A 55,054-nucleotide genomic window follows, 5' to 3' on the forward strand; every position below is an offset into this window, starting at 1 on the left:
AAATGCTCGAAGAACCGCCATTCCTCGTTGGTCATCAGATTCCGCGCCAAGATCACCTCCGTCGCAACGGCGATCTTGAATCACGGAGGCGACTGGCTGTGAATCCCTTTTGTCAACACGGCCTAGCCCGGAGCATGGCAGCGGGCGCACCCATCCCGGCTGCGCGGCTCGACGCGCTGCTCGGCTTCCTCGCGGGGGCCGGGGCGCTGAAGGACACGCTGCGCAGCGGCTTCACGCAAGGCGGGCGGCCGGAAAGCAGTGCCGAGCACAGCTGGCGGCTGTGCCTGCTGGTTCTGCTGCTGGAGGACGACCTGCCCGGCATCGACCTGCTGCAGCTGCTCCGGCTCTGCCTGGTCCACGACCTGGGCGATGCGATCTCCGGCGACACTCCCGCCCCGCTGCAGACCATCGGGGACGACCGCCATGCGCGCGAACAGCAGGACATGGAGACGCTCTGCGCGCCGCTGCCGCCGGAGATGCAGGACCGCATGTTGGCGCTCTGGGACGAATACGCCGCCGGAGAGACGCCGGAAGCAGGGCTGGCGGAGTGGCTCGACAAGATGGAGACCATCCTGACCCATGCCGAGGGCAGGAACCCGCCCGGGTTCGATTGCGGCTTCAACCTGGGCTACGGACGGGCGGCCACCGGGCGGCATCCGCTGCTGCGCCAGATCCGGGAGGCGGCGGACAGGGCCACCCGTGCAAGGACCGGGCCATCCGGCACGCGCTGACCCCTTGCCCGCAAGGCGCGGGGAGCGTATCGGAACGGCCATGTTCACCGTTGCCGCGCTCTATCATTTCACCTCCTTTCCCGACCCCGCCGCGATCCAGGGACCGCTGGCGAAGCTCTGCTGCGAAAACGGCGTGAAGGGCACGCTGCTGCTCGCGCAGGAAGGCATCAATGGCACCATCGCCGGGTCGCGCGAGGGGATCGACAGGGTGCTGGCGCATATCCGCGCCCTGCCCGGCTGCGCCGATCTGGTCTGGAAGGAAAGCACCGCCTCCGAGGCGCCCTTCCCGCGGATGAAGGTCCGGCTGAAGCGCGAGATCGTCACCATGGGCCAGCCGCAGGTCGATCCGCGCGCCGCCGTCGGCCACTATGTCGAGCCCGCCGACTGGAACGCGCTGATCTCGGCGCCCGACGTTGCGGTGATCGACACGCGCAACGACTACGAGGTCGCCATAGGCACTTTCGAGGGCGCGGTCGACCCCGAGACGGAAAGCTTCCGCGACTTCCCTGCCTGGTGGGAGGCCAACAGGGACCGTTTCCACAACAAGCGGATCGCGATGTTCTGCACCGGCGGCATCCGCTGCGAGAAATCCACCAACTACCTGATGGGTCTGGGCGAGCAGGAGGTCTACCACCTCAAGGGCGGCATCCTGAAATACCTGGAGGACGTCCCGGAGGAGCAGAGCCTCTGGCGCGGCGACTGCTTCGTCTTCGACGGCCGCGTCTCCGTCGGCCACGGGCTGAAGGAAGGCCCGCACGTGCTCTGCCATGCCTGCCGCCGCCCGATCCTGCCCGAGGACAGGGAGCGCCCGGAATACGAGCAGGGCGTGAGCTGCCACCATTGCCATGCCGAGACCACCGACGAGGACAAGGCACGGTTCCGCGAGCGTCAGAAGCAGATCGGTCTGGCCAAGGCGCGCGGCGAGGACCATCTCGGCCCGCGCTGACTGGACCTAGCGGCAGGCGCCGCTGGCCTCATCCGCCGCACTGGACCGGGGCCCGCGACCTGCTAGAGCGGTTGGCATGACAACCTCCCGCTTCGATTTCCTGGCCGCCTTCATGGGCGTCGCCTTCTCCTTCATGTGGTCCTCGGCCTTCACCTCGGCGCGCATCATCGTCGCCGAGGCGCCGCCGATGCTGTCTCTGGCGCTGCGCTTCGCCATTTCGGGGGCGATTGCCGTGTCCATCGCGCTTGCCCTGGGACAGACGATCCGGCTGACGCGCCAGCAATGGGCGATGACCGCGGTCTTCGGCATCTGCCAGAACGCGCTGTATCTGGGGCTCTATTTCATCGCGATGCAGACCGTGCCCGCGTCGGTCGCGACGATCACCGCCTCGACCATGCCGCTGCTGGTCGCGCTGCTGGGCTGGGCCTTCCTCGGCCAGCGCCCGCCGCTGTTGGGCTGGGTCGGGCTGGCGGGCGGGCTCGCCGGCGTGGCGCTGATCCTCGGGCACCGGATCTCGGGCGGCGCCGATCTGGCCGGGCTGGTGCTCTGCGGGCTGGGCGTGCTGGCGCTGGCCGTCGCCACGCTGGTGATGCGCGGCGCCTCCTCGGGCGGGAACCTGCTGATGATCGTCGGACTGCAGATGTGGGTGGGCTCCGCCGCACTGGCCGTCGCGGGCGGGCTGACCGAGACCTGGGAGGTGACCTGGACGCCGCGGCTCGTCGGCGCGCTGGCCTATACCACGCTGGTGCCGGGGATCATCGCCACCTTCGTCTGGTTCTGGCTGGTGCAGCGTATCGGCGCGGTGCGGGCCGCCACCTACCATTTCCTCAACCCGGTCTTCGGCGTGGCGGTGGCCGCCGCGCTGCTCGGCGAGGAGCTGTCGCTGTGGGACCTCGCCGGAGTTCTGGTCGTGGCGGCGGGGATCCTCTGCGTCCAGCTCGCCCGCCCGCGCCGCGCCTCAGTCGCGGCGTGAGGCGCGCTCGGCCAGCAGGAGCACGCCGCCCGCCAGCATGCCCCAGAAGGCCGCGCCGATGCCGAAGAGGCCGAGGCCCGAGGCGGTGGTGACGAAGGTCACGACCGCCGCCGTGCGGTGCTCTTCCTCGCCCAATGCCGTGACCAGCGCGCCGCCGAGGCTGGTCAGCAGCGCGAGCCCCGCCACCGCCTCGATCAGCACCGGCGGCGATGCGGCGACGAAGGAGGCGGCAAACCCCGCGCCGAGCGCGATGGCCAGATAGGCCGCGCCGCAGGTCACGCTGGCGATGAAGCGGCGCGACCGGTCCGGGCCGGCCTCGGGCCCGGCGCAGAGCGCCGCGGTGATCGCGGCAAGGTTCAGGACGTGCCCCCCCAAAAACGCAGCGCCCATGCTGGCAAGGCCGGTGGAGACGAACATCTCGCCGGTCGCGGGCGTGTAGCCGTTCGAGCGCAGCACCGCGAGTCCGGGCACGTTCTGCGACGCCATGGTGACGATGAAGAGCGGCACGGCGATGCCGAGCGCGGGCACCAGGTCGAGCACCGGGCGGACGAATTCCGGCGCGGGCAGCGACAGGGTTGCAGTGCCGGGCGGCAGATCGGTTGTGGCCGCAACCACCGCGATGGTCACCGCCACGGCAATAAGCACGGCGTAGCGCCGGGCGAAGCACCAGCCTGCAAGCCAGGCTAGCACGATCGGCAGGGCCAGAGTCGGCATCTGCTCGACCGCGCGCACCGGCGCGAGGCACAGGTCCAGCAGCACCCCGGCCAGCATGGCGCCGGCCAGCGGCAGCGGGATCGCCGAGACCGCCCGCGCCAGCGGCTTCCACAGCCCGGCAAGGACGATCAGCGCCCCGGTCAGCAGGAATGCCGCGACAGCAACGCCGTATCCGCCCTCCGGCACACCGGCCCCGATCAGCAGCGCCGCGCCCGGGGTCGACCAGGCCAGGCTGATCGGCTGGCGGTGCCGCAGCCCCAGCCAGACCGCTAGCGCGCCCTGCAGCAGGCAGAGCGCGAACAGCCCCGAGGCCGCCTGCTCCGGCGAGGCGCCGACCCCGCGCAAGCCCTGCAGGACGATGGCGAAGGAACTGGCGAAGCCGACCACTGCGGCAAGGATGCCCGCGGTCAGCGGCTGGACGAGGGAAGGCGGCTCGGCGGCGTCTGACATGGCGACTCGCAAGGGACTGATTGACGGATGGCATCTTGGTCGCATAATTGGATCCAATCTACAATTGGATATCGGATGCAGAAGATTCCCGACCTTGCCGCACTGGTTGCCGAGACCGGCGGACGGCACCGCACCGCGACCCAGCATGTCGAAGCGACCCTGCGCAACGCCATCCTCTCGGGCCGGCTCGCGGGCGGCACGCCGCTCAGGCAGGAGGACCTGGCCCGCGCCTTCGGGGTCAGCCGGATGCCCGTGCGCGAGGCGCTGCGCCAGCTGGAGGCGCAGGCGCTGCTGGATTTCGTGCCGCACAAGGGTGCGGTGGTCACCGAGATTTCGGCCGCCGATGCCGCCGACACCTATGCGATCCGGATGGCGCTGGAACCCGCATGCCTGGAACGCTCGGTCCCGCATCTGGCGGAGGCCGAGTTCGCAGCCGCTGCCGAACTGATCGAGGAGATGGACAGCGAACCCGATCCGGGCCGGATGGGCGAACTCAACCGGCGGTTCCACATGGTGCTCTACAGCGCGGCCGGGCAGCCGAAGCTGCTGGCGCTGACGGAGTCGACCCTGGCCGGCTTCGACCGCTACCTGCGCTTCCACTTGGCCGCGCATGGCCGGGCGCACATGTCCCAGGAAGATCACCGCGCCATGCTGGCGGCCGCGCAGTCGCGCGACATTCCGCTGGCGCTGCACGTGCTGCGCGGCCATCTCGAAACCGCCGCCGCCACGATTGCCACCTTCTTCGCCGGGCGCGGCGGCGCGGATTCAGGAGGATTTTCTTAAGATCCCTCCCGTTAATCTCTGCCGAAGCAGGGAGATCCCGATGTCCAGGATGTCACGGCATGTTTCGCAGCGCATCCGCTCCGGCCGGTTCCGGGGCGCGGCCGCGCTGCGCGCCGTCCTGGCGGCGCTCCTGCTGCTGCCGCTGCCGGCCGCGGCAAATCTCTATCCCTCCGCCGTGCTGGAGGTGGAAAGCCAGCGGCTCGGCCCGCAGATCCGCACGGCCTACGGCGAAATCCGCGCAGCGATCCCGGAATTCGACCAGCTGCGCGCCCGCGACCTGCGGCTGTCCGTGCCGCTCGACGGGCCCTCGCCGCTCTATTTCGGCAACCGCCCGGACAGCCAGACCGTCGTCATCCCGGTCGAGTCTGTCCGCTTCGCAGAGGAATTCGCCCAGCTCGACGGCCTGTTCGAGGCCCGCGGCTGCGACCGCGGCTGGCTGCAATCCTATGCCCGGGCGCTGCTCGGCGATGGCCGGGATCTGCCGCCTCCGCTGGAAGCCTTCGGCCTCGGCCAGCAGGACGTGGCCGACACGCCCGAGGCCGTCCAGGCGGGGCGCGACATTCTCGGCCCGGTGCTGCGCTTCCTCGTGGCGCACGAGATCGGCCACCTGCTGCGGGGCGACGACCGGGGACCGACCGAAGCCCATTCCCTGGACGAGGAACTCAATGCCGACCGCTTCGCCCTCGACCGCTTCGCCGACCGCCGGACCCGGCCGGAAGCGCTGGATTTCTACTTCCTGCTGGAACGCTGGGCCGATCCCGGGGGCGAGGTTGCCGCGGCCGGGGTCCATCCGGTCTCGCCCGAGCGGCTGCAGGCCCTGTCCGACCGGCTGGTCCGGGACGGCGACCTGTTCCGCGGCTTCCGGTCCGGAGATATCGGCCGCTGGCAGATCGACGTGCTGGCCTATGACTTGTCGGGCATGGCCCGGCTGATGCGCGGCGGCCAGCTGGCTCCGGAACAGGACGACCCGCGCTTCGACTACCCGCTGCACCGGATGGCGGATGCCTGCCCCGGCTAGCCGATCCGGCCGCGCGTGCCGCCGGTCTGGCCGCGGTCGAGCAGCAGGTGGTCGAGGATCACGCAGGCCATCATCGCTTCGCCCACCGGCACCGCGCGGATGCCCACGCAGGGATCGTGGCGCCCCTTGGTGATGATCTCGGCATCTTCGCCGGACTTGGTGATGGTCCTGCGCGTGGTGAGGATCGAGGAGGTCGGCTTCACTGCGAAGCGCACCACCAGCTCCTGCCCGGTCGAGATGCCGCCGAGGATCCCGCCTGCGTGGTTCGAGGAAAAGACCGGACCATCCGGCCCCATGGAGATCTCGTCGGCATTCTCGGCCCCGGTCAGCGCGGCGGCCGCCATGCCCTCGCCGATCTCGACGGCCTTCACTGCGTTGATCGACATCATTGCCGCCGCGAGGTCGGTGTCGAGCTTGCCGTAGATCGGCGCGCCCAGGCCGGCCGGCACGCCCGTGGCCGTGACCTCGATGACCGCGCCGACGGAATCTCCGGACTTGCGCAGGCCGTCGAGATAGGCCGCCCACTCATCCGCCGCGGTGGCATCGGGGCACCAGAACGGGTTCCTGCCGATCTCGGCCGCATCGAAGCGCGCGCGGTCGATCGACTTCGGCCCCATCTGCACCATGTAGCCCGAGATCTCTATGCCCGGCACCAGCTTGGCCAGCGCGGCGCGCGCGACGCCGCCCGCCGCAACCCGCGCTGCGGTTTCCCGTGCCGAGGACCGGCCGCCGCCGCGGTAGTCGCGGATGCCGTATTTCTGCCAGTAGGTGATGTCGGCATGGCCCGGACGGAATTTCTCGGCGATGTCGCCATAGTCCTTCGAGCGCTGGTCAGTGTTGCGGATCATCAGCTGGATCGGCGTTCCGGTCGAGACGCCCTCGAACACGCCGGAGAGGATCTCCACCTCGTCGGGCTCGCGCCGCTGGGTGGTGAACTTGTTCTGCCCCGGCTTCCGCTGGTCGAGCCAGACCTGCAGGTCCTCCGCCGTCACCGGAACGCCGGGAGGGCAGCCGTCGACCGTCGCGCCGAGGCCCGGACCGTGGCTTTCGCCCCAGGTAGTGACGCGGAAGAGGTGACCGAAGGTGTTCAGGCTCATGGGCGGGCTCCTTTCCGCCGGGGTCTAGCCGGGACGCGCCCGCCGCTCAAGCCGGAACCCGCCGCAAGCCGCGGACGCCTAGAGCGGATTGCCGAAGCTCAGCACGTCGCCGGCCTCGCTGACCTGGCACTGCTCGGTGCGGCCCGCGATGTCCACGGAATAGAGATTCTCCGAAACCGGCGTGACCTTCACCTCGCCATAGACGGCCTGCATGTGCTCCACCGCGTAGGTGCGGCAGCTCTCTTCCGCGCGGTCGGCCACGGCGCCGTCCCCGCCGCCGGTGCTGCAGGCGGACAGGGCAAGTGCGGCGAGCCCGGCAAATGCATGTATCTTCATGATGGTTCCCTTCTGGATGTTCCCCCGGCCGCGGCCGGGTCAGGTGCGGATCGGCGAGATCACGTCATCGTCCCCATGCACCGCGGAGCGGAGGGTCTCGGGGCCGGCGAAGGCGCCGCAATTCCGGATGCCGGACATGTCGCGGCCGACCGGCCGGGCGGAGGCCCCGGCGACCTCCGCGCCCCGGCAGATCCGCTGCAGGGCGCAAGCGGCGCGGCAGCCGGCAGCATCGGGGCGGCAAGGCGGGTCATGGCAACGGGTCCTTCATGGAAATCGGGCTTTCACATTCACGACACCACATCCGGCGCCCTGCCTGACGCCCGCAGATCGTCGCAGGCCCGCCCAAAAACGAAGGCGCGCCCCGCAGGGGGGCGCGCCGTGTTTCCGTCAGCTCGGGGCCGGGTCACTCCGCCGGAGGGACCATGGCCTTCTTGGCGGCCTTCTTGTGCGGCGCCCAGATCCGCTTGTTGGTGAGGTAGAGCAGCGCCGACAGCACGATCAGGAAGGTCACGGCGGTGAAACCGGCCTGCTTGCGCGCCATCATCTTGGGCTCTGCCGTCCACATCAGGAAGGCGGCGACGTCCTCGGCCATGTGGTGGACATCGTTGGGATGCCCGTCCGCGTATTCGACCAGTTCGTCCGACAGGGGCGGCGGCATGGCGATCCAGCCGCCCGGGAAGGCGGTGTTCTCGTAGAACAGCGCCCCCGCCTGCTCCTTTTCCTCGCCCGTGTAAGAGGTGAGGATGTTGACGATGTATTCCGGTCCGCCGATGCCGTTGAACAGCTGGCTCAGGCCGGTGCCCAGCGGCCCGTGGAAGCCCGCCCGCGCCTTCGCCATCAGGCTCAGGTCAGGGGCGTTCGACAGCGAGGAATGCGGGAAGTGGTCGGTCGGGGTGGCCGGACGGGTGTCGTCCAGTTCGGGATCGAAGACGTCGAAATTCCCCGCATAGGCGCGGACCTGGTCCTCGGGCAGAGCCGGCCCGCCCTCGTCGGCGAGGGTGCGGATCGGCACGAATTTCAGCCCGTGGCAGGCCGAGCAGACCTCGGTATAGACCTGAAGGCCGCGCTGCAGCTGCATCTGGTCATAGGTGCCGAACGGACCCTCGAAGGAGAAATCCACGTCGTGGATGTGGCCTCCCTCGGCGGCCAGGCCTGCCCCGGCTGCAACGGACAGCATTGCAGCGGCGGCGGTGAGCGTCAGTTTCCGGATCATGAGACCTGTATCCTTTCTCATTCGGCCGGGGTCGGGACAGGTTTCGGACCCTTCTTGGGTTCCTTCGCCTTGCCGTAATGATCGATGAAGTCCTGCTCCACGGTGGCGACCTGGGGCAGCGGCTTCTCGAAGATGCCCAGGAGCGGCAGGATCACCAGGAAATAGGCGAACCAGTAGGTGGAGCCGATCAGCGCGATGATCGGATAGGGTCCCTCGGCAGGCATCGCGCCGGCCCAGGTCAGCACCACGAAATCCACGCAGAAGACGTAGAAGAAGCCCTTGAACATCGGCCGGTACCGGCCCGAGCGCACCGAGGAGGTGTCGAGCCAGGGCACCAGCGCCATGACGACGATCGCGCCGAACATGGCGATCACGCCGAAGAACTTGGCGTCGATGATCCCGAAGGACAGCTTGTTGGCGATGATCACCACCCAGACGTCGGCGGTGAAGCAGCGCAGGATCGCGTAGAACGGCAGGAAGTACCATTCCGGCACGATATGCGCGGGGGTCGCCAGCGGGTTGGCCTCGATGTAGTTGTCGGGGTGCCCAAGGTAGTTCGGCATGAAGCCGACGATCGCGAAGAAGACCACCAGCACCACGGCGAGCGCGAAGAGATCCTTGATCACGAAATACGGCCAGAAGGTCAGCGTGTCCTTCTTCACCGTTTCTTTATCGGTCGTGCGCACCGGGACGCCCGACGGGTTGTTGTTTCCGGTGCTGTGGAAGGCCCAGATATGGACCACGACCAGCGCGGCGATCACGAAGGGCAGAAGGTAGTGCAGCGAGAAGAACCGGTTCAGCGTCGGGTTGCCCACCGCCGGGCCGCCCAGCAGCCAGGTCTGGATCGGCTCGCCGATCCACGGGATCGCGCCGAACAGGCCGGTGATCACGGTGGCGCCCCAGAAGGACATCTGGCCCCAGGGCAGCACGTAGCCCATGAAGGCGGTGCCCATCATGCACAGGTAGATCAGCATGCCGATGATCCAGGTGATCTCGCGCGGCGACTTGTAGGAGCCGTAGAACAGCCCGCGGAAGATGTGCAGGTAGACCGCCACGAAAAACAGCGATGCGCCATTGGCGTGAAGGTAGCGCAGCATGTGGCCGCCGTTGACGTCGCGCATGATGTGCTCGACCGAGGCGAAGGCCAGGTCGACATGCGGCGTGTAGTGCATCACCAGGACGATGCCGGTAATGATCTGCAGCGCCAGGCAGAAGGCGAGCACGATGCCCCAGATCCACATCCAGTTCAGGTTCTTGGGCGTGGGGATCATGATCGTGTCGTAGATGAGCCCGATGATCGGCAGGCGGGAATGGACCCACTTCTCGGCGCCGGTCTTGGGCTCGTAATGGTCGTGAGGAATTCCGGACATCCCGTCTCTCTCCCTTACCCGAGCTTGATCGTGGTTTCGTCTTCGAAGGCGGCGACCGGAACCGGCAGGTTCTGGGGCGCGGGCCCGCGGCGGATGCGTCCGGCAGCGTCGTAATGCGAACCGTGGCAGGGGCAGAACCAGCCGTGGTAGTCGCCGGCATTGGCCAGCGGCACGCAGCCCAGATGGGTGCAAACGCCCATCATCACCAGCCATTCCTCCTTGCCGGCCATGGCGCGGTTGTCGTCGGTGGCCTCGGCATTCGCGTCCGGCAGGTTGGCGTTGCGCGCATTGGTGTCGACCAGGTCGGTCAGCGGCACGCCCTTGGCGTATTCGATGTCCTCCGGGGTCCGGTGGCGGATGAAGACCGGCTTGCCCAGCCACTGGACGGTCAGCTGCGTTCCGGTCTCGACACCGCTCACGTCGACGCGGATCGACGACAGGGCCGAGACATCCGCGCTGGGGTTCATCTGGTTCACGAGCGGCCAGACCGCGGCGCCGGTGGCCACGACACCCGCTCCGGCGGTCGCATAGTATAGGAAATCGCGGCGGGTGCCTTCGTGATCGTCTGCGTGGGACACGACTAATCTCCGAGTTGTTTAACGGACCACCACATTCGGATTTCTGAGTCCCGTTTGCAGCAGTGGGTGCGTGAATATGCATTCCTCGCCAGACCGTCTAGCAGACAATCTAGCACGTTGGGTCGAAACGACGCAGGGGGTTGCGCCCCGCCACGCAGCCACAGAACACGGTCCCGGGCTAATTTGCAACATAGAGAAAAATGTGTTCACGGTTCATGGACGCGTCTTTCGATCCGCATGAAATCGTCATAGTTTGTAAATACTTTCGACCCCATTCTCCGAATGGCCCCCAGTTCCGGACAGACACCCATGACGCTTCGCACGCTCACAGCCTCCATCGTCGCAATCAGCGCCTTCCTGGCGGCCGGTGCCGCGCATGCCGAGTTCGAGCTGAGCGTCTATTCGGGCTGGCAGACCTCGCCGCATTCCACCGTCGAGGGCGATGACCCCTCCGGCATCGGCGAGTTCGATTTCACCGCCGGCTGGGAAGGCAAGTCGGGCAGCATGCCGCCCTATTGGGGCGTGCGCGGCATCTGGTGGCAGTCCGACGTGCTGGGCTACGGCGTCGACTACAGCCACAACAAGGTCTATGCCGACAGCGACACGCTGAAGGACAACGGCTTCGACACGCTGGAATTCACCGACGGCCTGAACATCATCACCGCCAACGTGTTCCGGCGCTTCCCGGGCGTGACCCGGGACTGGACCCCCTATATCGGCGGCGGCCTCGGGATTTCCGTGCCTCATGTAGAGGTGGAAACCACCGGCGACCGCACCTTCGAATACCAGTATGCCGGCCCGGCCGTGCAGTGGGTCGCGGGCGTCAGCTACCCGATCAACGACCGCTGGAAGGTCTTCGGCGAGTACAAGGGCACCTATTCGAAGAACGATGTCGACCTGAAGGGCGGCGGCGATCTGGAGACCAACATCGTCACCAACGCGCTCAATGTCGGCGTCAGCTTCGACTTCTGATCCCCTGCCCGGAACGCTTCTTTCCTTCGGACACGGATACTCGGCCGGCGCGCTCGCGCGCCGGCTGATCCCCGGAGGCTGGCGGATCATCGGCACGACGCGTAGCGCGGAGCGTGCCAACCAGCTCGCGGCCGAGGGCGCCGAAGCGCTGATCTGGCCGGGCAGCGACCTCTCCGCCGCCATTTCCGAGGCGACTCACATCCTGATCTCGGCGGGACCGGATGCCGATGGCGACCCGGTGCTGCGCGACTGGGCTGCCCAGATAGGCGCGCGCGGCCGCGGACTGCGCTGGCTGGGCTACCTCTCCACCACCGGCGTCTATGGCGACCACCAGGGCGGCTGGGTCGACGAATCCACGCCGCTCTCGCCCTCGACCCGGCGCGGCCGATGGCGGATGGACGCAGAGGGCGCCTGGCAGGCACTTGCCGCGGAGGTCGGCCTGCCCCTGCACATCTTCCGCCTCGCCGGCATCTACGGCCCCGGACGCGGCCCGTTCGAGAAGGTCCGCCAGGGGACAGCGCGGCGAATCATCAAGCCGGGCCAGGTGTTCAGCCGCATCCATGTCGAGGACATCGCCCAGGTTCTGGCGGCCTCGATCGCGCGGCCGGACCCCGGCGCGGTCTACAATCTCTGCGACGACGATCCCGCTCCGCCCGAGGAGGTGATCGCGCATGCCGCGGAGCTGCTCGGCCTGCCGGTGCCGCCCGCGATCCCCATCGAGGAGGCGGATATGACGCCGATGGCCCGCAGTTTCTATGCGGAAAGCAAGCGGGTGCGGAACGACCGGATCAAGCAGGATCTGGGCGTCGCGCTGCTCTATCCGGATTACCGCTCCGGGCTGGCCGCGCTGCTGGACGGCGAGACGTAGCGCCGGAGCCGGCCGATCCCCCAGAAGACCGGCACCAGAACCGCGCCGCCCGCGAAGGTCGCGCCGTAGAACTCGGCCCGCGCAGGCAGGTTCATGTCGTTGAGGAAGGGATAGGGCAGCCCGCTGGTGACGGTGCCCACGGGCTCGGCATTCAGCGGGCCGACGAGCAGTTCCGCCCAGCCGGTATAGACCAGCACCATCGCCGCAAGGCCGGCAAGCACAGGCGCCATGCGGCGGAACCCCTGCTTCAGCCAGAACAGGTCGATCCACATCAGCGCCGGCCCGACCATGTGCAGATAGTATTCGCGGTAGGGCTTCGGCTCGTTGTCGCCGTTGACCAGGGACGGATCGATCAGGAAGAGACGCCAGTAGGAGATCACGACCAGCGCGTTCAGGATGGCCAGAAGCGACAGCGGCGTGTCGAGCCTCCCGTCCGCCCGGCCCAAGCGCGGCACCGTCATGGCGGCGGCGGCAAGCAGGTTTCCGGTCTGCGCCCAGATCGTCAGGTATCTGAACTGGGCGCCGAAGGTGGCGTAATCCGCGCTGCGCGCCACCTCCCATGTGTAGAACAGGGCGAGGAGCAGGACGAACAGGCGGTATCTGCGGGCGGCGGTCATGGCTCACTCATCCGGGAAGTAGTTCTCGTCAACTTCCCTTACCACATAGGTGCGGACAGCGCGCACCCCGACATCATGGGCGATCATCAGGCGGGCCAGCCGCTCGCCATTGATCAGCACGATCCGGTGCTGCACCCGCTGGACGAATTCGACGGCATGGCGGCTGAAATCCGAAGTGGTGACGAACACACCCTTGGTTGCGTCCTCCCCGGTCAGCGAGCCGACGAAAGCCTGCACCGCTTCGCGCCCGATCCGGTTCTCCGGCGCATAGCGCTTGGCCTGAATAATAGACGGCATCCAGCCCAAGGGCGTCCTCGTTGATCACCCCGTCAATTCCGCCATCGCCCGTCGTGGCCGTCATCCGGTACATGTCGTCCAGCCCGCCGCCATAGCCCATGGCCCGGAGCAGATCGAGGATCAGCCGCTCGAAGCGGATCGGAGAGCGTTCGAGGACGGCATTGAGGACGTCTTCGGCAAGCCCGCGGTCCAATTCGGCAGCAGCCCGATCGATGAGGTCCTGCGGGGTCTCGTCGTTTTGCGGAAGCGGCACGGCTACGGTCACCCCATCCGGGTCCGAAGTCCCCTGGTTGCCGTTCCCGTCCAGCCAGCCGGCGAAACCCGGAAGATCGCGGAGGACGGAGTTGTCGATGCGGGAGCCATGCTTCGCCAGCAAGGAGCGACCCAAGTCGGTGATCTCGAAATGCCCGCGCTTCAGCGACCTGGTCGCACCAGCTTTGGACAGGTATTGACGCGCCCAGTGGACCCGGTTCGCGATAACTGTCTGCTTGCCGCTGGGAAGCAGTGCTTCGGCGTCCTCGCGGGACAATCCGAACTGCCCGGCCATGCGAGGAACGATCTCCGGAACCGTTCGCAGACTGTCGGAACAGGCTTGCAGCACCGGTCTCATCAGCGTCTGATAATCCGGCACCGCCATCGCCTAGCCCTGCCGTGCCAGAGTCCCGATGCCCAGAACGTCCTGCACCTTGGCTTCTATATCCTCGGCATTCATCCGTGCCACCGCGTACATGTCGCGCGGGCTCGCCTGATCGATGAACTCGTCGGGCAGTACCATGGAACGGAATTTCAGCCCGCGGTCGAAGACGCCTTCCTCGGCCAGGAGCTGCGCGACATGGCTGCCGAAGCCGCCGATCGCGCCCTCCTCGATCGTGATCAGCGCCGGGTGCTCGCGCGCCAGGCGCAGGATCAGCTCGCGGTCCAGCGGCTTGGCGAAGCGCGCGTCGGCCACGGTCACGTTGATGCCCTTGGCCGCCAGCCGCTCTGCCGCGGTCTCGACCTCGGAGAGCCGCGTGCCGAAGCTGAGGATCGCCGCTGCCGTACCCTCGCGGATCAGGCGGCCCTTGCCGATTTCCAGCGGCACGCCGCGCTCGGGCATCTCGACGCCGACGCCCTCGCCGCGCGGGAAGCGGAAGGCGATGGGCCCGTCGTCATGCGCCGCCGCCGTGGCGACCATGTGGACCAGCTCCGCCTCGTCGGCGGCGGCCATCACGGTGAAGCCCGGCAGGTTGGCGAGGAAGGCGATGTCGAAGCTGCCGGCATGGGTCGCGCCGTCGGCACCGACGAGGCCCGCGCGGTCGATGGCGAAGCGCACCGGCAGGCGCTGGATCGCCACGTCATGCACCACCTGGTCGTAGCCGCGCTGCAGGAAGGTCGAGTACATCGCGCAGAACGGCTTCATCCCGCCCGCGGCAAGCCCCGCGGAGAAGGTGACGCCATGCTGCTCCGCGATCGCCACGTCGAAGACCCGGTGCGGGAAGCGCTCGGCAAACAGGTTCAGCCCGGTCCCGTCCGGCATCGCGGCGGTCACGGCAACGATCTTGTCGTCGCGCGACGCCTCGTCGATCAGCGCCCGGGCGAAGACCTTGGTATAGGCCGGCGCGTTCGAGACCGCCTTTGCCTGCTCGCCGGTGACCACGTCGAACTTGGCGCGGGCATGGCCGCGGTCCTGCGACTTCTCCGCCGGATCGTAGCCCTTGCCCTTCTTGGTGATCGCGTGGATCAGCACCGGCCCGTCGGCATGGGCCTTCACCGCGCGCAGCAGCGGCACGAGCTGGTCTAGGTCGTGGCCGTCGACCGGGCCGAGATAGGAGAATCCCAGCTGCTCGAACAGCGTGCCGCCCATGACGGAATGCTTCAGCATGTCCTTGGCGCGCTTGGCGCCTTCCTGCAGCGGCGGCGGCAGAAACTTCACCGCGTCCTTGGCGACCTGCTTGAACTCGTGGAAGGGCGAGCCGGCATAGAGCCGCGACAGGTAGGAGGACATCGCGCCCACCGGAGGCGCGATCGACATCTCGTTGTCATTGAGGATGACGATCATGCGGTTCCGCAGATGGCCCGCATTGTTCATCGCCTCGTAGGCCATGCCCGCCGAGATCGAGCCGTCGCCGATCACCGCGATGCAGTCGCCGATGCCGTGCTCGGGCCGACCGCCGAGATCGCGGGCCACGGCGAATCCGAGCGCCGCCGAGATCGAGGTGGAGCTGTGCGCCGCGCCGAACGGGTCGTAGGGCGACTCGGAACGCTTGGTGAAGCCCGACAGCCCGTCCTTCTGGCGCAGCGTGCGGATGCGGTCGCGGCGGCCGGTCAGGATCTTGTGCGGATAGCACTGGTGGCCGACATCCCAGATCACCTTGTCGCGGGGCGTGTCGAAGACCGCGTGCAGCGCCACGGTCAGCTCGACCACGCCCAGACCCGCGCCCAGATGGCCGCCGGTGACCGAGACCGCGCTGACCGTTTCCGCGCGCAGTTCGTCGGCGAGCTGGCGCAGCTCGCGGATCGACAGGCCCTTGAGGTCTGCGGGTTCGTGCACCTTGTCGAGCAAGGGCGTCTGGGGTTGGTCGGCCATCGGGCCCTCCGTCGCGTCTAGCGTTCCCGCGAGATAACGAAGCGCGCAACGTCCCGCAAGGTTTCCGCCCTGTCCGCGAAGGGCGCGAGCGCGTCGCAGGCTTCCTCGACCAAGGATGTGGCCCGCTCGCGGGCGCCGTCCAGTCCCAGCAGGCCAACGAAAGTGGCCTTTCCGGCCCCTGCATCCTTCTGCAGCCGCTTTCCCGCCTTTTCCGGGTCGCCGGTCACGTCGAGAATGTCGTCCGCGATCTGGAAGGCGAGACCGAGCGCCGCGGCATAGGCGGTCATCGGCGCGACTTCGGCCTTCGCCAGCCGCGCCCCGGCCTCGGCCGACCAGCGGATCAGCGCGCCGGTCTTGTTGCGCTGCAGCTCGATGATCTCGTTCAGCGCCAAGGGCGCCGCCGCGGTTTCGGCGGCGATGTCCTGGGCCTGGCCCAGCACCATGCCCGCCGCGCCCGAAGCCTCCGCCAGCGACAGCACCAGATCGGCGCGCACCGCCGGATCGGGCGATGCGCCGGGATCGGCCAGCAGGCGGAAAGCGAGGGTCTGCAGCGCGTCGCCGACGAGGACGGCAGTCGCCTCGTCCCATTTGACATGGACGGTCGGGCGGCCGCGGCGCAGGTCGTCATCATCCATGGCGGGCAGGTCGTCATGCACGAGGGAATAGGCATGCAGCGCCTCCACCGCGGCCCCGGCCTGTTCGGCCCCGGCCACGCCGTGCAGCCGCGCCGATTCCACAACGAGGAAGCCGCGCAGCCCCTTGCCGCCGTGGCAGGCATAGGCCATGCCGTCGCGGATCAGGCTGGCCGGTTCCGCCGCGATCGCATCGAGCAGCCGTGCGCGGACCGCATCCGTGACGGTGCCCAGCCGCTCCATGCCCATGGATCAGAGGCCCTCGACCGGCTTCAGCCCGGAAGGCTCTCCGTTGCGGTCCAGCGTGATCGCCGCGACCTTTTCCTCGGCCTGCTTCAGCTTGGTCTCGCAATGCGCCTTCAGCTCGGCGCCGCGCTCGTAGAGCTTGATCGAATCCTCGAGCCCGACCTCGCCCTGCTCCAGCTGGCTGACGACCGACTCGAGCGCCGCCATCGCCTCCTCGAAGCTCATCTCGGTGACTTTCTTCTCGGCCATTCAAGCGCCCCGCTTCATCAGAACATCGACATGCGCCGCCACGGAGGCGGCGAGGGCAGCCAAATCATACCCGCCCTCCAGTGTCGAGACCAGCCGGCCGCCGCAAAGCGCATCCGCCGCGCCGCAGAGCCGTTCGGTGATCCAGGCAAAATCCTCCGTGTCCCACTCGAGGCTGGCCAGCGGATCGGCAAGGTGAGCGTCGAACCCGGCCGAAACGATCATAAGCTCGGGCTTATGCCGCTCCAGCGCCGGGATGATGATCTCGTCCGTCACCCGCCGCATCAGGTTTCCGTCCGATCCCGGCGGCAGCGGCACGTTGACGATCTGGCCATGCGCGCCCCGCTCGTCATGCGCGCCGGTGCCGGGATAGAGCGGCATCTGGTGGGTAGAGACGAAAAGCGCCCGCTCCTCGTTCCAGAGCAGATCCTGCGTGCCGTTGCCGTGATGCACGTCGAAATCCACCACGGCCACGCGCGACAGCCCGTGATGGTCCAGCGCATATTTCGCGGCGATGGCGGCATTGCCGAAAAGGCAGAATCCCATCGCTGTCTCCGTCTCGGCATGGTGCCCCGGCGGACGCATGGCGACAAAGGCGTTCGAGGCCTCTCCCGCCAGCACCATGTCCACCGCCTTCAGGCAGCCGCCCACGCCGCGCCGCGCCGCCTCCATCGACTCCGGGCTGAGATGCGTATCGCCGTCGAGCGCCGCCCAGCCTGCCGCCGGAATCGCTGCCGCGACCTTGTCGACATAGCGCTGCGGATGGCAGCGCAGGATTTCCGCATCCGGCGCCGCGGGCGGCTCGACCCGGATCAGCGCGTCGTAGCCGGGCGTGTCGATCACGGCGGCGATGGATTGCAGCCGCGCCACCTGCTCGGGATGGCCGGGCGGGGTGACATGGGCGAGACCGGACGGGTGGGCGAAATAGGCTGTGCTCATGGCGCGAGGCTAGGCAGGCCCGAGCCGCCGCGCAACCGCGCCAAAGGGCGCCCCCTCACCCCGGCCCTCTCCCCTGGGGGGAGAGGGAGGCTCAGCGGCGGTCGAGCAGCCCGTACCAGACATAGGCGCCGGCCAAGGCGAGGCGCCGGGCGCGGCCCAGCTCGAAGCGCTTCGGCGCGGCCATGACGAAGCCGGGCAGGCCATGCGCCTCGCCAAGCAGCAGCTTCGCCGCCTGCAGCCCCGACCAGCTGGCCATCGCCACGCCGTTGCCGTGATAGCCGAAGGCCACGACCGAATCCGGCCAGTCCCCGACTGGACCGACATGGGGCACCAGCCGCCGCGTCAGATTCGCCAGCCCCGACCAGAAGAACGGCGTCTCCACCGATGTCCATGCCGGGAACATCGCCTCGAAATCCGCCCGCATCTGCGCCCGGATCTTCCGGTGGGCCGCGGGCGTCCAGCGGATGCCGCCGCGCATGCCGAACAGGAACCGCCCCTCTGGCAGCATGCGGAAATAGTGCAGCAGGTGGCGGCTGTCATAGGCCATCAGGTCCGAAGTCCAGCCCTGCGCCTGCCGCTCCTCCGCGGTGATCGGCCGGGTCACCAGCACCGAGGACTGCACCGGCAGGAACCGCGCCCGCATCCAGTCCGGCAGGTCGTCCGACGCGTAACCATTGGTCGCCAGGACCAGCCGCCGCGCCCGGAGCCGGCCCGAAGGCGTCTGGATCAGATAGGCCCCGCCCTCCCGCACGATCCGCGCCACCGCCGAATTGCCGTGGATCCGCACCCCCGCGGCGAGACAGCCGCGGGCCAGCCCGGTCACGTATTTCCGCGGGTTGAGCCCGAACCCGACCGGCAGGCGGAGCCCACCATGCATCCCCGCCGCGGACAGGCCGCGTTCGGCCAGCGACTCCGGCTCCAGCACCTCGGCCCGGACGCCGTATTCCGCTCCGGCGGGACCGGCGTCCGCCCGGATGTCAGCCATCGCGCGCGCCGAATGCGCCAGCATGGCCTCGCCATCCGAATGCCGGTCGATGCCGATCCCGAGCTCTCCGGCCAGGCGTTCCACCGTTCCGATGGCCTCGCGCTCGGCGCGCACCCACTCGGCGCGCGCCTCTGCGCCGTAGGCCCGGACCATCTGGCCGCGGTCCAGCTTCGAGCCGCCGATGCAGGCAAAGCCGCCGTTGCGCCCCGACGCGCCCCAGCCCGGCCCGTGCCGGTCCAGCACGGCCACGTCCATCCCCGCGCGCGCCAGGTGCAGCGCCGCCGACAGCCCGGTGTAGCCCGCCCCGACCACCACGGCCTCGGCCTGTGCTTCGCCCTCCAGCGGCGGGCAGTCCGGCGCCGCGCAGGTCGCAGTCCAGTAGCAGCCCTCCACCGAGGAGGCCTCATAGGCAGCGGATTCGTAGGGGATTTGGGACATCGGCATACTCCGGGCAGGCAGCGGAGCCATGCGCGCGCGTCCCGCCAAGGTCAAGCCTCGGGCAGGAGCGCGGGGGGAGGGGCACGGGGAGGGGGCATCCCCCTCCCCGCCCTGGTCAGCGCTGCGCCGTCTGCCAGGCCGGGTTGATCCAGGGCGCATCATTGGCGGGCGCCAGCGGTGACTTGCCCAGGATGTGGTCGGCCGCCTTCTCGCCGGTCATGATCGACGGACCGTTGAGGTTGCCGTTGGTCACCCGCGGGAAGATCGAGCTGTCGGCCAGCCGCAGCCCCTCGACGCCGATCACCCGGACCTGCGGATCGACCACCGCCATCGGATCGTCGGCCCGGCCCATCCGGCAGCTGCCGCAGGGATGGTAGGCGCTTTCCGCATGCTCGCGGATGAAGCTGTCGATCTCCCCGTCGGTCTGCAGCGCGGCGCCGGGCTGGATCTCGTGGCGGATATACGGCTTGAACGCCTCCTGCGCGAAGATCTCCCGGGTCAGCCGGATGCAGGCGCGGAAATCGGCCCAGTCCTGCTCGGTGCTCATGTAGTTGAACCGGATCACCGGCTTCGCCTTCGGGTCCGCCGAGCGCAGGGAGACCGAGCCGCGGGACGGCGAGCGCATCGGTCCGACATGCACCTGGAAGCCGTGGCCTTCCGCTGCCGCCTGGCCGTCATAGCGCACCGCGATGGGCAGGAAGTGGTACTGGATGTCCGGGTATTCGACGCCGGCCCGCGAGCGGATGAAGGCCGCGCTCTCGAACTGGTTCGACGCGCCGAGCCCCTTCTTCGTGAACAGCCACTGCGCCCCGATCATCGCCTTGCCGAACAGGTTCCAGTACTTGAACAGCGTGACCGGCTGGCTCGCGGCCATCTGCATGTAGACCTCCAGGTGGTCCTGCAGGTTCTGACCGACGCCCGGACGGTCGGCGACGACGTCGATTCCGTGCTCGGCCAGATGCGCCGCAGGCCCGATGCCCGACAGCATCAGAAGCTTCGGCGAATTCAGCGAGCTCGCCGCGATGATCACCTCTGCGCGGGCGCGGATCACTTCGATCCTGCCGCCCTTCTCTACCTCGACGCCCACCGCGCGGCCGTCCTCGATCACGACGCGGCGCGCGAAGGCGCGAACGATATCGCAGTTGTCCCGCTTCAGCGCCGGCTTCAGATAGGCATTGGCCGCGGACCAGCGCTGGCCCTTCCAGACCGTCTGCTCCATCGGGCCGAAGCCCTCCTGCTGCTCGCCGTTGTAGTCGTCGGTCACCGGATAGCCCGCCTGGCGGCCGGCCTCGACGAAGGCGGCATGCAGCGGATTGTCCCGCGGGCCGCGGGTCACGTGCAGCGGGCCGTCCTTTCCGCGCCAGTCCGGATCGCCGCCCTGGCCGCTTTCATGCCAGCTTTCCATCCGCTTGAAATACGGCAGGACATCGGCATAGGACCAGCCGTCGGCGCCGCTTTCGGCCCAGTGGTCGTAATCCTTCGCGTGGCCGCGCACATAGACCATGCCGTTGATCGAGGAAGATCCGCCGATCACCTTGCCGCGCGGCGTGACCAGGGTCCGCCCGCCCAGATGCGGCTCGGGCTCGGAGGAATAGCCCCAGTCATAGAGCGGCATGTTCATCGGATAGCTCAGCGCCGCCGGCATCTGGATGAAGGGCCCCGCATCGGTGCCGCCGTGTTCGATGACCAGCACCGATTTTCCGGCCTCGGCCAGCCGGTAGGCCATGGCGCAGCCGGCGCTGCCCGCGCCGACGATGACGTAATCCGCTTCCATCAGAATGCCGCCTCCGTCTTGCCGAGGCAGACATAGACTGACTTCACCTCGGAATAATGGTTGATCGCTTCCTTCGAGTTCTCGCGCCCGACGCCCGAGGCCTTCATGCCGCCGAAGGGGGCTTCGACCGGCGTCAGATTGTAGGTGTTGATGTAGCAGCTGCCTGCCCGGATCCGGCCGATCACGCGGTGGGCGCGAGCGAGATCATTGGTGAACACCCCGCCGGCCAGGCCGAATTCGGTGTCGTTCGCGCGGGCGACCACCTCGTCCTCGCCCTCGAAATCCAGCACCGACATGACCGGGCCGAAGATTTCCTCGCGGGCGATCGACATGCCGTCGGTGACATCGGCGAAGACCGCCGGGGTCATCCAGAACCCTTCCCTTTCGATCCGCTCGCCGCCGGTGACCAGCCGCGCCCCCTCGGCAACGCCCTTGGCGACATAACCGAGTGCGATCTCCAGCTGCGCCTTGGTGGTCATCGGGCCGAAATTCGTCGCCTCGTCCATCGGGTCGCCGATCACGGCGGTGCCGAGACGCTCGGCCAGGCGCGCCAGGAACGCCTCCTTGATGCCCTTCTGGACGAAGACGCGGGTGCCGTTCGAGCAGATCTGGCCGGACGAATAGAAGTTGCCGTTGATCGCCGCGGAGATGGCCGATTCCAGGTCGGCATCGTCGAAGATGATCAGCGGCGACTTGCCGCCCAGTTCCATCGTGACATGCTTCATCATCCCGGCGGCCTGCGCCGCCACCTTGCGGCCCGTCGGAACCGAGCCGGTCAGCGACACCTTGGCGATGCCCGGATGCCCGGTGAGCATCGCGCCGGTCTCGCCGAAGCCCTGCACCACGTTGAACAGCCCGGCGGGGGCGCCGGCCTCGATCAGGATCTCGGCGATCTTCAGCGCGCAGAGCGGCGTCGTCTCGGAGGGCTTGAAGATCATCGCGTTGCCGCAGGCCAGTGCCGGCGCGGCCTTCCAGCAGGCGATCTGGGTCGGATAGTTCCAGGCGCCGATGCCGAGGCAGACGCCCAGCGGCTCGCGCACGGTATAGACGAAGTCGCCGCCTCCGACCGGGATGTGCTCGCCGGTCAGGCTGCCGGCGAGGCCGCCGAAATATTCCAGCGCATCCGCGCCCGACGTCGCGTCGGCGACCAGCGTCTCCTGCAGCGGCTTGCCGGTGTCATGGGTCTCGAGCACCGAGAGTTCGCGGTTGCGCTCGCGTATGAGCGCGGCGGCCTTCAGCAGCACCCGGCCGCGTTCGGTCCCGGTCATCGCCGCCCATTCCGCCTGCGCCGCGCCGGCCGCGGCGACGGCCTGCTCGACGATGGCGGACGTCCCGGCATGCAGCACCGCGATCACCTCGCCGGTGGCCGGATAGATCACCTCGATCGGCGCGCCGGCCGTGTCCTCGACATAGGCCCCGCCGATGAAATGGCTGGCCTTCGGTTGCAGATCGGTCATGCGGTCCTCAATTCGTTGTCCAGCGCGCGCAGCGCATGGCCATTTGCAATGGCGGCGGTCGTCCGGGGATTGAGCGCCGCATGGAGATAGAGCCCGTCGATCAGGCCGGCGAGCCGCTCCGCGATTCCCTCCGCGGCGGGGCCCGCCAGCGGACGCAGATCGTGGACGAGATTGGAGTGGAGCCGCCGGTGATAGACCCGCAGGAGGCGATTCGCCTTCTGCGAGGTCTGGGCGAGCACATAGAAGCTGAGCCAGGCGGAGACGGTTTCATGGCGGAAGTTCACCGGCGCGAACCCGGCCGAGATGATCGCCTCCAGCCGCGCGCGGGGCCCTTCGGCCGCCGCGAGGCTGCGCCGCACCTCGCCGCCGTACAGGCTCAGTATATGGCCCATCGCGGCAAGGAATATGTCTTCCTTCGACCCGAAGTAATGATGCGCGAGCGCGGAGGACATGCCTGCGCGCTTGGCGATTCGCGACACCGTGACGTCGAGGCTTCCCGCGGCGCCGATCTCCTCGATCGCAGCCTGCACAAGCGCGCGGCGTCTGATGGGTTCCATTCCGACTTTCGGCATCTTTTGGCTCTTTTTGGTTGCATCTTCAGGATAGGGTGTTCTTAATTGACTCGTCAATCAACAAAACGACGACGGGGACTACAATGAAACTGACCGCTTCTCTCCTCGCCCTGGCCTGTGCCTGCACCACCGCAGCCAACGCGGATTGCGGCAAGGTCGTCTTCTCGGATGTGGGATGGACCGACATCACGGCCACCACCGCCGCGACGACGGTCGTGCTCAAGGCCCTCGGCTACGAGACGGACATCAAGATCCTCTCGGTCCCGGTGACCTATACCTCGATCGCGAAGGGCGATGTCGACGTCTTCCTCGGCAACTGGATGCCGACCATGGAAGCCGACATCGCGCCCTACCGCGACGCAGGCACCGTCGAGACCGTCCGCGCCAACCTCGAAGGCGCGAAATACACGCTGGCCGTCAACAAGGCCGGCCATGACCTGGGCATCACCGATTTCGCCGAGATCGCCAATTTCGAGGACGAGCTCGACGGCAAGATCTACGGCATCGAGCCCGGCAACGACGGCAACCGCCTGATCCAGGAAATGATCGACAAGAACGCCTTCGGGCTGGACGACTTCAAGGTCGTCGAAAGCTCCGAGCAGGGCATGCTGGCCCAGGTCGCCCGCGCCGACCGCAAGAAGGAGCCGGTCGTCTTCCTCGGCTGGGAGCCCCACCCGATGAACTCCAGCTTCGAGATGTCCTACCTGACCGGCGGCGACGACTGGTTCGGTCCGGATTTCGGCGGCGCCACGGTCTATACCAATGTCCGCAAGGGCTATCTGGGCGAATGCCCGAATGTCGGCAAGCTGCTCGGCAATCTCGCCTTCACGCTGAAGATGGAGAACGAGATCATGGGCGCCATCCTCAATGACGGCGCCGATCCCCAGGACGCGGCCGGGACCTGGCTGAAAGCCAACCCGGACATCATGACCGGCTGGCTCGAGGGCGTGACCACGCTTGACGGCGGCGACGCCATGGCCGCGGTAAAGTCCGAGCTGGGGCTCTGAGACCTGGCCCCGGCGTCATCCCCCGGCGGCCGCCAGCGCGTCATCCAGTTCGGAGGCGCGCAGGAAGGCCGGGCGGGATGCCAGCCGGGCGGCATAGGCGGTGAAGCTGGGGCGCGACGGGATCCCGTGGAACGCCATCCCCCAGTGGAGCTGCATGCCCAGCATGACGTCGGCGGCCGAGAACCGGTCGCCGCAGACATAGGCGCGCCCGTCGAGAAAGCCGTCGAGCGTGTCGAGCACCGTCCCGAGCGTGCCGTATCCGAAGCGGCGGGCAAGCGACGGGTCGCTGGTATCGAGCTCGACCGAGGCGTTGGTGACCGCCTGCTCGAGCGGACCGGCGGCAAAGAAGAGCCAGCGGTAGTAGTCTGCGCGGTCCATCGGGTCCGGCGCCAGCCCCGCCCCGGGGAAGGCATCGGCCATGTAGGCGCAGATCGCCGCATTCTCGGTGACCACGCGGTCGCCATGGACGAGCGCAGGCACCTTTCCCATCGGATTGATGGCCAGGTATTCCGGCGCCTTCATCGTGGTCCCGTAGTCGAGGACCACCGTGTCATAGGGCTGGCCCGCCTCTTCCATGAGCCAGCGCGCGATGCGGCCGCGGGACATCGGATTTGTATAGAGAACGAGGTCGGTCATCAGGGCCTCCGCGAACAGGACGGACAAGGGATAACATGGACTGGCTGACCGACAACAAGATCCCGATCGGGAAATGGGCAGCGGCAATTTTCGACTGGCTCCAGATGCATGGTGCCTGGTTCTTCGACGGGCTGGCCGACTTCATGGACAGTTTCATCGGCGGCATCCTCTGGGTGCTGCAGGAACCGCCGGAACTGGCGGTGGTCGCAGTCTTCGTCGCGATCAGCTACGCGCTGCAGCGCAACTGGAAGGTTTCGGCCGGGATACTGGCGGGCTTCCTGTTCATCATCAACCAGGGCTACTGGGAAGAGACCACCGAGAGCCTGACTCTGGTGCTCTCGGCCTGCATGGTCTGCATGGCCATCGGCGTGCCGATCGGCATTGCCGCCGCGCACCGGCCCAAGCTCTACATGGCGATGCGGCCGGTCCTCGACCTGATGCAGACGCTGCCGACCTTCGTCTACCTGATCCCCGCGATCGTGTTCTTCGGCATCGGCATGGTGCCGGGCCTGATTGCCACGGTGATCTTCGTGGTGCCTGCGCCGATCCGCCTGACCTATCTGGGCGTCGCCGCCACGCCGCAGCACCTGCTGGAAGCCGCCCGCGCCTTCGGAGGCACGCCCTCCCAGGTGCTCTGGAAGGTGGAACTGCCCTATGCCGTGCCGCAGATCATGGCCGGTCTCAACCAGACCATCATGCTGAGCCTGTCGATGGTCGTGATCGCCGCGCTGGTCGGCGCCGACGGACTCGGCGTGCCGGTCGTGCGCGCGCTGAACCAGGTGAACACGGCCCTCGGCTTCGAAAGCGGCTTCGTGATCGTCGTCGTCGCCATCATGCTTGACCGGATGCTGCATGCAGGAGGCCGCAAATGAGCGTAGCCGTCAGTTTCGACGCCGTGAACATCGTCTTCGGCAAGGAGCCCGAGGCAGCCCTGCCCCTGATGGATGCCGGCAAGAGCCGCTCGGAAATCCAGGACGAGACCGGGCAGGTGCTGGGCGTGCATGACTGCACGCTGGAGGTCGGCGAAGGCGAGATCCTCGTGCTGATGGGGCTCTCGGGCTCGGGCAAGTCGACGCTGCTGCGCGCCGTCAACGGGCTGAACCCGGTGGTGCGCGGCGCGGTGCATGTCCGCCGCGGCCAGGAGATGGTCGACATCACCCATGCCGACAGCAAGACGCTGCGCTCGATGCGGCTCGACCAGATCGCCATGGTCTTCCAGCAGTTCGGGCTGCTGCCCTGGCGCACGGTGCGGGAGAACGTCTGGCTCGGGCTGGAGCTCGGCGGCGTGCCGCGGAAGGAACGCGAGGAACGGGTGAACCGCCAGCTGGAGCTGGTGAACCTCTCCGACTGGGCCGACCGCAAGGTGGGCGAGCTGTCGGGCGGCATGCAGCAGCGCGTCGGGCTGGCCCGCGCCTTCGTCACCGAGGCGCCGATCCTGCTGATGGACGAGCCGTTCTCGGCGCTCGATCCGCTGATCCGCTCGCGGCTGCAGGACGAGCTGCTGCAGCTGCAGCGGGAACTCAAGCGCACGATCATCTTCGTCAGCCACGACCTGGACGAGGCCTTCAAGCTGGGCAACCGGATCGCGATCATGGAAGGCGGGCGGATCGTGCAATGCGGCACCCCGCAGGAGATCTTCTCGAACCCGGTCAACGAATACGTGGCGGATTTCGTGGCGCACATGAACCCGCTCGGCGTGCTGACCGCCGAGGACGTGATGGAGCCGGCGACGGCGGCGTCCGGCGACGGCGTCGATGCCGCGACACCGGTGGCCGAGGTGATGCAGGCGGTCTGCAGCTCCGACATGCCGCTGCCCGTCACCCGCAACGGCGCGCTCGTCGGGCAGGTCAGCCGGGTGAGCGTGCTGAAGCGGCTGACCGATCCGGTCAACGCCGCCTGACGCGGCCTGTCCCGCCGCCATCCTCCCCTGGCGGCGGGGTGGGTCCGGGAGGGGGATCTGCCCCTCCCGGCCTCGCTTCCCGCGGGCTCGACGTCAGTCCCGGCGCACGAAGCCCGCGGCAATCTCGACATGCGGCGACCAGCGGAACTGGTCGACCACCGCCACCGGCCCCATCTCGTAGCCGCCCGCGATCAGCAGGGCCGCGTCGCGCGCGAAGCTCGACGGGCTGCAGGAGACCGAGGCGATAACCGGGACCTCCGATTTCGCGAGCTCCGCCATCTGCGCCGCGGCACCGGCCCGCGGCGGGTCGATCACCACCGCCTCCACGCCCTTCAGCTCGTCCGCCGTCAGCGGGCGCCGGAACAGGTCGCGCGCCTCCGCCTTGAGCTGGTGCAGTCCCTCCGTCCGGTTCCAGGCCGCCTGCAGCGCCGCGACCTGCGGCCGCTCGGATTCGAAGGCAAGCACATCCGCCCGCACCGACAGCGGCAGCGCGAAGGTGCCGCAGCCGCAGAACAGGTCGGCGATCCGCGAGGCGCCCGCGGCGATCTCCTCCACCGCCGCCGTCAGCGCCGCCTGGCCATGCGCCGTCGCCTGCAGGAAGGCGCCGGGCGGCAGCGATACCCGCGCCGGTCCCAGCCGGATCTCGGGCGCCGCCCATTGCGCCACCTGCTCGCCGTTCCAGCTCAGCCGCGCCAGACCCGCCGCCGCCCCGAGCGCGACCAGTTCCTGGTGCAGGTCCAGATCCATCTCCTTGCCGCCCTTCGCGGCCACGTCCGGACCGTTCAGCGTCTCGGTCGCCTGGAAGGAAATCTCGCCCTTGCGCGAGCCTCCCGCCATCGCCATCGCCTCCAGGTGCGGACTCAGCGCCGCCAGTTTCGGCGTGATCACCAGGCAGGAGGGCACCTCGACCAGCGTGTGCGAGCGCGACCCGTGGAAGCCGACGAGCGCACCCTTCTTGGTGCGGCGCCCGGCGAAGCCCGCGCGGCGGCGGCTGCCCGCGGGCGAGGTCAGCGGCAGGCCGACCTCCGCCGCGATTCCCTGGGCGCGCAGCGCATCGGCGACGATGCCGCGCTTCCACCCGGCAACGAGAGCATCGGAACCGTGCTGGATCACGCAGCCGCCGCAGGATCTCGCATGCGGACAGGGCGGCTTCACCCGGTCGGAGGACGGCACGAGGATCTTGGGCGCAGCCATGGTGCCGCCCTCGACCTCGCCCGCGACGGTCTCGCCGGGCAGCGCGCCGGGCACGGCGATGCCCTCGGCCAGCCCGTCCCCCAGATGCCCCAATTTCGTGATCACAAGCTCGGTCATGCCTGGCTCCCCATGTGCCGGGCCGACCTATACCACGGGCGCGCGCGGGGCCAGAGCCCCCTCGCCCCGGCCCTCTCCCCCGAGGGGAGAGGGAGACCGCCTCATTCCGCGGCTTCGGCCCCGAGGAAGCCGCCGGACTGGCGGTGCCAGAAGCGGGCATAGAGGCCGCCCTGCGCCAGCAATGCGTCATGGGTGCCCATCTCTGCGATGCGGCCGCCTTCCAGCACGATGATGCGGTCCATCGCCGCGATGGTGGAGAGCCGGTGGGCGATGGCGACCACGGTCTTGCCCTGCATCACATGGTCCAGCGCCTCCTGGATCTCGGCCTCGACCTCGCTGTCGAGCGCCGAGGTTGCCTCGTCCAGCGCCAGGATCGGCGCGTCCTTCAGGATCGCGCGCGCGAGCGCGATGCGCTGCCGCTGCCCGCCTGACAGCTTCACGCCGCGCTCGCCCAGATGCGCATCATAGCCGCTGCGGCCGCGATGGTCGCGCAGCGTCAGGATGAAGTCATGCGCCGAGGCCTGGCGCGCGGCCTCCATGACCTCCTCGTCGGTGGCATCGGCGCGGCCATAGCGGATGTTGTCCATCGCCGAGCGGTTGAACATCGCGGTTTCCTGCCGGACCATGGCGATCTGGCGGCGCAGCGCGTCCTGGGTCAGCTCGCGGATGTCGCGGCCGTCGAGCGTGATCCGCCCGCCCTCGACATCGTAGAGGCGCAGGAGCAGCGACATGACCGTCGACTTGCCCGCCCCGGACCGGCCGACCAGCGCGATCTTCTCGCCCGCGCGGATATCGAGCTCGAACCTGTCGAGCGCCGCGCCCGGCTTGCCGCCATAGCCGAAGGACACGCCTTCGAAATGCACGGCGCCGCTGGCGCGCGGGATGTTCGCGGCCTCGGGACGGTCGGTGATGGCATGCGGCGGGGTGAGCGTGCGGATGCCGTCCTCGATCTCGCCGATATTGGAGAAGATGCCGAGCGCTGCGAAGCTGACCCAGCCGGTCATCGTGGCCAGCCGGGTGGAGACGAGCCCGGCCGCGGCGATGTCGCCGGCCGTCGCTGCCCCCTGCCCCCAGAGATACAGGCTGAGCCCGATCAGCACGGTCGGCAGCAGCCCGGCGAGCACGAAGATGAACAGCCGGAAGGTCACGACGATGGACGCCCAGGCGACGGAGGCCTCGCGGTAGCCATGCAGCGAGTCCTCGGTCGCGGCCTCTTCCTTGGTGCCATGGGCGAAGAGCTTCACCGTGGTGATGTTGGTGATCGTGTCGACGATCTGCCCGGTGACCATGGCGCGCCGCGCCGCGCGCAGCTGCGACCGCGACCGGATGCGCGGCAGGAAGATGCGGATCAGCACCGCGTAGCCGGCCATCCAGACCAGCACGGCAAGCCCCAGCCACCAGTTCACCGCGCCGAGCATCACCACCGCCGACAGCGCCGCCGCCACGGCATTGCCCAGGATGTTGGTGGATTCCGTGACCACCTCGGTCAGCGCGCGGGCGGTCTGCTGCGATTTCTGCGCGATCCGCCCGGCGAAATCGTTGTCGAAATAGCTCAGCGCCTGTCCCAGCGTGTGGCGGTTCACACGGCTCAGCACCAGCGCATAGAGGTTCGGCTGCAGCGTGATGGTGTTGAAGGCGGCGTTCGCGACCATGGAAAGCGGCCAGACCGCGAGGAAGAACAGCGCCAGCGCCGCGAATTGCCAGCCGTTGCTCGCAAGATAGCCGGCACCCGCTGCCTGGGCGCCGTCGATCACCCAGCCAATCATCCAGAAGCCCAGCACCGTGGTGATGCCGACAGAGATCGAGGCGGCGACAGCCAGGCGGATCTGCGTGCCCGCCCCCTGCAGCGCCCAGCCCAGGAATGGACGCAGGCTGCGCGGCGGCGGACCCTCGGCCTGGGCGAAGGGCTCGATCGTGTCGGCCAGGCGGCGGAAGACTGGCGGGATGCGCCCCGCTTTCCGTTCCGCGATCTCAGCTTCGGGCCACTTGCTCATTCGGCCGCCTCCGTCTTGTCTTCCGTTCCGAGAAAGCCGCCCGACTGGCGGGACCAGAACCCGGCATAGAGACCGCCCTGCGCCAGAAGTTCGGCATGGCTGCCGGCCTCGGCGATGCGGCCCCCGTCGAGCACGAGGATGCGGTCCATATGGGCGATCGTGGACAGGCGGTGGGCGATGGCAATGACGGTCTTGCCCTCCATCATCCCGTAGAGCGTGTCCTGGATGGCGGCTTCGACCTCACTATCTAGCGCGCTCGTGGCCTCGTCCAGCACGAGGATCGGCGCGTCCTTCAAGATCACGCGAGCGAGAGCGATGCGCTGGCGCTGGCCGCCCGAAAGCTTCACGCCGCGCTCGCCGACCTGGGCGTCATAGCCCCGCCGGCCGGCCGCATCCATCAGCCCGGGAATGAATTCCTGCGCCTGCGCCTTCTGCGCCGCCTGCTCCATCTCCGCCTCCGTCGCATCGGGACGGCCGTAGAGGATGTTGTCGCGCACCGACCGGTGCAGCAGCGAACTTTCCTGGCTGACCATGCCGATCTGGCGCCGCAGGCTGTCCTGGGTGACCGCCGCGATGTCCTGTCCGTCTATCTCGATCCGGCCGCCTTCGGGGTCGTAGAAGCGCAGCAGCAGCTTGACCAGCGTGGATTTCCCGGCGCCGGAGCGGCCGACCAGGCCGATCTTCTCGCCCGGCGCGATTTCCAGCGCGATGCGGTCGAGCCCGCCCGCGCCCTTGCCGTAATGGTGCGACACTCCGCGGAACGCGATCCGGCCGTCTGCCAGCTGCAGGCCGGGCGCGCCGGGGCGGTCGGTCAGGGTGACCGGCTGCGATATTGTCTCCAGCCCCTCGGCAACGACGCCGAGCGACTGGAAGAAATTGGACACCGCCCACATGATCCAGCCGGTCATGGCGTTGAGCCGGAGCGTCAGCGCCGAGGCCGCCGCGACCACGCCGACCGAGGCCGCGCCCTGCGCCCATAGCCAGATCGCCCAGCCGACGACGCCCAGGACGAGGAAGCCGTTCAGGAAGGTCAGCACGACGTCCATGATGGTGAAGAGCCGCATCTCGGCGGCCAGGGTGGTCCGCGCCCTTTCGATCGCCTCCTTGGCGTAGTCGAGCTCGCCCGAATGGTGCGCGAAGAGCTTCACCGACTGGATGTTGGTATAGCTGTCGACGACCCGCCCGGTGACGGCGGACCGCGCATCGGAGCTGGCCTTGGAGGCCGGCCCGATCCTGCGGACCGTCCAGCGCACGAGCGAGAGATAGGCGACGAACCAGGCAGCCAGCGGCAGGAACAGCCGCGCATCTGCATCCGCCAGCAGCACGGCAGCGCCGATCACATAGGCGGTGGCGAAGGTCAGCGCGTCGAAGATCTGGAACACCGCCTCGCCCGCCGCCGGCGGCGCCTGCATGATGCGGTTGGCGATGCGCCCGGCGAAGTCGTTCTCGAACCAGCCGACCGACTGGCGCAGCACGTGGCGATGCGCCCGCCAGCGGAACAGCGTGCCGTAATTCGGCATCACCCCGTTGTTCAGCAGCGCCACGTTCAGCCATTGCAGCGCGGGCCGCAGCGTGACGAGGAAGACAGCCATTGCGATCAGTTCCGCGCCGTGGGCGGCCCAGAGCTCGGCGGGCGACGTGGTTCCGAGCAGGTCGACGACCCGGCCCATGTAGCCGATCAGCCAGATTTCCACGGCAGCAACCAGGATGGCCGTCGCGAAGGCCCAGGCAAAGACCTTGCGGAAGGGCCGCGACAGCTCGCGCAGATAGGCCCAGAGCCCGCGCGGCGGGACGTCGGTCTCGGGGTAGTCGGCATACGGATCGACAAGGGTCTCGAAGAAACGGAACACTGGAATGGCCTTTCGCGCTTGGCCGACAGATAGGCTGATTCCGCCGCCGGGCGAAACCTTCCCGCGCAGTGTGCGCGCGGCGGCCGGTCACGGAAGCGGCAGGCCGCCGCCTGCCTGCCTGCCAGAACGGCAGATCCCTGCAGCGGGCGCCGGACCGGCTGCAATTACCGTGCCGAGTGCGGCGGGGACGTGGTCCGGACGGGCCGGCCCGCGCGATGCTGGAGCCGCGAACAGGAAGGAGCCCCCGACCCGGACAGGACGAGGACAGCCAGATGCCCTATTACAGCTACCGCTGCAGCCAATGCGAGACCGCCTTCGAGGAACTGGTTCCGCTCGGCGCCGCGTCTCCGCCGCCCTGCCCCGAATGCGGCAGCGCCGAGGTGAAGCAGCAGCTTTCCCGCGTCGCGCCGCCCGGCAAGGCCAAGGGGATCATCGCCTCGGCACGCAAGCAGGCGGCCAAGGAAGGCCATTTCAGCAATTACTCCAAATCCGAGCGCAAGGCCGCGCTGAAATAGGACGGACCGGCGGCGGCTTGCTGCGCCGCGCCTTCCGCCGGTGCGTCCTGCTCCCCGGGGGCGCTAGTCCGGCAGGGCCAGCAGTTCCGCCCGCGTCATGGCGAACCCCGCGCCGATCCAGGCCTCCTTCAGGATCTGCAGCCGCTGCCCCAGCGCCGCGCCCTCGTAGCCCCGCGCGATCAGGTCCTTCGAACTGACGGGAAAGCGCGCCGCGGCACCGCGGGCGATGGCCTCTTCCAGGCCGGGCATCGGCGGCTGGCCGGTCAATGCCGCGGCGATCAGCGCCGCATCGCGCGCCCGGTCCGGCCCGTGCTCATGCGCGATCCGGCCCGGGCTGTCGCCGCGCTCCAGCACGCCGCGATAGAGCTGGAGCCGCCGCGCCTCGGCTTTCGACAGGCGGAGCGCAGCGGCCGGATCGGTCCCGCCCAGCACCGCGAGGCGCCGGATCGGATCCGGCGCGAGGCCGTGCTCGTGATGGACGAGCGGCGCCAGCGCCGCGGCCACCGCCCCGGGCAGCACATGCGGCAGCACCCCGCTTTGCGCCATGGTTGCCATGACCGGCGCCGGATCGGGCGCAGCCAGCAGCTTCTTCATCTCCTGGCCCTTGCGCTCCGCGGCGATCCGCTCCAGCCCCTCGGCCAGCGCGGCGCAGGCCGCCAGCCCGTCGGGATCCGGCCCGTCGCTGCCGTACCAGGCGGTGAAGCGGAAGAAGCGCAGGATCCGCAGGTAGTCCTCGCGGATCCGCTGTTCCGCGCTGCCGATGAAGCGGACCCGGCCGGCCCGCAGGTCGGGCAGCCCGCCGAGCGGATCGACCACGCTGCCATCGGCCTCGGCATAGAGCGCGTTCATGGTGAAGTCGCGCCGCGCCGCGTCCTCCTCGATCCGGTGCGAGAAGCTGACCACCGCGCGGCGGCCGTCGGTCTCGACATCGCGGCGCAGCGTGGTGACCTCGTAGCCTTCGCCGCCCGCGACCACGGTGATCGTGCCGTGCTCGGCCCCGGTCGGCACAGGCCGAAGGCCCGCGGCCTCGGCGGCGGCGACGGTCTGCTCGGGCCTGGCGGTGGTGGCGATGTCGATATCGCTGCCGGGCTGCTTCAGGAGCGCGTTGCGCACGCAGCCGCCGACGAACCAGGCCCGGTGGCCGGCCCGCCCGAGCGCTGCCATCACATCCTGCGGTCCCGCCCGGTCGAGCCAGGCGGGCGAGATCCTCAGCGGCACGACGCCACCCGGTCCGCAAGCCCCTTCAGCATGCGCGCAGTCGCCCCCCAGATGTAGTAGGGCCCCCAGGGCACGGCGTAATAATGGCGGCGCGACCCCTGCCAGCGGCGGCCCTCGACGCGGAAATTGGCCGGATCGGCGAGGAAATCGAACGGCACGGAGAAGATCTCGGCCACCTCGCCCGCCTCGGCCACCGGCACGAACGGCCCGGTGATCTCGGCCACGACCGGGGTGACATGGTAGCTGGTGACGGTTTCATGCGGGGTGAGCCGGCCCATGACCCGGACCAGCGCGGGATCGAGCCCGACCTCCTCCTGCGCCTCGCGCAGCGCGGCAATCTCGGGATCGCCGCCGTCCTCGGGGTCGAGCCGGCCGCCCGGAAAGGCAATCTGGCCGGGATGGTGGCGCAGCTTGGAGGAGCGCTTGGTCAGCAGCACCTCCAGCCCCGCCGGTCCCGGCATCAGCCCGACCAGGACGGCAGCCGGACGCAGCCGCCGTCCCTCCGGCAGGACAACCTGCGGGTTCAGGTCGAAATCCGACGAGGCCGGGGCATCGCGCTCCAGCGCGTCGGCGACCAGAGCCAGCCCGGTCTCAGGCATCGTCTTCGCCGTTCTCCGGGTCCTTGGTCGCCTCGAAGCCCAGCGTCGCCGGATCGAACTCGTAATGCGCGCCGCAGAACTGGCAGTCGGCGGTGACGATGCCCTCGTCGGTCGTCATGTGGCCGATATCCTTGGCCGAATAGATCGACAGGCTCTGCCGCACGCGGTCGGCCGAACAGGTGCAGCCGAAGGTGACCGGCTGGCTGTCATAGACCCGCGGCTGCTCTTCGTGGAAGAGCCGGACCAGCAGGTCGGTCGACTGGACCGACGGGCCGATCAGTTCCAGAACGTCCATCGTGTCGAGCAGCAGGTTCGCGCGGTTCCAGTTTTCCTCGTCATCGCCGTCGAGCATGTCGTTCGGGCGCAGCAGCCCGCCCTCGCCCGATCCGCCCTCGTTGGCGACGAAAGGCGATGCCTTCGGCATGTGCTGCAGCATCACGCCGCCGCCGCGCCAGGTTTCCGGCGTGCCCGGCGCCGTAGACTGGCCGAAGGCGATGGAAAACCGCGTCGGCAGCTGTTCGGACTGGGCGAAATAGGTCTCCGCGCAGGCCGCCAGCGACGGACCCGCAAGCGGCGTGATCCCCTGGTAGGGCTGCATCCCCGCCCCCTGGTCGATCAGGATGGCGAAATACCCCTTCCCGAGCAGCTCGAAGGGCGTCCGCCCGTCCAGCCTGTCCCGGTCGAAGGAGGCATAGGCCCGGATCCGGGCCGGCTCGCCGGCATCGGTGGGGCCGTAGTAGTCGGTCGCAATCAGCCGCACCGGCCCGTCGCCGCGCACCTGCAGCGACAGTTTCCAGCGCAGCTCGATGGTCTGGCCGATCAGCGCGGTCAGGAGCGCCATCTCGGCGACGAGCGCCTCGACGGGCGCGGGATAGTCGTGCTGTTCGAGGATCCGGTCCAGCACGGTATCGAGCCGCGCAACGCGGCCGCGGATATCCGCGAGGTCCAGCTGGAACGGCAGCACGTTGTCGTCCCAGGCGATCTGCTTGCCAATGGTCATGGGCTTTCCTTGTAGGCTCGTCTTGGGCATACCGCGCCTAGATGGGCACGGCAACCTGGGGGACCAAGACATGCGCCGCTTCGGAGAAAGCGTGAGACCTGACGTCAGCTACCGCCTGCGGCCCGGCGCCTATGCCGTTCTGGCGGCGGGAAGCGACCTGTTGCTGACCCACCAGATGGAGCCGGAGCCGGAATTCCAGCTGCCCGGCGGCGGCATCGATCCGGGCGAGTCGCCGCTGCAGGCGCTGCACCGCGAGGTGATGGAGGAAACCGGCTGGACGATCGGCGGGCTGCGCCGGATCGGCGCCTACCGCCGCTTCGTCTACATGCCGGAATACGACCTCTGGGCGGAGAAGGTCTGCAGCCTCTATCTGGGCCGGCCCGTGCGCCGCGTCTCGGCCCCGACCGAACCGGGCCATTCCGCGGTGTTCCTGCCCGCCGAAGAAGCCGTCGGCATCCTCGGCAGCCCGGGAGACCGGGAGATGCTGGCGCAGCTCCTCCGGCTGGGCGGCGCCTGATCCCGCCGGCGGGCGCGGGCAGAACCGGAAGCCAGGCAGATCATTCTCAGGGCGGCAGAACCGGCGGGGCGCGGTCCTGGCCATGGTATTCCAGCAGCACCGCGGAGACATCGTCGGGCAGGTCGTCGGCACCGAAGAACTGCGTGAGGTCCCAGACCATCGCCTCCAGCAGCGCCGGTCCGGCCAGGCCACGGTTGCGCGACAGGATGTTGGCCAGGCCGTCCTGGTCGATCATCTCGGGGTTTTCCGGTCCCGCCGGGCATTCGGTGACGCCATCAGAGACAAGGAGCAGCCGGTCGCCGGGCGAGAGGAAGAAGGAGAAGCTGGAATAGTCGACATCCGGCACCAGCCCCACCGGCAGGTCGCCCGCGCCGAAGAATTCCACCATGCCGTCGGCGCGCTGGACCGCCGGATGCGGATGGCCGGCCTGGGTCATGCGCACCAGCCCGCTGCGCAGGTCGACGATGGCGAGGCAGATGGTGAAATAGTGCTCGGTATCGATGTCCTGGAACATCAGGTCGTTGAGCCGCTTGACCACCAGATGGGGCGGCAGCGTGCGGAACCAGTTGTCCACCGTGCGCTCCAGCGCGATGTTCTGGTCCTTCGAGGTCGAGGATAGATAGCCGGCGAGCCGCGCGGTCAGCAGCGCAGATGTGATGCCGTGGCCGGACACGTCGATCGCGTAGAGCCCGATCTGGCTGCCCGAGGTCGGAAACCAGCCGACGAGATCGCCGCCGACATGGCCGGCGGAACGCAGCAGAAGCGACAGCTCCGCCGCGCCGAGATCCTTGTAGCGGTCCCGCACCAGCGACTGCTGCAGCCGCTTTCCTTCGGCCAGGTCGGCTTCGATCGCGTCGTAGAGCGCCTGGATCCGCTGGAACGCCAGGCTCAGCTGCTTGTTCTTCTGGCTCAGCTGGCGCTGCATGTTGACGATGCGCTGCCCGGCGGTCAGCCGCGCGCGCAGTTCCACCGCGTTGACCGGCTTGGTGATGAAATCGTCGGCCCCGACTTCCAGCCCCTTGGCGATGTCGTCGCGCTCGCTCTTCGAGGTGAGCAGGATGAAATAGCCGTAGCTGTCGCCCTCCAGGTCGCGGAAGCGCGCGCAGAATTCCGGCCCGTCCATGCCGGGCATCATCCAGTCGGACAGGATCAGCTCGAACTGGCGGCCGCGGCACAGCTCCAGCGCCTCCTCGCCGGAGGCGGCCTCGGTCACGTCATAGCCCATCTGCTTCAGCGTGGCAGACAGGATCTTCCGCTGCATGCGGCTGTCATCGACGATCAGGATATGGGCGGACCGGGTCGACAGGACCGTGCCGGCTGGGGGATCCGTGCTGCTATCGACTGAAGACTCCATGGTTACCGTCCGCGACCTTTCCCGGCCGTGATGGCACATGAGACTTTAAGGCAATGTGAATCGGACCCCGCAGGCGCGCGGCGACCCGGCGGAACGGCAGGCGCTAACCAGTTCTTCAGCAACCCCGCCCATTCTGGCCCCGCGAGGGAGGGACGCACCGGGATGCTGGACTGGACGAGGATAGAGGAACTGCGCGATGAGGTCGGTGCCGATGCCTTTGCCGAGGTGGTCGAGCTGTTCCTGGAAGAGGTCGGCGGCGTGCTCGACCGGCTCGATCCCGGCTCCGCCACGCTGGAGGAGGACCTGCACTTCCTCAAGGGCGCGGCGCTGAATCTCGGCTTCGCCAAGCTGGCCGGCCTGTGCCGCGAGGGCGAACTGGCGGCGCGGGCCAAGGCGCCGCCCGATCTCTGGGCGCTCAGGGCCTGCTATGCGCAGAGCCATGCGGATTTTTTCGACCGGGTCGCCAAGGCGGGCTATCTCGCCGCCTGAGCCCTGCCCTCAGATGACGAATTCCGCCAGCGTCTCGTCGGCGGTGATGTCGGCATAGGTGAAGCCGTGCGCGTCCAGCCGGGCGAAGAGCGCGTCGAAATTCTCGGCCCGCGCAGTCTCGATCCCGATCAGCACCGAACCGAAGTTGCGCGCCGATTTCTTCATGTATTCGAACCGCGCGATATCGTCCTCGGGGCCCAGCAGGTTGAGGAAGTCCTTCAGCGCGCCGGGACGCTGCGGCAGCCGGAGGATCATGTATTTCTTCACGCCGGAGAATCGCTGCGCGCGTTCCTTGACCTCGGGAAGCCGCTCGAAGTCGAAATTGCCGCCCGAGGTGACGCAGACCACGGTCCTGCCGCGGATCACGTCGCCCAGGTCCTTCAGCGCGTCCACGGCCAGCGCGCCGGCCGGCTCGAGCACGATGCCCTCGACATTGAGCATCTCTATCAGAGTGGTGCAGAGCCGGTTCTCGCCGATCGTCAGCACATGGTCGGGCGGCGTCTGCCTCAGCGTTTCGAAGGGCAGCGCGCCGATCCGCGCGACCGCGGCGCCATCGACGAAATTGTCGACCTGGCCCAGCGTCACCGGTTCGCCCGCGGCGATCGCGGCAGTCAGGCTGGCGCCGCCCTTGGGCTCCACCAGCCAGACATCGGTGGCAGGCGCGGCCTCGCGGAGATAGGAGATCGCCCCGGCCGACAGCCCGCCGCCGCCCACCGGCAGGATCAGGATGTCGGGCGCCCGGCCCAGCTGTTCGAGGATTTCCACCGTCACGCTGGCCTGGCCCTCGATCACGTCGGCATCGTCGAACGGCGCAAGGAAATGCCCGCCGACCTTGGCACAGAATTCCTTGGCCGCTGCCAGCGTGTCGTCGAAATAGTCGCCGGTCAGCTTGATCTCGATGTTCTCGCCGCCGAAGGTGCGGGTCTTCATGATCTTCTGCTCGGGCGTCGTCACCGGCATGAAGATCGTGCCCTTCACGCCGAAATGGCGGCAGGCATAGGCCACGCCCTGGGCATGGTTGCCCGCCGAGGCGCAGATGAACTGGTCCTGCTCCGGATCGGCGGCCCGGACCTTGCGCATGGCGTTGAAGGCGCCGCGGATCTTGTAGCTGCGCACCGGCGAGAGATCCTCGCGCTTCAGCCAGATCTCGGCGCCGTATTTCGACGAGAGATGGGCGTTCTGCAGCAGCGGCGTGCTGTCGAACACGCCGTGCATGCGGGCCGTTGCGGCGAGGGCGGCATCCATGAAAGAGGTCATGCCCCGGAGATGCCCCGAAATTCCGGCTGCGGCAAGCCCGGGCATGCGCCCGGGCGGATCGCCGCGCCCTGCCCGTCCCGGCTCAGCGCCGGCTGCGGACCGGGATCGGCACGGGCTCGCGCACCGGCTGGCGGCCGCGCAGCCCCGGCAGCAGAAGCCCCATGAGCCCCAGGAAGGCCAGCGGCACCGGCACCGATCCCGAAACGGCGAGCCCGAGAACGAGCGCGGTCCCCGAGACGGCGCATGCGGCGCCCAGCATCCTGGTCCTGGCTTCGGTGTCGGTCTGCCTTGCGGTCATGGTCCTACCCTCCGGGTATCAGCCTCTGTCGGCGCATCCTGTCTATCGCGCCGCGGCGGCCGGTTCCTTGCGTCATGTCAAACCCGCATCTGGAACCGGCCATTTGCCGGATCAGTCGATCTCGACCAGCGCATCCTCCAGCTCGGCGCGGATTTCCGGCGGCATGAAGGTGGAGCGGCGGCTTTCGGGATCGAAAAACACCTCCACCATGTCGTAGGTGGCGTGCAGCAGCCCGGTATCGGCGTTGAACATGCGCAGGTGGAAGCTGACCGACTTCGATCCCACGCGGGTCACCGCGCCGTCGATCCGGATCAGGTCGCCCGCAGACAGCTCGCGGATGAAGTTCGTCGTGGCCTGGGCGGTGACGCAGTGGATGCCGTGGGCCTCCATCATGTCCCGGTAGGAAATGTCGAGCACCGTCCACAGGTGGTAGGAAGCATCGTCGAAGAACGGCGCGTAGTGGCGGACATTCATGTGCCCGAAATGATCGTGATGCCAGGGGTGGACCACCCCGCGCAGAAGCTCCTGAAACTCGCCCATGCCCGTCCTCGCGTCTTTTCCGGCGAGAATACCAGCCCTGTCCGCCCGGAAAAGCCAATTCCGCCGCATTTGCTTGTCCCTTGGTGCGTTCCCCGCTATTTGCGCGGCAAGTTTGACCAGGAGACTGCCCCATGACCGCGCCCAAGAAGGTCGTGCTCGCCTATTCGGGCGGGCTTGATACCTCCATCATCCTCAAATGGCTCCAGACCGAGTACGGCTGCGAAGTGGTGACCTTCACCGCCGATCTCGGCCAGGGCGAAGAGCTCGAGCCGGCCCGCAAGAAGGCCGAGATGCTGGGGATCAAGCCCGAGAACATCTTCATCGAGGATGTCCGCGAGGAATTCGTCCGCGACTTCGTCTTCCCGATGTTCCGCGCCAACGCGGTCTACGAGGGTCTCTACCTGCTCGGCACCTCGATCGCCCGTCCGCTGATCTCCAAGCGGCTGATCGAAATCGCCGCCGAGACCGGCGCCGATGCCGTCGCGCACGGCGCCACCGGCAAGGGCAACGACCAGGTCCGCTTCGAGCTTTCGGCCTATGCGCTGAACCCGGAGATCAAGGTGATCGCGCCCTGGCGCGAGTGGGCGCTGACCTCGCGCACCAAGCTGCTGGAATTCGCCGAGCAGAACCAGATCCCGATCGCGAAGGACAAGCGCGGCGAAGCGCCGTTCTCGGTCGACGCGAACCTGCTGCACACCTCTTCCGAGGGCAAGGTCCTGGAGAACCCGGCCGAGGAAGCGCCGGACTACGTCTACCAGCGCACCGAAAGTCCGCTGACCGCGCCGGACGCGCCGCAATACATCGAGATCACCTTCGAGAAGGGCGATGCAGTCGCCATCGACGGCGTCGAGATGAGCCCGGCGACGATCCTGACCAAGCTCAACGAGCTCGGCCGCGTCCACGGCATCGGCCGCCTCGACTTCGTCGAGAACCGCTTCGTCGGCATGAAGTCCCGCGGCATCTACGAAACCCCCGGCGGCACGATCCTGCTGGAGGCCCATCGCGGCATCGAGCAGATCACCATCGACTCCGGCGCAGGCCACCTGAAGGACAGCCTGATGCCGCGCTATGCCGAGCTGATCTACAACGGCTTCTGGTTCAGCCCCGAGCGCGAGATGCTTCAGGCGGCGATCGACAAGAGCCAGGAATTCGTTTCGGGCACCGTCCGCGTCATGCTCTACAAGGGCGCTGCACGCACCGTCGGCCGCTGGTCGGAGGCGTCGCTCTATTCCGAGGCGCACGTGACATTCGAGGACGATGCCGGCGCCTACGACCAGAAGGACGCGCAGGGCTTCATCCAGCTCAACGCGCTGCGCCTGAAGCTGCTGGCCGCGCGCAAGCGCCGCCTGGCGAAATGATTCGGCCCGGCCGGGACGCTCCGCGCGTCCCGGCCGCCCGTTAGCGATAAACCCGCCGCTGCGGCGGTTTGCCCGGCGGAACTGATCGCCCGGCCCATGCAAGACTGGCACCGATCCGGCGTTTCCGCCGGCCCAAGCGAACAGACGCGGTGCCGATGCAGACCTACTGTCCCAACTGTTTCGACCAGATCGATGCCGATGCCATGAAATGCCCGGCCTGCGGCTGCGCCGTGCTGTTCTGGGGCAGGGCGATGTCCGAGACCGAGCGGCTGATCCACAGCCTCGGGCACCCGCAGCGCTCCGAGCGGCTGAAAGCCGTCTATGCGCTGGCCGACCTGCCGCAGTCCGAATCCGCGCTGCCGCTGGCGGACCTGTGCTTCGGCAAGCCCGACGACATCTGGCAGGCGGTGGAGGTAATCCGCACGCTCGCCGCCATGCCCGCTGTGGAGCGGGTCGAGGTCGCGCTGGCACGGCTGGCGCTGGAGCACCCGGCCGGCCCGGTGCAGACGCTCGCGGCGCATGCGCTGGATGCGAAATTCGGCGGCGGAGAGGCGTGAGAGTGGCGATCCCGACAGGATTCGAACCTGTAACCTGCCCCTTAGGAGGGGGCTGCTCTATCCAGTTGAGCCACGGGACCACGCAGCCCGTGATTGCCCCATCGGGACGCCCAACTCAAGCCCCTGCGGCATTTACCTTTGTGACCGGGCCGGCAAGGACGCCTTGTGCCCGGCAATCCAACAGCGCTACGATGGCGACGTAGCATCCGGGAGGCACCGTGAACACCGAAACCCCTTCCCAGCCCATCCGACCCTTGACCCTCCGAGACGTGTCCGAGGCCTGCGGCGTCAGCGAGATGACCGTCAGCCGGGTCCTGCGCAACCGGGGCGACGTCTCCGAAGCGACGCGCGAGAAGGTCCTCGCTGCGGCCAAGAAGCTGGGCTACGTGCCGAACCGCATCGCAGGAGCGCTGGCCTCGCAGCGCGTGAACCTGGTCGCGGTGATCATCCCGTCGATGTCGAACATGGTCTTCCCCGAGGTGATGACCGGCATTTCCGAGGTGCTCGACGGCACCGAGCTGCAGGCCGTGGTCGGCCTGACGCATTACAAGCCCGACCGCGAGGAGCAGGTCCTGTACGAGATGCTGTCCTGGCGGCCCTCCGGGGTGATCATCGCCGGGCTGGAACATACCGAGGCCTCCAAGGCGATGATGCGCGCCGCCGGGATCCCGATCGTCGAGATCATGGACACCGACGGCGAGCCGATCGACTCGATGGTCGGCATCTCCCACCGCCGGGCCGGCCGGCAGATGGGAGAGGCGATCGTAGCGGCCGGCTACAAGCGGATCGGCTTCATGGGCACCAAGATGCCGCTGGACCACCGCGCGCGGAAGCGCTTCGAAGGCTTCACCCAGATCCTGGCCAAGGCCGGACTGGAAATCGAGGACCATGAATTCTACGAGGGCGGCTCGGGCTTCGTGAAGGGGCGCGAGATGACCCAGGCCATGCTGGAACGCAGCCCGGATCTGGATTTCCTGTACTATTCCAATGACATGATCGGGGCAGGGGGGCTGCTCTGGTGCCTCGAAAAGGGCATCGACGTCCCGGGCCGGCTCGGGCTTGCGGGCTTCAACGGCGTCAACCTGCTGAAGGGCCTGCCGAAGCTGCTGACCACCATGGATGCCTGCCGCAACGAGATCGGCCGCCGCGCGGCAAAGATCATTTCGGACCGGGTTGCCGATCCCAGCCTGCCGGGCGGCCAGAAAATCGAGCTGACCCCCGAGATCGCGCTCGGAGACACGATCCGGAAGCCCGCCTGAGCGCTGCAGCGCTGCATCACTGGCCGGACCGCGAGGTCCGGCTGCGAGACTCGCTTGGTTTAGCGCGATTTTGACGGTATCGTCGGCAAAAAATCGGAACCCAAGTCGAGGCAGAGCATGGTCCGGGTTGTTTCCCTTATTCTCTTTCTGGCGCTGTCGGCCTGTGCGGGCGGCGGAACCAAGTTCCAGGCCTATTCCGGGCCGGAAGTCACGCAGATCTACATCTCCAAGGAGCGGCGCAAGCTGTACCTGCTCCATGATGCCGAGGTGCTGAAATCCTATGAAATCGGCCTGGGGTTCAACCCGGTCGGCCACAAGGTCGCAAAGGGCGACGGGCGCACGCCCGAAGGCCTCTACCTGATCGACCGGCGCAACCCGAACAGCAGCTACTACCTGTCGCTCGGGATTTCCTACCCCAACCGCGCCGACGTTGCGCGCTCCAAGGAGCTTGGCGTCGATCCGGGCGGCGATATCTTCATCCACGGCGAATCCTCCAAGCCGGTCAATGGCAAGGACTGGACCGCCGGCTGCATCGCGGTGAAGGACAAGGAGATGGAGGAGATCTACGCGATGGTCCGGAACGGCACGCCGATCTACATCACCTCCTACTGACCGGGCGTCCCCGCCCGGTGCCGGATCACCTTTCGCCGCCGGACCGCTCCGGCTTCGCCGCGAAAGGTGATTCCCGGGGACCCCGTCCCAGGACGGGACCGCTAGTTCCGCGATCCCAGGTTCAACACCCACCAGGTCATGCCGCTGGCATCCTGGTGGAAGGCGAAGCCCATGTCGGTCGCATCGGGATCCTTGATCAGCGCGGCCTTGTCCCTGTCCTGCAGCCAGACGGTCAGGGTCTCCAGCTCGGTATCGAAGGACTGCGAGTAGAGTTCGCCGACCAGCTTGCCGGAATAGCCTGCCCGCGCCAGGCGCTGGTAGGGGCTCGACCAGTCCGACCCCCAGGCCCAGGCGCGCTGCTGGCGGGAAATGTCCTCGGCCTGCTCCCTGGCCGCCGCCGACATCTCGCGGCTTAGGCCCAGAGGCGCCGCTCCCGCCGACTGGCGCATGAAATTCACCGATTCCAGCATGTTTTCCTGCACGGTCGACATGTCGCCCGCCCGCAGGTTGTAGGAGCCCGCAACCCGGGTCCCGCCGTCACAGCCGGATAGACAGATCGCTGCCGCTATTCCGGCCGCCGTCGCACGCAACATGGGTCACCCTCCAGTTTCTGCCCCTGAATACCGATGAGATGTCACAGGCATCAACCAAGGCAAGACTATTACGCCGGTTTGATTTGCCGATGCGGCATCGAAGCCATATCTTTGCGGCAGACATGTCTTTTCCAATCTTCCGGAAGGAACGCCGATGACTTTTTCCAGCTCGAAGCTGTCCCGCCGCGGCTTCCTCGGCTCGGCCGCGCTGCTCGGGAGCAGCCTCGCCGTGCCTGCCATTGCCCAGACTGCCACCGACGAGCCCGAAGCACCGGTCAACCGCGTCACCATGCTGTTCCGCGCCCATGACTGGCGCGACCATTTCAGCTCGCTGAACAATGGCGCCATCCTGGTCGATACCGAGAGCCGGACCCTGCATTACTGGTCCGAGGACGAATCGGTCGCCCGCGTATTTCCGACCAGCGTGCCACTGTCCGAGGAAATGACCCGCAAGGGCCGGACCTCTGTGACCCAGAAAGTCGTCGGACCGAGCTGGGCGCCGACCCCGTCGATGCTGAAGCGCAATCCCGACTGGCCGCCTTTCATCGGGCCCGGCCCGGACAATCCCCTGGGGACACATGCGCTCTACCTATCGTGGAAATACTACCGCATCCACGGCACCCACGACACGCGCAAGATCGGCCGCCAATCCTCCAACGGCTGCATCGGGCTGTACAACGAAGACATCGCGCAGCTCTTCGACATGGCGAAAGTCGGGACACAGGTGCTGCTGATCTGACATCGCCCGCGCCCGGATGACGCGTCCGGAGGCAGAATCTCCGATTCCTGCCTTCGATGGAACTTTTACGACGAGACCGTGTTATTTCGGGTTGCCTTGCCCCGGAAGATGCGGTTTTTGATGCGTTTTTGCATCACCCGGCCAACTGGTTCAACGCACCGTTGCGTTTCACGAAATTGCGCGGCAAGAGTTGATCACGAGGACATCTCAGTCGTCCGTACCTCAATTCACTACCCGGGCGGCAACCATTGGAGGTTAACCATGAAGAAGTTCGCACTCGCTGCTACCCTGGCTGTTGCTGCCTCTGCCTCTTTCGCAGGCGGCCTGGAAGAGCCGATCGTTGAGCCGGAAGTCATCGTCGAAGAGACCAGCGGCACCGGCGCAGCATGGATCATCCCGGTCCTGCTCCTGGCTGTCGTTGCTGCTGTCGCAGTCAACGGCTAATTCCGGCCACCGAGCCGACAGAGACATCGAGGTGGCCGTCCAGGCCACCTTTTTATTTGCCTCCAAGACTGCCACCGGACCGGATCACCCGGTCCAGCCCAGCAGGTTCCGCTCGATCACGCCGGTCAGCGCCGCGACATGCGCCTCCCCGTCATTCAGGCAGGGAATGTAGGTGAAGCTCTCGCCGCCGGCATGTTCGAAGCTTTCGCGGATCTCCTCGTTGATCTCCTCCAGCGTCTCGACGCAATCCGCCGAAAACGCCGGGGCGATCACCGCTATCCGCTTCTTGCCCGCCTCGGCCAGCCGAGCGACTTCTTCGACCGTGTAGGGCTGCAGCCATTCCTCGGGACCGAAGCGCGACTGGAAAGTCGTGACCAGCTCGGTCTCGGCCCAGCCGAGCCGTTCGCGCAGCAGGCGCGAGGTCTTCTGGCACTGGCAGTGATAGGGGTCGCCCTGCATCAGGTAGCGCTTCGGCACGCCGTGATAGGACGCGACAAGCACGTCCGGCCGGGTGTCGAGTCCGGAATAGGCCTGCTCCACCGACTGCGCCAGCGCCTCGATATAGGCCGGGTCGTCGAAATAGGGCGGCACGATCCGCGCGGCGGGCTGCCAGGTTTCCTTCATCAGCGCGCGGAAGAACTGGTCGTTGGCCGTGGCCGAGGTCGCACCGGCATATTGAGGGTAGAGCGGGAAGAACAGGATCTTCTCGCAGCCCTGGTCGACCAGCTCGCGCACCTTCGACTCCGTCGACGGATTGCCGTAGCGCATGCAGAAATCGACAATGACGCCATCGCCGTGCCGGGCCTTCATTTCCGCGGCGATCTTCTGCGCCTGCGCGCGGGTGGTGGTCATCAGCGGACTTTCATTGGCCTCGGTATTCCAGATGCCGCGATAGGCCGCCCCGGAGGAGAAGGGCCGCTTGGTCAGGATGATCAGCTGCAGGAGCGGCTGCCATTTCCAGGCCGGATAGTCGATGACGCGCTTGTCCGAGAGGAATTCGCTGAGATAGCGCCGCATCGACCAGTAGTCGGTGCCGTCCGGCGTGCCGAGATTGGCGATCAGCACGCCGATCTTTCCGCGGGGCACCCGCGGATGGTCGGCGGGCATGGCAGGGGTCAGTTCGGCGGGCGCGGCTCCTCCGGCCTTGGCGTCCAGCATCGTGCATTCCTCGTCGGCGTTGTTCCAGCTAGCCCCTACCAGATAGGGACCCCCGGAGTCAGGTCAATTCCCCTCGCCCGGCAGCCGCGATTCGCTCACATTGAGGACATCTGCCAGCCGCGCCGCCGCCGATCCGGGCCGCAGCGGCTGCGGCTGGGACACGTCCGGACACCAGCCGGTGAGCGTGATCAGCTCGAACGTGGCATGGACAGCGCCATCTTCCGCGCCGGGATAGCGCCGCACCGCCTCCAGCAGCACCTCGCGGCGGGTGAAGCGCCGCGTCCGCGCCGCCAGCGCATTGGTCTCTCCCATCGCCCGCAGGTCCTGCATCAGGTGCAGCGCTGAGCGGTACTGCACGTCGTGGCGCTCGGCGTCGGCCACCGGCAGCGCGAGGCCGGCCCGCTGCAGCAGCGCTCCGAGCTGGCGGATTTCGCCCATCGGAAGCACGCGCGGCGACAGTCCTCCGGTCGCCGCGGCCTCCGCCTCGGCCAGCGCGGCCCGCAGTTCCGCCAGCGTCTGTCCGCCCGGAAACACCGCCAGCAGCAGACCGTCGGGCCGCAGCGCGCGGCGGCACTGCACCAGCTGCCCGACCGGATCCTCCGCCCAGTGCAGCGCCATTGCATGCACCACCAGATCGCAGGAGCCCGGCTGGAGATCGAGGAGCTCGGCATCCTCGACAATCCGAGCGCCGGGCCTGAGTCCCTCCCAGGCCTGCGGATGTCCGGTCACCACGGCTGCGTCGGTTAACGTCCTTTTAACCATGGCGAGCCTTTCCTCGATCCCGTCGCGGGCCAGCGCATGCAGGAACAGCGCGTCCGGCCCGGCAATCCGGGAACGGGCGCGGCGGAGCGCGGCACGGTCGGTCAGCGGCACGGGGGCATCGGTCATGGAAACTCTCCTTTCGCGCAACCTATCGCTTGCGGCGGCCGCGTTCAAAGCGGCACGGCAGCTCGTCTTCCCCGAGCAGTGCCCAGGCTGCGGCGCGCTGATGGCCGACGGCAACGGTCTCTGCGGCAGCTGCTGGCGCGAGACGCCCTTCATCCTGGGACTGGTCTGCGATCTCTGCGGCACCGCGCAGATCGGCCCGGACGACGGGACCTGCGTCCATTGCGATGCCTGCCGGGCGCTGGAGCGGCCATGGGCACGGGGCAGGGCCGTCCTGGACTATTCCGGCGGGGCGCGCCGGCTCGTGCTCGGCTTCAAGCATGGCGACCGGCTTGACCTGGGACCGCGCTTCGCCCGCTGGATGGCGGCGCGGGCCGGCCCGCTGCTGGAACCCGGCATGCTGATCGTGCCGGTTCCGGTCCATCGCGGGCGGCTGCTCCGGCGCCGCTACAACCAGGCGGCTGTCCTCGGCCGGCTTCTGGGGCGGGAGCTGAACCTGCCGCACCTGCCTGACGCGCTGCTGCGGACGCGCGCCACGCCGCCGATGGCTGGCGACGGACATGCCGCGCGGGCAGCCAGCCTCGAGGGGGCGATCGCCGCCGCGCCGCGCCACCGCGCGCGGCTGGCCGGCCGGCCCGTGCTACTGGTCGATGACGTGATGACCTCCGGTGCCACGCTGTCGCTCTGCGCCCGCCAGCTTGCCGCCGCGGGCGTGCCAATCGTGAACGTGCTGGTACTGGCGCGCGCAGTCCAACATGCCTAGACTGCGCCGGTCCGCAGTACGAGGAACCAGTCGACATGCAACCGGTAGAAATCTACACGACGCCGCTCTGCGGCTACTGCCACGCCGCAAAGCGGCTGCTGAAGACCAAGGGCGTGACCTTCTCGGAAATCGACCTGTCCCGCCAGCCCGAACGGCGCCCGGAAATGAACCAGCGCTCCTCTGGACGGACGACGGTCCCGCAGATTTTCATCGGCGCCACACATGTCGGAGGTTGTGACGACCTCTTCCGGCTCGACCGGGACGGAAAGCTCGACGCGCTTCTGTCTTCCTGATCCGGCGACGCGGCGCCAGAAAGCTTTCCCGCGAGAACTTTCCGGAGGGCCCTGTTCCGGCCGGGAAGTTTCCCGGAATGGACCTGCAATCGGGATCCGGTGTCGCGATTTTGCGCGAACCGGCGGAAATACACCTGAATCCAAACCGGAAATCCGAAAAACCGCGCCCTGCGGGATTTTTTCTGCTATCTATTCCGTTAACTAAATACTGAACCACATGTCGGTAACAGGCCCGTTTGGGGCCCGTATTATTTGATGGCGAATATGAGTAGTCTGGCTCCTTCCCCGCTCGCAATTCAACTCTTCAGCGAGCTCCTTCTTCTCGACCAGTTCCTGCGCAACCGCATTTCCAAGACGTTGCCGGAGGGTGTGGAGCTGTCGCAATTTCTCGTGCTTCTGCACCTGGCGGCGTCCGGAAACGAAATCGGGCCGGCCCGGCTGGCCGCCAGCTTCAACGTCACCCGCGGCGCGATGAGCAACACCCTGGGCCGGCTCGAGCGCAACGGCCAGATCACCGTGCGCGGCGACACGGTGGACGCGAGGCGGAAATTCGTCTCGGTCTCGGAGCAGGGGCAGATGACGCTCGACCAGGTGGTCGGCGACCTCAACCCGCGCCTGAAGGAGACGCTGGGCAAATACGCCCGCAGCGACATCGCGCAGTGCCTTGCCCTGCTCGGCGAACTCCGCGAGACCCTGGAAAGCGGGCGCTAGCCGGCCCGTCGCAGGAACTGCGCCACCTCCTCGGCTGCGGGGATCGAGGCCGATGCCCCCGGACGGGTGACCGAAAGCGCGGCCGCGGCCAGCGCCCGGCGTAGTGCCGCGTCCCATCCCAGCCCCTGGTCCAGCGACGCGGCGAGATAGCCCGCGAAGGTATCGCCGGCCCCGGTCGTGTCGACCGGCTCGACCCGCGGCGACGGGCAGGCGGTTCCGGTGCGCGCCGCGGCATCGTGCAGGACGGCGCCCGCAGCCCCCCGTGTCACCACCACATGCGGCACCCCGAGTTCGGTCACCGCCTTGCCGGTCGCCGCCGATAGCTGGGCCGCCTCGACCTCGTTGAGCAGCAGCACCGAGACATGCGGCAGCAGCGGCGCCACTGCCTCCGCGTCGAAGGGGGCCGCGGAATAGACCACGCGCATGCCCTTTTCCCGGGCCGCGACCGCCGCCGGAAGCTGGCCGTTGGTTTCGTTCTGCAGCACCAGCGTGTCGCCCGGTCCCGCCCCGGCCAGCGCCTCGGCCACCGCATGTTCCGGCACGGCCGTGTTGGCGCCATGGAGGATGACGATGCTGTTCTCGCCGGTCCCGTCGACCATGATCAGCGCCATGCCGGTGGCCAGATCCAGCCGGGCGACATGCGACAGGTCGATGCCGTCCGCCTCCAGCAGGCGCAGCATGGCGCCGCCATTCGAACCGACCGCCCCCAGATGCACGGTCGCCGCGCCGGCCCGCGCCGCCGCCACCGACTGGTTGGCGCCCTTGCCGCCAAGGCCCTCGGCGTAGCCGAGAGCGGCGAGTGTCTCGCCCGGCGCCGGGAAATGCGGAACGCGCAGCACCTTGTCGATGTTGATCGAGCCCAGATTGTAGATGGTCACGTCCGTCTCCCGTGGTTGCCGGCCGGAGACTAGCGCCGTTCAGCCCCGGCCGGAAGGGCGCACCCGCCATCGCCGGGGGCGGCCGCCCCGGGAGCAGCGGAAGAGGAGCCGTCCTCCGGCGACGCATTGGCCAACGGGGCGTTCCCGGCCCTGATCTTGCAGCAACCAGGCGGGACCGGGCAGGAGTTCATGCCCCATATCGGCAAGTCCCGGCACGCCGGGACTGCCAGCGACCTCGCGGATGATGCCGCCGAGACAGTTCCAGATGAGGGAGGCAATGACGTGGCCGGAGGGCGGAACGCCGATTGCATCGAGATCGATATGGAGAATGTCGAGCCTCCGCATCGAGCGGCATGAGCGGGCCGGGGGACGTGAACTGACATCCGAACGGATCGAAGGCGAATTTGCCGCTGAATGCGCAGGAAAAAGGTCTCCCGAAATCAATCCGATTTCAGGAGACCTTCATGGGGCTAGCGGCGGGACAAGGCCGATCAGCCCAGTCGGGCCGCCGCCAGGACCGCCATGTTGAGGATGTCGTTCACGGTCGAACTGTTCGAGCAGATCTGGATCGGCTTCGGCACCCCGGTCAGGATCGGGCCGATCACGGTCGCGCCGGCCAGCTGCTGCATGATCTTGACCGAGATGGAGGCCGAATGCCGGGCCGGGACGACCAGGATGTTGGCCGGGGCGGTCAGCCGCGAGAAGGGATAGTCCTTCATCAGCTCCATGTTCAGCGCCACGTCCGCCGTCATCTCGCCCTCGTACTCGAAATCGACGCCGATCTCGTCCAGCAGGGCAGGCGCCTGGTGCATCTTCTCGGCGCGCTCGGAGACGGGATACCCGAAGGTCGAGAAGCTGACGAAGGCGACGCGGGGCTCCAGCCCGAGGCCGCGGGCAACCTTGGCGCTCTTGATCGCGATATGGGCCAGATCTTCGGCTTCGGGCCATTCATGGACCAGCGTGTCAGCGATCAGCACCACCCGCCCGCGGTGCAGCAGCGCGGTGACGCCCACCGCGCCGTCCTTGGCGGAGACGTCGAAGACATGGCCGATCTGGTCGAGCACATGCGCCGATTTCCGGGTCGCGCCGGTGACCAGCGCATCGCCATGGCCATGCGCCAGCATCAGCGCCGAAAACACGTGCCGGTCGCGCGCCGCCATCCGGTGCACGTCGGAATGGTCGAAGCCCTTCCGCTGCAGCCTCTTGTAGAGGAAGCTCTTGTAGGCATCGAGATGGGTCGTGTTGGCCGCGTTCATGACGCGAAGCTCGCGCACCGCATCGCCGAGGCCCGCAGCCTCCAGCTTCAGCTTCACGTCTTCCTCGCGGCCGACGACGATCGCCTTGCCATGGCCGCCGCGCTGGTAGGCGACGGCCGCGCGCAGCACCCGGGGATCGTCGCCCTCGGCGAAGATCATCTGCGCCTGCGCCTTGCGCGAGCGGGCATAGAGGCCTTCGATGATCGGCGCGGTCGGGTCCATCCGGCCCTTCAGGCGCTGCTCGTAGGCCTCCATGTCGACGATCGGGCGGCGGGCAACGCCGGTATCCATTGCCGCCTTGGCCACGGCCGGCGGGACCACGTGGATCAGCCGCGGGTCGAAGGGCGTCGGGATGATGTAGTCGCGCCCGAAGCTCAGCTTGCGGCCATAGGCGACCGCCACCTCGTCCGGCACGTCCTCACGCGCCAGCTCGGCCAGGGCGCGGGCACAGGCGATCTTCATCTCGTCGTTGATCGCGCGGGCATGCACGTCGAGGGCGCCGCGGAACAGGTAGGGGAAGCCCAGCACGTTGTTGACCTGGTTCGGATAGTCCGACCGGCCGGTGGCGACGATGGCGTCGAGCCGGACCTCGTGGGCCTGCTCGGGCGTGATTTCCGGGTCGGGGTTCGCCATGGCGAAGATCACCGGGTTGTCGGCCATCGAGGCGACCATCGCCGGGGTCACCGCGCCCTTGGCCGAAACGCCCAGGAACACGTCCGCGCCCTTCATCGCCTCTTCGAGCGTGCGCAGATCCGTGTTGGCGGCGTGCGCCGATTTCCACTGGTTCATGCCCTCGGTGCGGCCCTGGTAGATCACGCCCTTGGTGTCGCACATGATGCAGTTGTCGTGCTGCGCGCCCATGGTCTTGAGGAGTTCCAGGCAGGCAATGCCCGCCGCGCCGGCGCCGTTCAGCACGATGCGGCAGTCCTGGATCTTCTTGCCCGAGAGGTAGAGCGCGTTGATCAGGCCGGCCGCGCAGATCACCGCCGTGCCGTGCTGGTCGTCATGGAAGACGGGGATGTCCATCGTCTCCTTGAGCGTCTGCTCGATGATGAAGCACTCGGGCGCCTTGATATCCTCCAGGTTGATCCCGCCGAAGGTCGGCCCCATCAGCTGGCAGGCCTTGATGATCTCGTCGGGATCCTCGGTATCCAGCTCGATGTCGACGGAATTCACGTCGGCGAAGCGCTTGAACAGCACCGCCTTGCCTTCCATCACCGGCTTGGAGGCCAGCGCGCCCAGGTTGCCGAGGCCCAGCACCGCGGTGCCGTTCGAGATCACGGCGACCATGTTCCCCTTGGACGTGTAGTCGTAGGCGGTCTCGGGATTGGCGTGGATTTCCTCGCAGGGCACGGCCACGCCCGGGGAATAGGCCAGCGACAGGTCGCGCTGCGTGCTCATCGGCACCGAGGCGGAAATGTCCAGCTTGCCCGGGGACGGTTCCAGGTGGAAGGCCAGAGCCTCTTCGCGGGTGATCTTGGTCTTGGACATGGCACGGGCCTCCTCTTGTCAAAGCGCGTAATACGGCCTTTGGCGGACGCCCTCAACTGGCACTAGGCGCCCGAACGACGCTGTTTTGGTATGAAAAACTGAGAGGTGCGGCCCGCTAGGTTCGGCGGTTGAAATCGGCAGCCGCCGCCGTCATACCTCGGGCTCCACCTGATGAGGCGAGCCCCCGCATGTCCGACGTCACCCCGATGATGGCCCAGTTCCTGGAGATCAAGGCCGCCCATCCCGGCGACCTGCTGTTCTACCGCATGGGCGACTTCTACGAGATGTTCTTCGACGACGCAGTCGCGGCGGCCGAAGCGCTGGACATCGCGCTGACCAAGCGCGGCAAGCACCAGGGCCAGGACATCCCGATGTGCGGCGTCCCCGTGCACGCCGCGGAGGGCTATCTTCACCAGCTGACCCGCAAGGGGTTCCGCGTGGCGATCTGCGACCAGCTGGAGGACCCGTCCGAGGCCAAGAAGCGCGGCTACAAGGCGGTGGTCAAGCGCGGAGTGACCCGCGTGGTGACGGCCGGCACGCTGACCGAGGACAGCCTGCTGGAGGCGCGGGCGAACAACTATCTGGCGAGCTATGCCGAGCTGCGCGGCGAGGGTGCGATCGCCTGGTGCGACATCTCCACCGGCACGCTGACCGTCGCGCCCTGTCCGCGGCTGACGCTGGGACCGCAGCTGGCACGCCTGCTGCCGCGGGAACTCCTCTGCGCCGAAGCCGCAGAGGAGGGGCTGCGCGAGACCGCGCGAGACATGGGACTGGTGCTGACGCCGCTGGGCGCGGCGAGCTTCGACAGCCAGGCCGCCGCCGGGCGGATCGGCCGGGCCTACGGCGTCGACAGCCCGGACGCCTTCGGCAGCTTTTCCCGCGCCGAGCGATCGGCGCTCGGCGCGCTGATCGACTATCTTGAGATCACCCAGAAGGGAAAGCTGCCCCGCCTTGCCCCGCCGCGCCGGGAGGAACCGGGCGGTACCGTGCAGATCGACGCTTCGACCCGGCGCAACCTGGAACTGGTGCAGTCGCTGTCGGGCGGGCGCGACGGCTCGCTGATCGCCGCGATCGACCGCACGCTGACGGCGCCCGGCGGGCGGCTCCTTGTCAACCGCCTGTCGACGCCGTCGCGCGATCTGGAACAGATCCGCGGCCGGCTTGCTGCCGTGTCGGCGCTGAATTCCGATGCCCGCCTGCGCGACCGGTTGCGGGCGCGGCTGCGGCAGGTTCCCGACATGGACAGGGCGCTCGGCCGGCTGTCGCTGGACCGCGGCGGCCCGCGCGACCTGGCCGCGATCCGCGACGGACTCGCAGCGGCGGCCGATCTGGCGCAGGAGCTGGGCGGGGACCTGCCCGAGGCGCTCTCGGCGCTGGCCCGCGATCTGGAGACCGAACCGGGCATCCAGTCAGAGCTGGAGGCCGCGCTGGTCGCGGAGCCCCCGCATCTGGCCCGCGACGGCGGCTTCGTCGCGCCGGGCTACAACGAAGATCTCGATGCCGCGCGTCAGCTGCGCGACGAGGGCAGGGGCTACATCGCCGGGCTGCAGGGCAAATATGCCTCGGCCACCGGCGTGAACGCGCTGAAGGTCAAGCACAACAACGTACTGGGCTATTTCATCGAAACCCCCGCAACCCACGCACAGAAGATGCTGGCCGAACCGCTGGCGAGCCTGTTCAAGCACCGCCAGACCACGGCAAACGCCCTGCGCTTCACCACCCCGGAGCTGAGCGAACTGGAAAGCCGCATCCTGAATGCCGGGGGCGAGGCGCTGGGAATCGAGGGACGGATCTTCGCCAGCCTGCGCGAAGCCTGCCTGGCCGAGGCGACCGCGATCTCCACCGCGGCGCGGGCAATGGCAGAACTCGACCTGCATGCCGGCTTCGCCGATCTCGCCGCCGAGCGGCGCTGGTGCCGGCCGGAGGTCGATGACAGCCGCGCATTCGAGATCGAGGCCGGGCGCCATCCGGTGGTGGAGGATGCGCTGCGCCGGACCGGCGAGCCTTTCGTCGCCAATGACTGCCACCTGACGGCCGAGCAGGGCGCCGCGATCCGGCTGCTGACCGGTCCGAACATGGCCGGCAAGTCGACTTGGCTGCGGCAGAACGCGCTGATCGCGCTGCTGGCCCAGACCGGCAGCTTCGTTCCCGCCGATCGCGCGCATGTCGGCCTGGTCAGCCAGATCTTCAGCCGCGTCGGCGCCTCGGACGATCTGGCGCGCGGCCGCTCGACCTTCATGGTCGAGATGGTGGAAACGGCGGCGATCCTGAACCAGGCGGACGAGCGCGCGCTGGTCATCCTCGACGAGATCGGACGCGGCACCGCCACCTATGACGGGCTCTCGATCGCCTGGGCGACGCTGGAGCATCTGCACGCCTCGAACCGCTGCCGCGCGCTTTTCGCCACGCATTACCACGAGCTCACCCAGCTTGCCGACAAGCTGGAGGGCGTCGCCAACGCGACGGTCGCGGTAAAGGAGTGGCAGGGCGAGGTGATCTTCCTCCACGAGGTGCGCGACGGCGCGGCGGCGGCCAGCTACGGCGTGCAGGTCGCCAAGCTCGCCGGCCTGCCCGACACGGTGATCGCCCGCGCCCGCGAGGTGCTGACCGCGCTGGAAAAGGGCGAACGCGAAGGCAAGCGCAAGGCAGTGATCGACGACCTGCCGCTCTTCGCCGCTCTGCGTCCGGAGCCGCCTCCCGCCCAGCCCAAGGCGTCCGCGGTAGAGGAACGGCTGGCCGAACAGGACCCCGACC

55 protein-coding genes, 1 tRNA gene and 1 pseudogene (1 of these 57 cut by a window edge) are annotated in these 55,054 nt (G+C 68.1%); 23 read left to right on the forward strand and 34 right to left on the reverse strand.

The annotated features are described in order from the left end of the window. Positions 1-134 precede the first annotated feature (134 nt). From HCC78_RS05205 to HCC78_RS05215, 3 genes are all read left to right on the forward strand, one after another. A complete protein-coding gene (locus HCC78_RS05205) occupies positions 135-731 on the forward strand; it encodes an HD domain-containing protein (protein ID WP_172327690.1) in 597 nt (198 codons plus the stop codon). Between the two features lie 40 nt (positions 732-771). After that, entirely contained in the window at positions 772-1,677 is a 906-nt protein-coding gene (locus HCC78_RS05210; protein ID WP_172327691.1) for a rhodanese-related sulfurtransferase, read from the forward strand. A 76-nt stretch (positions 1,678-1,753) separates the two neighbouring features. After that, positions 1,754-2,650, forward strand: coding sequence for a DMT family transporter (locus tag HCC78_RS05215; RefSeq protein WP_253949047.1), 897 nt, complete (start codon positions 1,754-1,756; stop codon positions 2,648-2,650). Here the strand turns inward: HCC78_RS05215 and HCC78_RS05220 are convergent. After that, positions 2,636-3,814, reverse strand: a complete 1,179-nt coding sequence (locus HCC78_RS05220) for a benzoate/H(+) symporter BenE family transporter (protein ID WP_172327692.1) — start codon at positions 3,812-3,814, stop codon at positions 2,636-2,638. The genes HCC78_RS05215 and HCC78_RS05220 overlap by 15 nt on opposite strands. 75 nt (positions 3,815-3,889) lie before the next feature. Between HCC78_RS05220 and HCC78_RS05225 the strand changes: the two genes are divergently transcribed. Together HCC78_RS05225 and HCC78_RS05230 are read left to right on the forward strand one after the other, a co-directional pair. Continuing rightward, positions 3,890-4,597 carry a GntR family transcriptional regulator gene (locus HCC78_RS05225; protein ID WP_172327693.1) on the forward strand — a complete coding sequence of 236 codons (708 nt, stop codon included), beginning with the start codon at positions 3,890-3,892 and terminating at the stop codon, positions 4,595-4,597. A 40-nt stretch (positions 4,598-4,637) separates the two neighbouring features. Further along, complete coding sequence (locus HCC78_RS05230; RefSeq protein WP_172327694.1) at positions 4,638-5,615, forward strand: hypothetical protein; 978 nt, start codon at positions 4,638-4,640, stop codon at positions 5,613-5,615. On the opposite strand, the gene aroC is transcribed toward HCC78_RS05230, so the two are convergent. From aroC to petA, 5 genes are all read right to left on the reverse strand, one after another. Continuing rightward, the gene (gene aroC / locus HCC78_RS05235) at positions 5,612-6,712 is read right to left on the reverse strand and encodes a chorismate synthase (RefSeq protein ID WP_172327695.1); all 1,101 of its coding nucleotides are present in this window, start codon (positions 6,710-6,712) and stop codon (positions 5,612-5,614) included. The genes HCC78_RS05230 and aroC overlap by 4 nt on opposite strands. 78 nt (positions 6,713-6,790) lie before the next feature. Then, on the reverse strand, positions 6,791-7,048 hold the full coding sequence (locus tag HCC78_RS05240; RefSeq protein WP_172327696.1) for a hypothetical protein: 258 nt from the start codon (positions 7,046-7,048) through the stop codon (positions 6,791-6,793). 403 nt (positions 7,049-7,451) lie between these two features. Beyond that, positions 7,452-8,261: a cytochrome c1 gene (locus tag HCC78_RS05245; RefSeq protein ID WP_172327697.1), complete on the reverse strand. Its 810-nt coding sequence runs from the start codon at positions 8,259-8,261 to the stop codon at positions 7,452-7,454. A gap of 17 nt (positions 8,262-8,278) precedes the next feature. Next, the gene (petB, locus tag HCC78_RS05250; protein WP_172327698.1) at positions 8,279-9,631 is read right to left on the reverse strand and encodes a cytochrome b; all 1,353 of its coding nucleotides are present in this window, start codon (positions 9,629-9,631) and stop codon (positions 8,279-8,281) included. Between the two features lie 14 nt (positions 9,632-9,645). Then, the gene (gene petA / locus HCC78_RS05255) at positions 9,646-10,209 is read right to left on the reverse strand and encodes a ubiquinol-cytochrome c reductase iron-sulfur subunit (RefSeq protein ID WP_172327699.1); all 564 of its coding nucleotides are present in this window, start codon (positions 10,207-10,209) and stop codon (positions 9,646-9,648) included. 309 nt (positions 10,210-10,518) lie between these two features. Here petA and HCC78_RS05260 point away from each other — a divergent pair, with 309 nt between their 5' ends. Together HCC78_RS05260 and HCC78_RS05265 are read left to right on the forward strand one after the other, a co-directional pair. Next, positions 10,519-11,181 (forward strand): outer membrane protein, encoded by a 663-nt coding sequence (locus HCC78_RS05260; protein WP_253949048.1) that lies wholly within the window; start codon positions 10,519-10,521, stop codon positions 11,179-11,181. Next, positions 11,156-12,049 (forward strand): SDR family oxidoreductase, encoded by an 894-nt coding sequence (locus HCC78_RS05265; RefSeq protein WP_253949049.1) that lies wholly within the window; start codon positions 11,156-11,158, stop codon positions 12,047-12,049. Before HCC78_RS05260 ends, HCC78_RS05265 begins: the two co-directional genes overlap by 26 nt. On the opposite strand, the gene HCC78_RS05270 is transcribed toward HCC78_RS05265, so the two are convergent. From HCC78_RS05270 to betI, 11 genes and pseudogenes are all read right to left on the reverse strand, one after another. Continuing rightward, positions 12,007-12,666, reverse strand: coding sequence for a hypothetical protein (locus HCC78_RS05270; protein WP_172327701.1), 660 nt, complete (start codon positions 12,664-12,666; stop codon positions 12,007-12,009). The genes HCC78_RS05265 and HCC78_RS05270 overlap by 43 nt on opposite strands. Positions 12,667-12,669: 3 nt before the next feature. After that, a complete protein-coding gene (locus tag HCC78_RS34715; protein ID WP_371743778.1) occupies positions 12,670-12,963 on the reverse strand; it encodes a restriction endonuclease in 294 nt (97 codons plus the stop codon). A gap of 49 nt (positions 12,964-13,012) precedes the next feature. Then, positions 13,013-13,600: pseudogene (locus tag HCC78_RS05275) on the reverse strand (winged helix-turn-helix domain-containing protein); the annotation flags it as partial. A 3-nt stretch (positions 13,601-13,603) separates the two neighbouring features. Next, complete coding sequence (gene dxs / locus HCC78_RS05280) at positions 13,604-15,529, reverse strand: 1-deoxy-D-xylulose-5-phosphate synthase (RefSeq protein WP_172327702.1); 1,926 nt, start codon at positions 15,527-15,529, stop codon at positions 13,604-13,606. 17 nt (positions 15,530-15,546) lie between these two features. Then, positions 15,547-16,404 carry a polyprenyl synthetase family protein gene (locus tag HCC78_RS05285; RefSeq protein WP_172327703.1) on the reverse strand — a complete coding sequence of 286 codons (858 nt, stop codon included), beginning with the start codon at positions 16,402-16,404 and terminating at the stop codon, positions 15,547-15,549. A gap of 9 nt (positions 16,405-16,413) precedes the next feature. After that, positions 16,414-16,656: an exodeoxyribonuclease VII small subunit gene (locus HCC78_RS05290; protein ID WP_172327704.1), complete on the reverse strand. Its 243-nt coding sequence runs from the start codon at positions 16,654-16,656 to the stop codon at positions 16,414-16,416. Then, positions 16,657-17,592 carry a histone deacetylase family protein gene (locus HCC78_RS05295; RefSeq protein ID WP_172327705.1) on the reverse strand — a complete coding sequence of 312 codons (936 nt, stop codon included), beginning with the start codon at positions 17,590-17,592 and terminating at the stop codon, positions 16,657-16,659. Positions 17,593-17,683: 91 nt separating this feature from the next. Then, on the reverse strand, positions 17,684-19,015 hold the full coding sequence (locus tag HCC78_RS05300) for an FAD-binding oxidoreductase (RefSeq protein ID WP_172327706.1): 1,332 nt from the start codon (positions 19,013-19,015) through the stop codon (positions 17,684-17,686). A 115-nt stretch (positions 19,016-19,130) separates the two neighbouring features. Then, the gene (betA, locus tag HCC78_RS05305) at positions 19,131-20,789 is read right to left on the reverse strand and encodes a choline dehydrogenase (RefSeq protein WP_172327707.1); all 1,659 of its coding nucleotides are present in this window, start codon (positions 20,787-20,789) and stop codon (positions 19,131-19,133) included. Beyond that, positions 20,789-22,246 (reverse strand): betaine-aldehyde dehydrogenase, encoded by a 1,458-nt coding sequence (gene betB / locus HCC78_RS05310; protein ID WP_172327708.1) that lies wholly within the window; start codon positions 22,244-22,246, stop codon positions 20,789-20,791. Before betB ends, betA begins: the two co-directional genes overlap by 1 nt. Continuing rightward, positions 22,243-22,818, reverse strand: coding sequence for a transcriptional regulator BetI (gene betI, locus HCC78_RS05315; protein WP_172327709.1), 576 nt, complete (start codon positions 22,816-22,818; stop codon positions 22,243-22,245). Before betI ends, betB begins: the two co-directional genes overlap by 4 nt. An 83-nt stretch (positions 22,819-22,901) precedes the next feature. Between betI and HCC78_RS05320 the strand changes: the two genes are divergently transcribed. Continuing rightward, positions 22,902-23,825: a choline ABC transporter substrate-binding protein gene (locus tag HCC78_RS05320; RefSeq protein ID WP_172327710.1), complete on the forward strand. Its 924-nt coding sequence runs from the start codon at positions 22,902-22,904 to the stop codon at positions 23,823-23,825. 15 nt (positions 23,826-23,840) lie between these two features. Here the strand turns inward: HCC78_RS05320 and HCC78_RS05325 are convergent, their stop codons facing one another. After that, positions 23,841-24,461 carry a glutathione S-transferase family protein gene (locus tag HCC78_RS05325; protein WP_172327711.1) on the reverse strand — a complete coding sequence of 207 codons (621 nt, stop codon included), beginning with the start codon at positions 24,459-24,461 and terminating at the stop codon, positions 23,841-23,843. A 35-nt stretch (positions 24,462-24,496) separates the two neighbouring features. On the opposite strand from HCC78_RS05325, the gene choW reads away from it, so the two are divergent. Further along, positions 24,497-25,333, forward strand: coding sequence for a choline ABC transporter permease subunit (choW, locus tag HCC78_RS05330; protein ID WP_172327712.1), 837 nt, complete (start codon positions 24,497-24,499; stop codon positions 25,331-25,333). Next, complete coding sequence (choV, locus tag HCC78_RS05335; RefSeq protein WP_172327713.1) at positions 25,330-26,361, forward strand: choline ABC transporter ATP-binding protein; 1,032 nt, start codon at positions 25,330-25,332, stop codon at positions 26,359-26,361. Before choW ends, choV begins: the two co-directional genes overlap by 4 nt. Positions 26,362-26,454: 93 nt before the next feature. On the opposite strand, the gene HCC78_RS05340 is transcribed toward choV, so the two are convergent. From HCC78_RS05340 to HCC78_RS05350, 3 genes are all read right to left on the reverse strand, one after another. Continuing rightward, positions 26,455-27,672: a class I SAM-dependent RNA methyltransferase gene (locus HCC78_RS05340; RefSeq protein ID WP_172327714.1), complete on the reverse strand. Its 1,218-nt coding sequence runs from the start codon at positions 27,670-27,672 to the stop codon at positions 26,455-26,457. Positions 27,673-27,773: 101 nt separating this feature from the next. Continuing rightward, entirely contained in the window at positions 27,774-29,666 is a 1,893-nt protein-coding gene (locus tag HCC78_RS05345; protein ID WP_172327715.1) for an ABC transporter ATP-binding protein, read from the reverse strand. Further along, positions 29,663-31,516: an ATP-binding cassette domain-containing protein gene (locus tag HCC78_RS05350; protein ID WP_172327716.1), complete on the reverse strand. Its 1,854-nt coding sequence runs from the start codon at positions 31,514-31,516 to the stop codon at positions 29,663-29,665. The genes HCC78_RS05345 and HCC78_RS05350 overlap by 4 nt, the downstream gene beginning before the upstream one ends. Before the next feature lie 272 nt (positions 31,517-31,788). Here HCC78_RS05350 and HCC78_RS05355 point away from each other — a divergent pair, with 272 nt between their 5' ends. After that, positions 31,789-32,031: a zinc ribbon domain-containing protein gene (locus tag HCC78_RS05355; RefSeq protein WP_172327717.1), complete on the forward strand. Its 243-nt coding sequence runs from the start codon at positions 31,789-31,791 to the stop codon at positions 32,029-32,031. A 63-nt stretch (positions 32,032-32,094) separates the two neighbouring features. On the opposite strand, the gene HCC78_RS05360 is transcribed toward HCC78_RS05355, so the two are convergent. The 3 genes from HCC78_RS05360 to HCC78_RS05370 are packed head-to-tail and all read right to left on the reverse strand — an operon-like array spanning position 32,095 to position 34,848. Beyond that, positions 32,095-33,249, reverse strand: coding sequence for a CCA tRNA nucleotidyltransferase (locus HCC78_RS05360; protein WP_371743779.1), 1,155 nt, complete (start codon positions 33,247-33,249; stop codon positions 32,095-32,097). After that, positions 33,240-33,848 (reverse strand): CoA pyrophosphatase, encoded by a 609-nt coding sequence (locus tag HCC78_RS05365; protein ID WP_172327718.1) that lies wholly within the window; start codon positions 33,846-33,848, stop codon positions 33,240-33,242. The genes HCC78_RS05360 and HCC78_RS05365 overlap by 10 nt, the downstream gene beginning before the upstream one ends. Continuing rightward, the gene (locus HCC78_RS05370) at positions 33,841-34,848 is read right to left on the reverse strand and encodes an Hsp33 family molecular chaperone HslO (RefSeq protein ID WP_172327719.1); all 1,008 of its coding nucleotides are present in this window, start codon (positions 34,846-34,848) and stop codon (positions 33,841-33,843) included. The genes HCC78_RS05365 and HCC78_RS05370 overlap by 8 nt, the downstream gene beginning before the upstream one ends. A gap of 70 nt (positions 34,849-34,918) precedes the next feature. Between HCC78_RS05370 and HCC78_RS05375 the strand changes: the two genes are divergently transcribed. After that, entirely contained in the window at positions 34,919-35,365 is a 447-nt protein-coding gene (locus tag HCC78_RS05375) for an NUDIX hydrolase (RefSeq protein WP_172327720.1), read from the forward strand. Positions 35,366-35,411: 46 nt separating this feature from the next. Here the strand turns inward: HCC78_RS05375 and HCC78_RS05380 are convergent, their stop codons facing one another. Beyond that, positions 35,412-36,719, reverse strand: coding sequence for a PP2C family protein-serine/threonine phosphatase (locus HCC78_RS05380; protein ID WP_172327721.1), 1,308 nt, complete (start codon positions 36,717-36,719; stop codon positions 35,412-35,414). Between the two features lie 162 nt (positions 36,720-36,881). Between HCC78_RS05380 and HCC78_RS05385 the strand changes: the two genes are divergently transcribed. After that, on the forward strand, positions 36,882-37,208 hold the full coding sequence (locus tag HCC78_RS05385; protein WP_172327722.1) for an Hpt domain-containing protein: 327 nt from the start codon (positions 36,882-36,884) through the stop codon (positions 37,206-37,208). Between the two features lie 9 nt (positions 37,209-37,217). Here the strand turns inward: HCC78_RS05385 and ilvA are convergent, their stop codons facing one another. From ilvA to HCC78_RS05400, 3 genes are all read right to left on the reverse strand, one after another. Beyond that, positions 37,218-38,465: a threonine ammonia-lyase IlvA gene (gene ilvA / locus HCC78_RS05390; RefSeq protein ID WP_172327723.1), complete on the reverse strand. Its 1,248-nt coding sequence runs from the start codon at positions 38,463-38,465 to the stop codon at positions 37,218-37,220. A gap of 82 nt (positions 38,466-38,547) precedes the next feature. After that, the gene (locus HCC78_RS05395; RefSeq protein WP_172327724.1) at positions 38,548-38,763 is read right to left on the reverse strand and encodes a hypothetical protein; all 216 of its coding nucleotides are present in this window, start codon (positions 38,761-38,763) and stop codon (positions 38,548-38,550) included. A 111-nt stretch (positions 38,764-38,874) separates the two neighbouring features. Then, positions 38,875-39,303, reverse strand: a complete 429-nt coding sequence (locus HCC78_RS05400) for a thioesterase family protein (protein ID WP_172327725.1) — start codon at positions 39,301-39,303, stop codon at positions 38,875-38,877. A 131-nt stretch (positions 39,304-39,434) separates the two neighbouring features. Between HCC78_RS05400 and HCC78_RS05405 the strand changes: the two genes are divergently transcribed. Together HCC78_RS05405 and HCC78_RS05410 are read left to right on the forward strand one after the other, a co-directional pair. Continuing rightward, complete coding sequence (locus tag HCC78_RS05405; protein WP_172327726.1) at positions 39,435-40,661, forward strand: argininosuccinate synthase; 1,227 nt, start codon at positions 39,435-39,437, stop codon at positions 40,659-40,661. Positions 40,662-40,816: 155 nt separating this feature from the next. After that, the gene (locus HCC78_RS05410) at positions 40,817-41,218 is read left to right on the forward strand and encodes a HEAT repeat domain-containing protein (RefSeq protein WP_172327727.1); all 402 of its coding nucleotides are present in this window, start codon (positions 40,817-40,819) and stop codon (positions 41,216-41,218) included. A 3-nt stretch (positions 41,219-41,221) separates the two neighbouring features. Here the strand turns inward: HCC78_RS05410 and HCC78_RS05415 are convergent. After that, positions 41,222-41,298: transfer RNA gene (locus tag HCC78_RS05415), tRNA-Arg, on the reverse strand. Between the two features lie 165 nt (positions 41,299-41,463). On the opposite strand from HCC78_RS05415, the gene HCC78_RS05420 reads away from it, so the two are divergent. Both HCC78_RS05420 and HCC78_RS05425 read left to right on the forward strand, forming a co-directional pair. Next, positions 41,464-42,477 (forward strand): LacI family DNA-binding transcriptional regulator, encoded by a 1,014-nt coding sequence (locus HCC78_RS05420; RefSeq protein ID WP_371743782.1) that lies wholly within the window; start codon positions 41,464-41,466, stop codon positions 42,475-42,477. 117 nt (positions 42,478-42,594) lie between these two features. Further along, positions 42,595-43,089, forward strand: a complete 495-nt coding sequence (locus HCC78_RS05425; RefSeq protein WP_172327728.1) for a murein L,D-transpeptidase family protein — start codon at positions 42,595-42,597, stop codon at positions 43,087-43,089. A 101-nt stretch (positions 43,090-43,190) separates the two neighbouring features. Here the strand turns inward: HCC78_RS05425 and HCC78_RS05430 are convergent, their stop codons facing one another. Then, on the reverse strand, positions 43,191-43,682 hold the full coding sequence (locus HCC78_RS05430; RefSeq protein WP_172327729.1) for a CAP domain-containing protein: 492 nt from the start codon (positions 43,680-43,682) through the stop codon (positions 43,191-43,193). 154 nt (positions 43,683-43,836) lie between these two features. Here HCC78_RS05430 and HCC78_RS05435 point away from each other — a divergent pair, with 154 nt between their 5' ends. Beyond that, the gene (locus HCC78_RS05435) at positions 43,837-44,421 is read left to right on the forward strand and encodes a L,D-transpeptidase (protein ID WP_172327730.1); all 585 of its coding nucleotides are present in this window, start codon (positions 43,837-43,839) and stop codon (positions 44,419-44,421) included. A 261-nt stretch (positions 44,422-44,682) separates the two neighbouring features. After that, entirely contained in the window at positions 44,683-44,865 is a 183-nt protein-coding gene (locus HCC78_RS05440; protein WP_172327731.1) for a hypothetical protein, read from the forward strand. Positions 44,866-44,949: 84 nt separating this feature from the next. On the opposite strand, the gene hemH is transcribed toward HCC78_RS05440, so the two are convergent. After that, positions 44,950-46,023 carry a ferrochelatase gene (gene hemH / locus HCC78_RS05445; RefSeq protein ID WP_172327732.1) on the reverse strand — a complete coding sequence of 358 codons (1,074 nt, stop codon included), beginning with the start codon at positions 46,021-46,023 and terminating at the stop codon, positions 44,950-44,952. Positions 46,024-46,086: 63 nt separating this feature from the next. Continuing rightward, complete coding sequence (locus HCC78_RS05450) at positions 46,087-46,911, reverse strand: methyltransferase domain-containing protein (protein WP_172327733.1); 825 nt, start codon at positions 46,909-46,911, stop codon at positions 46,087-46,089. On the opposite strand from HCC78_RS05450, the gene HCC78_RS05455 reads away from it, so the two are divergent. The 3 genes from HCC78_RS05455 to HCC78_RS05465 all read left to right on the forward strand — a co-directional run bounded on the left by HCC78_RS05455 (position 46,910) and on the right by HCC78_RS05465 (position 48,675). Then, positions 46,910-47,671: a ComF family protein gene (locus HCC78_RS05455; RefSeq protein WP_172327734.1), complete on the forward strand. Its 762-nt coding sequence runs from the start codon at positions 46,910-46,912 to the stop codon at positions 47,669-47,671. The genes HCC78_RS05450 and HCC78_RS05455 overlap by 2 nt on opposite strands. Positions 47,672-47,706: 35 nt before the next feature. Then, on the forward strand, positions 47,707-47,964 hold the full coding sequence (grxC, locus tag HCC78_RS05460) for a glutaredoxin 3 (RefSeq protein WP_172327735.1): 258 nt from the start codon (positions 47,707-47,709) through the stop codon (positions 47,962-47,964). Between the two features lie 264 nt (positions 47,965-48,228). Further along, positions 48,229-48,675, forward strand: coding sequence for a MarR family winged helix-turn-helix transcriptional regulator (locus HCC78_RS05465; RefSeq protein ID WP_172327736.1), 447 nt, complete (start codon positions 48,229-48,231; stop codon positions 48,673-48,675). Here HCC78_RS05465 and HCC78_RS05470 read toward each other — a convergent pair. Both HCC78_RS05470 and HCC78_RS05475 read right to left on the reverse strand, forming a co-directional pair. Beyond that, the gene (locus HCC78_RS05470) at positions 48,672-49,553 is read right to left on the reverse strand and encodes a ribokinase (RefSeq protein ID WP_172327737.1); all 882 of its coding nucleotides are present in this window, start codon (positions 49,551-49,553) and stop codon (positions 48,672-48,674) included. The genes HCC78_RS05465 and HCC78_RS05470 overlap by 4 nt on opposite strands. Positions 49,554-50,044: 491 nt before the next feature. Further along, complete coding sequence (locus tag HCC78_RS05475) at positions 50,045-52,300, reverse strand: NADP-dependent malic enzyme (RefSeq protein WP_172327738.1); 2,256 nt, start codon at positions 52,298-52,300, stop codon at positions 50,045-50,047. 188 nt (positions 52,301-52,488) lie between these two features. On the opposite strand from HCC78_RS05475, the gene mutS reads away from it, so the two are divergent. Then, positions 52,489-55,054, forward strand: partial view of a DNA mismatch repair protein MutS gene (gene mutS / locus HCC78_RS05480; protein WP_172327739.1) — the 5' portion only. Its footprint extends 62 nt past the window's final position; 2,566 of the gene's 2,628 nt are visible here — the first part of the coding sequence; the start codon lies at positions 52,489-52,491; its stop codon lies off the right edge, out of view.

Source organism: Mangrovicoccus sp. HB161399 (assembly GCF_013184745.1).
Taxonomy (GTDB): Bacteria; Pseudomonadota; Alphaproteobacteria; order Rhodobacterales; family Rhodobacteraceae; genus Mangrovicoccus.

Bases quoted from the DNA above. Each gene is read 5' to 3' on its own strand.
- HCC78_RS05205 (WP_172327690.1), top strand. From the start codon at position 135: ATGGCAGCGGGCGCACCCATCCCGGCTGCGCGGCTCGACGCGCTGCTC.
- HCC78_RS05210 (WP_172327691.1), top strand. From the start codon at position 772: ATGTTCACCGTTGCCGCGCTCTATCATTTCACCTCCTTTCCCGACCCC.
- HCC78_RS05215 (WP_253949047.1), top strand. From the start codon at position 1,754: ATGACAACCTCCCGCTTCGATTTCCTGGCCGCCTTCATGGGCGTCGCC.
- HCC78_RS05220 (WP_172327692.1), bottom strand. From the start codon at position 3,814: ATGTCAGACGCCGCCGAGCCGCCTTCCCTCGTCCAGCCGCTGACCGCG.
- HCC78_RS05225 (WP_172327693.1), top strand. From the start codon at position 3,890: ATGCAGAAGATTCCCGACCTTGCCGCACTGGTTGCCGAGACCGGCGGA.
- HCC78_RS05230 (WP_172327694.1), top strand. From the start codon at position 4,638: ATGTCCAGGATGTCACGGCATGTTTCGCAGCGCATCCGCTCCGGCCGG.
- aroC (WP_172327695.1), bottom strand. From the start codon at position 6,712: ATGAGCCTGAACACCTTCGGTCACCTCTTCCGCGTCACTACCTGGGGC.
- HCC78_RS05240 (WP_172327696.1), bottom strand. From the start codon at position 7,048: ATGAAGATACATGCATTTGCCGGGCTCGCCGCACTTGCCCTGTCCGCC.
- HCC78_RS05245 (WP_172327697.1), bottom strand. From the start codon at position 8,261: ATGATCCGGAAACTGACGCTCACCGCCGCCGCTGCAATGCTGTCCGTT.
- petB (WP_172327698.1), bottom strand. From the start codon at position 9,631: ATGTCCGGAATTCCTCACGACCATTACGAGCCCAAGACCGGCGCCGAG.
- HCC78_RS05260 (WP_253949048.1), top strand. From the start codon at position 10,519: ATGACGCTTCGCACGCTCACAGCCTCCATCGTCGCAATCAGCGCCTTC.
- HCC78_RS05265 (WP_253949049.1), top strand. From the start codon at position 11,156: ATGTCGGCGTCAGCTTCGACTTCTGATCCCCTGCCCGGAACGCTTCTT.
- HCC78_RS05270 (WP_172327701.1), bottom strand. From the start codon at position 12,666: ATGACCGCCGCCCGCAGATACCGCCTGTTCGTCCTGCTCCTCGCCCTG.
- HCC78_RS34715 (WP_371743778.1), bottom strand. From the start codon at position 12,963: ATGCCGTCTATTATTCAGGCCAAGCGCTATGCGCCGGAGAACCGGATC.
- dxs (WP_172327702.1), bottom strand. From the start codon at position 15,529: ATGGCCGACCAACCCCAGACGCCCTTGCTCGACAAGGTGCACGAACCC.
- HCC78_RS05285 (WP_172327703.1), bottom strand. From the start codon at position 16,404: ATGGAGCGGCTGGGCACCGTCACGGATGCGGTCCGCGCACGGCTGCTC.
- HCC78_RS05290 (WP_172327704.1), bottom strand. From the start codon at position 16,656: ATGGCCGAGAAGAAAGTCACCGAGATGAGCTTCGAGGAGGCGATGGCG.
- HCC78_RS05295 (WP_172327705.1), bottom strand. From the start codon at position 17,592: ATGAGCACAGCCTATTTCGCCCACCCGTCCGGTCTCGCCCATGTCACC.
- HCC78_RS05300 (WP_172327706.1), bottom strand. From the start codon at position 19,015: ATGTCCCAAATCCCCTACGAATCCGCTGCCTATGAGGCCTCCTCGGTG.
- betA (WP_172327707.1), bottom strand. From the start codon at position 20,789: ATGGAAGCGGATTACGTCATCGTCGGCGCGGGCAGCGCCGGCTGCGCC.
- betB (WP_172327708.1), bottom strand. From the start codon at position 22,246: ATGACCGATCTGCAACCGAAGGCCAGCCATTTCATCGGCGGGGCCTAT.
- betI (WP_172327709.1), bottom strand. From the start codon at position 22,818: ATGCCGAAAGTCGGAATGGAACCCATCAGACGCCGCGCGCTTGTGCAG.
- HCC78_RS05320 (WP_172327710.1), top strand. From the start codon at position 22,902: ATGAAACTGACCGCTTCTCTCCTCGCCCTGGCCTGTGCCTGCACCACC.
- HCC78_RS05325 (WP_172327711.1), bottom strand. From the start codon at position 24,461: ATGACCGACCTCGTTCTCTATACAAATCCGATGTCCCGCGGCCGCATC.
- choW (WP_172327712.1), top strand. From the start codon at position 24,497: ATGGACTGGCTGACCGACAACAAGATCCCGATCGGGAAATGGGCAGCG.
- choV (WP_172327713.1), top strand. From the start codon at position 25,330: ATGAGCGTAGCCGTCAGTTTCGACGCCGTGAACATCGTCTTCGGCAAG.
- HCC78_RS05340 (WP_172327714.1), bottom strand. From the start codon at position 27,672: ATGACCGAGCTTGTGATCACGAAATTGGGGCATCTGGGGGACGGGCTG.
- HCC78_RS05345 (WP_172327715.1), bottom strand. From the start codon at position 29,666: ATGAGCAAGTGGCCCGAAGCTGAGATCGCGGAACGGAAAGCGGGGCGC.
- HCC78_RS05355 (WP_172327717.1), top strand. From the start codon at position 31,789: ATGCCCTATTACAGCTACCGCTGCAGCCAATGCGAGACCGCCTTCGAG.
- HCC78_RS05365 (WP_172327718.1), bottom strand. From the start codon at position 33,848: ATGCCTGAGACCGGGCTGGCTCTGGTCGCCGACGCGCTGGAGCGCGAT.
- HCC78_RS05370 (WP_172327719.1), bottom strand. From the start codon at position 34,848: ATGACCATTGGCAAGCAGATCGCCTGGGACGACAACGTGCTGCCGTTC.
- HCC78_RS05375 (WP_172327720.1), top strand. From the start codon at position 34,919: ATGCGCCGCTTCGGAGAAAGCGTGAGACCTGACGTCAGCTACCGCCTG.
- HCC78_RS05380 (WP_172327721.1), bottom strand. From the start codon at position 36,719: ATGGAGTCTTCAGTCGATAGCAGCACGGATCCCCCAGCCGGCACGGTC.
- HCC78_RS05385 (WP_172327722.1), top strand. From the start codon at position 36,882: ATGCTGGACTGGACGAGGATAGAGGAACTGCGCGATGAGGTCGGTGCC.
- ilvA (WP_172327723.1), bottom strand. From the start codon at position 38,465: ATGACCTCTTTCATGGATGCCGCCCTCGCCGCAACGGCCCGCATGCAC.
- HCC78_RS05395 (WP_172327724.1), bottom strand. From the start codon at position 38,763: ATGACCGCAAGGCAGACCGACACCGAAGCCAGGACCAGGATGCTGGGC.
- HCC78_RS05400 (WP_172327725.1), bottom strand. From the start codon at position 39,303: ATGGGCGAGTTTCAGGAGCTTCTGCGCGGGGTGGTCCACCCCTGGCAT.
- HCC78_RS05405 (WP_172327726.1), top strand. From the start codon at position 39,435: ATGACCGCGCCCAAGAAGGTCGTGCTCGCCTATTCGGGCGGGCTTGAT.
- HCC78_RS05410 (WP_172327727.1), top strand. From the start codon at position 40,817: ATGCAGACCTACTGTCCCAACTGTTTCGACCAGATCGATGCCGATGCC.
- HCC78_RS05425 (WP_172327728.1), top strand. From the start codon at position 42,595: ATGGTCCGGGTTGTTTCCCTTATTCTCTTTCTGGCGCTGTCGGCCTGT.
- HCC78_RS05430 (WP_172327729.1), bottom strand. From the start codon at position 43,682: ATGTTGCGTGCGACGGCGGCCGGAATAGCGGCAGCGATCTGTCTATCC.
- HCC78_RS05435 (WP_172327730.1), top strand. From the start codon at position 43,837: ATGACTTTTTCCAGCTCGAAGCTGTCCCGCCGCGGCTTCCTCGGCTCG.
- HCC78_RS05440 (WP_172327731.1), top strand. From the start codon at position 44,683: ATGAAGAAGTTCGCACTCGCTGCTACCCTGGCTGTTGCTGCCTCTGCC.
- hemH (WP_172327732.1), bottom strand. From the start codon at position 46,023: ATGCTGGACGCCAAGGCCGGAGGAGCCGCGCCCGCCGAACTGACCCCT.
- HCC78_RS05455 (WP_172327734.1), top strand. From the start codon at position 46,910: ATGGAAACTCTCCTTTCGCGCAACCTATCGCTTGCGGCGGCCGCGTTC.
- HCC78_RS05450 (WP_172327733.1), bottom strand. From the start codon at position 46,911: ATGACCGATGCCCCCGTGCCGCTGACCGACCGTGCCGCGCTCCGCCGC.
- grxC (WP_172327735.1), top strand. From the start codon at position 47,707: ATGCAACCGGTAGAAATCTACACGACGCCGCTCTGCGGCTACTGCCAC.
- HCC78_RS05465 (WP_172327736.1), top strand. From the start codon at position 48,229: ATGAGTAGTCTGGCTCCTTCCCCGCTCGCAATTCAACTCTTCAGCGAG.
- HCC78_RS05475 (WP_172327738.1), bottom strand. From the start codon at position 52,300: ATGTCCAAGACCAAGATCACCCGCGAAGAGGCTCTGGCCTTCCACCTG.